The sequence below is a fragment of the Prevotella falsenii DSM 22864 = JCM 15124 genome, from assembly GCF_000613945.1.
Classification (GTDB): domain Bacteria; phylum Bacteroidota; class Bacteroidia; order Bacteroidales; family Bacteroidaceae; genus Prevotella; species Prevotella falsenii.
The window spans coordinates 1-55,597 of record NZ_BAJY01000016.1; the positions used below are offsets into that span (position 1 = coordinate 1).

Consider the following 55,597-nt stretch of genomic DNA (forward strand, 5'->3'; position numbering starts at 1 on the left):
TTATCAATACTTTAAACCCCAATCGGGCTTGGGTTAAAACTGCAATAATGGGCTTTATACGAAAATACAAATGCGTTGCTTGTGGCTATGAGGCTGACATCTATGAGGGAAAAGGCTTTATGGGGCAGACCATCGAAATGGTAGCGTGTGCCGACTGCCACTCGGTGCAGCCCTTAGTGGTGGGTGGCGTAATCGGCGATGCTGCTCCTTCGTTTCGCACATTGGTAGGTAGACTATGCTTGAATTGCGGTTCAGAACACATTATAAAGTGGGACGGACATACTTGTCCGCGATGTAAGGGCAGTATGGAAGATATGGGCAGCCGTGAATTTTGGTCGTAGCGAAGGTGTTAAAATGTGTGTATAAACGTTTAATTCAAAAAGTTGAGCAAAACAATCGAAATAGAATCGTGAAACAATAAAAAAGCGATTAAAATCCAAAGAAAATTCTTTCAAATTTTAAAACCTACGCTTTTGCGATGCAAAACCTACGGTTTTACCTTGCAAAACAGCCGCTTTTACAATGCGAAACCTACGCTTTCGCAAGCCGTTTTCAGTTCTATATCTTACCTTTTTTGTTTCTTTTGCGAGTAAACGCCTGTTGCTTTATTGCACAAAGTATCTATATAAAGTTGTAATTGTTTAGTAGTTAGGCTGTTGTGCTTGCACACGAATGCTGCCGTTATTTGCAGATAAATATTTTATAGTTCCTAAAACCCGCCTTCCTGCCATTGTTCCACGCTTGAATTTTAACACTATTGCGCTTCGTTTCTAATTAATTATATCTTTGTAACATTACTGTTGATATTTGTTAATCTACGAATATATCGGACTAAATGTTTGCAAGTAAAAAGAAAAAGGTCTACTTTTGTAAAGAATATGCTATATATTGCTAAACCATATTCGCCGATGTTAATAGGTTTAACCCCAATCGTTCATTAGCGTCCTTGACCGGTTTTGTTCGATTGTTGAGCAGCTGTGCCGACATTTCGTCGAAGGCGTAGCGGGCTACGGCGAGATGGAATGGCTGCGCAGATGCCGGCAAGCGGACGAAAGCGGTAAGGAAGCATGACGGTAATAAAAAATCTAAGCAAATGCGTCCTAATGAACCGATTGGGGTTTAATGATGTTGAGGAGCGAACATTCATAATAATCTTTGATAATAAAATAAAAATGAAGAATATACTGTCTTTATTAGTAATGGTATTAAGTGTGCAATATTGTTTTGCACAGGAAACCCACGTTATAGAGTCGGCAGAGCTTGAAATAGTTTATTCGGTAAAAGAACAACCGCATTGGGATACTTATATCTTCCGTTGTGGAAAGAATGTGAGCCAATATTTTAGCCAACCTACATTGCAAAGATATAAGATGTTAGCAAATGACGACCCGGCTCTCTTCACTCTTTCAAGTGAGGAAATAAAAGATTTAGGTACACCCGAATATGCAAAAAAATATCCCCTTAGCACAGGAAACTTTGATATTATTTATCGCAACCTTGAGGAAGGAGTATTAAAAACTTATTCAACAGTGTTTGGTTCTAAGTATTTAATAGTTGAAGATATTACCATTCCCGATTGGACAATGTACGAAGACTCCACAATTACGGTCTTAGGTATGGAATGTAAGAAAGCTACGACAAACTTTCGGGGTCGTTATTGGGAAGTCTGGTATGCCGAAGATATTCCCATCAGCCAAGGTCCTTGGAAGTTGTGCGGCTTGCCGGGTATGATATTAAAGGCGAATTGCCCCAAGTTTATGTTGATAGAAGCAACCGGTATTAAGAATAAAAACCTTGAGCCCGTAACCTTTTATAATTATCTGAACTATAAATATACCCCGATAGACCGCATGGAATATCTAAAGAAAGTGCATAAACCGGGTATCTATCCAACAGGAGATAGTTGTGAAACGATAGAAATAGACGATACTAAATAAAAACAGATATGAAGCCAAAGTATTTTTTGTTAGTTTTGTTCTTTATGCTAAATGCTGCAATATGTTTAGCACAGGAAACCCGTGTTATCGAGCCTGCAGAGCTTGAAATAACTTTTTCTACAAAGGAATATGCATTTTGGGATACCTATACCTTCCGTTGTGGAAAGAATGTGAGCCAATATTTTAGTATTTCTGAATTGCAACATCAAAAGATGTTAGCTGATGACGACCCGGCTCTCTTTATCCTTTGGGATAAGAGATTGGCAGATTACGATGAGCCGGACCCGGCAAAAAGGCTGCCTGCGAGTACGGGAAACTTAGATAAAATTTACCGCAACCTTGAGCAAGGGAAATTTACAACCTATTCAACTGTTATGGGAACTCATTATTTAATAACCGAAGATGTTGTTATTCCCGAGTGGACAATGTACGAAGACTCCACAATTACAGTCTTAGGCATGGAATGTAAGAAAGCTACAACAAACTTTCGGGGTCGCTATTGGGAAGTCTGGTATGCCGAAGATATTCCCATCAGCAAGGTCCTTGGAAGTTGTGCGGCTTGCCGGGCATGATATTAAAGGCGAATTGCCCCAAGTTTATGTTGATAGAAGCGACCGGTATCAAGAACAAAAACCTTGAACCCGTAACCTTTTATAATTATCTGAACTTTAAATATGCCCCGATAGAGCGCATGGAATATCTAAAGAAAGTGCATAAACCGGGTATCTATCCAACCGGAGATAGTTGTAAAACGATAGAAATAGATGATACTGAATAGAGCTGATATGAAGCCAAGGTCTTTTCTCTTAGTTTTGTTCTTTATGCTAAATGCTGCAATGTGTTTAGCACAAGAAACCCACGTTATAGAGCCGGCAGAACTTGAAATAGTTTATTCGGTAAAAGAACAACCGTACCGGGATACTTATATCTTCCGTTGTGGTAGGAATGTGAGCCAATATTTTAGCCAACCTGCACTGCAAAGTGATAAGATGTTAGCTGATGATGACCCTGCCCGCCTTATTATCGCAAATGAAAGAATAAAAGCTTTAGACACACCCGAATATGCAAAAAAATATCCTCTTAGTACAGGTCGTCATGATATTATTTATCGGAACTTTGGGGAAGGAGTATTAAAAACTTATTCAAAAGTGTTTGGTTCTAAATATTTAATAGTTGAAAATATTACCATTCCCGAGTGGACGATGTACGAAGACTCCACAATTACGGTTTTAGGTATGGAATGTAAGAAAGCTACGACAAACTTTCGTGGTCGCTATTGGGAAGTCTGGTATGCCGAAGATATTCCCATCAGCCAAGGTCCTTGGAAGTTGTGTGGCTTACCGGGTATGATATTAAAGGCGAATTGCCCGGATTTTATGCTGATAGAAGCAACCGGTATCAATAACAAAAACCTTGAACCGGTAACCTTTTATAATTATCTGAACTATAAGTATGCCCCGATAGACCGTATGGAATATCTAAAGAAAGTGCATAAACCGGGTATCTATCCAACCGGAGGTAATCATAAAACGATAGAAATAGATGATAATTAAAGAATAATATGCTATGAAAAAACTATTTGTATTAATTATTATGGCGTTGCTTTCAGAAGTATTGCAGGCACAAGTAACGGTTTCGGGATTGGTAACTGATGTTGGCGGAAATCCGCTGTCGGCAGTCGTAAAGAACATTGATGCTTCAACAAAGAAAATGCTTGCATTTTGCAATACTGATAGTAAAGGTAAATTCAGTATTAAGGCAAGACCGGGTAGCTTGCTGCAAATCTCAGCAATGAGCTATAAGAAACTGCAAATAGTAGTAAAAGTAGATATGCCCGAGCAGCATTTCGTGCTTGAAGATGATGCAAAAGCATTGGACGAGATAACGGTAAAGGCGAAGCCTGTAAGGATTGATGGCGACACGATAAAATATCTTCTTGGCGTATATGCCAAACCCGGCGACCGTACTTTAGCCGATGTATTGGTTCGTGTGCCCGGTTTTGAGGTGAATAAAAGCACGGGGCAGATTTCATACGAGGGGCGAAGCATCAGCAACTTCTATATAGAAGGAATGGATATGTTGGGTGGAAAGTATGGTGTTGCCTCAAAGTCGCTACCCCAAAACGATATAGCAACGGTGGAAGTGATGAAGCATCATACCCCTATTCGGGTATTAGACGACTTTGTTTATTCAGACGAGAGTGCCATTAACGTTCGTATGAAGAAAGGAGCAAAGGCACATTGGATAGCTACGTTTAATGGTGGCATAGGCCATAAAAGTGGTGGCGGACTGTGGAACTTTGAAAGTTTTGCCATGCGTTTAAAGCAGAATTGGCAAACCATGATTACCTATAAAACGAACAATAGTGGCAGAGACATTGTCCACGAAACGAACAAAGCCTTTACTTATGGTGAGTTGGACAGCAGGCTGACCCCACTTATTTCGCTGCCTTCCCCTGCAAGTTCCAGATTGGGCGAACGAACTTTGTTCAACAGAAGTCATACGTTGAACTTGAATATGTTGCAACGTATAAACGAGACATCGCAAGTAAATGTTCAAGTTACTTACATCAACGACCGCCAAGAGACTTCCTCTAAACGTACAGCAGAGTACTTTTCAAAGCGAGGAAACAAAGTTTCGGACAATGAGAAACACTATATCGCAAAGACTAATGAACTCTTTGCAAAGGTTAAATATGAGAACAATGCCAACAGTCAGTATCTAAAGAATGAACTTTCTACGAACTTAAATTGGAACAAACAGCTGCTGATAGAACGTGGCACAAATCCACACGAAATGAATGGTAACCTTCCTGTATTCACATTGAAAGATAATCTTTTGCTAATGCGTAAGTATGGCAAGCGTTTGTACTCTTTCGAGTCGAAGAATATAATGGAAGCGCGACCTCAGCAGTTAGCTATGGACACACTGCACCAAGACATTAACCAACATTACTACGAGACTGACAATAAAATATCAGGTAGTTTCCGTTTGGGTAAGTTTGTTCTGACAGGGAAAGTAGGAGCCAATGCAGCACTGCACGCATTTTCTTCGCATCTTGTAGGTGTCCCCGACAGCATCGGAATGCTTTCCGGTAACAGCCGCTTTTCCATGTTTCGGTTCTATGTAAGTTCAAATATAGAATACAAGTTATCCGATTTTATCTTTAATTTTTCTTCGGACGTGTCTTACAATCGCTATAAATACAGTCTAAGCGCGGCTTACAGTCGTGCACTTTTCTCGCCCAACTTGCACATTCGTTGGAATGCCACACCGCATTGGACGTTCGCTGTTGATGGAAGAATAGGGCAGAGAGAAGTAGACGTAAATCAGTTTTATCCCACCCTCGTATTAGCCGATTACGAATATATAAACAAGGGCTTTGCCGATTATAGAATAGGTAAGGATAAGACGGCAGGCATCATCGTTCGGTACAACAATGCACTACAAGGCACGTCGGTGTTTCTTACTGCCAACAGAACTTTTATGACCACACCTTATACAGCTTCGCAAGACTATGTAGGCAGCTATATTGTATTGTCGCTTGTGCCACAAGAAACCAAAAGCAATGCGTGGACAATCAACTTAATGGGGTCGCAAGGTGTTGGCTTTTTAAAAGGAAAGCTGAATGTCAGAGCCATATACAACAGTTCAAAATCGTATATTGTGCAAAACAACGAGGTGATGCCTTTCAATACAAGCACTTGCAATGTGAGAGGAGGCTTAACAGTTGGACTTGTCAGGAATACCGATTTGGGTTACAATATTGAATATAGCTACTACCAAACCGACATGCCGGCACTCTCTTCCGCCTATACATTGAACAACTGGAAGCACAATGCTTACTTGCGACTGTTTCTTACGAAGAAGTTTACAACCGAAGCAAGGGCAGAATACTATCACAATCAAATAGCGAAAGATAAGTTTAAAGACATCTTCTTTGCCGATTTAGCAATGCGATACAGCTTTAAGAAGTTCGACATTACGTTAGAACTCAACAACTTATTGAATAAGAAAAGTTACGGCTATGGTGTAAACGGCACATTTGTTCGCAGCTATAACAGTTTGAATATTCGAGGAAGAGAGATAATGGTAAGTGTCTATTATAAGCCTTAAAGTAAGAAAAGCATTGGAAATAGGTAGCCATGAACAGCCTGCTGCAAAGCGTGATGCACATTAAGTGAATGTATTTTCGTTCAATTATCACACCCAACTCACGTTGTTTTATGAATGAAAAAGAAGGCAATAAAGACGTAAATATTTTTCGTAAGTGCAACTATTGCGTAACCATCTATCCGTCAGTTCATTACAAAACCTATTGTTTCGCATTCCAAAAGCGGCTGTTTTGCAAGGTAAAAGCGTAGGTTTTGCATCGCAAAACAGCCGCTTTCGCAACGCCAAAACGTAATTGCCGTTTTTTAACAGAATTATCTTTACAGAATGAAACGAAAACCCTCTCTCTGTTTCCTTAGGGAGCTTGCGAAGAAATACCGGCGAGATGGCTTGCTTAATCTGTTTTCTTATACCGAGCTAACGAAATGTTAATAACTACGAAAGTATATTCCGTGCCCCACGAAAGTATATCTCGTGCCTTACGAAAGTATATTTCGTCGTGGTCTTAAATTTATCCTTTGGGGTTATATCATTAAAGAAACGTTTACTGTTCGTTAAACTCAGGTAGTTTAATTATTTCTCATTCTGTCAGAATAGAATGATAGAACGCTTCGTATTGCTTTGCTACTTTAATGTGGTCGTGGTGTTTGCGAACGTAGTCGATGCTTTCTTGCTGAAGTTGTGGTATGCGTTCGGGGTGGAGGGCTAACAGCTTTATTTGTTCGTAACAGCTTTCGTAAGTAGGTTGAACGTTGATGATAGGGTGAAGTTGTGTTTCGTTTAGTATTGCGTAATTCTCTGGTTCGCCCCCTCCGACACAAATGATGCCCCTGCTCATGGCTTCCAATGGTTCATTGAAGGCGTATAGCTGTAAAGCTGATCAAGTATGGCATCGGAGCCTTCCATTAATTTTACGTATTCGTTGAAAGGTATTCCCTCGGCTATGCGCAGTTCCAACAGGTTGGGGAAGTCGGCTTTTACCGCCTTCGCAGCACGCAGCATAATATCTGTTCCTTTATATTCCGAACGGTTCTTGCTAATTCCTATAAACAGTTTCAGTGCCCCGTCTTTCCTTTGTGCCTTTGTTTTTTTACCTTCGGTGATGATGGGAAAGGGAATGAATGTTGTTTTTTCGGGAAAGAACAGCTGATAACAGACTTGATATTCGTATAGTCCTGCAATAATGCCGTCGCAATCGTTGGCAATCGTTTTGTTCAGTTGCTCTTTGTCTGTGCCTAACCAATCGTGTTGCTCTATGATGGCATCTTTGTTTGTTCTTAGTGTTTTGCCGATGTTAAAGTCGCTATACCGTAAAGGCATGGTGGTGCTATTGACGTGTACCCAATAGTAATCCATGCCGAAAGCCCCCATTACCATTTTCTTGTTGTGGCGTCGTAAATAGTTGTAAATATACCGAATGCGTTTTGCTTTTAGGTCGATGAAGACGGGATTGATAATTTGCACAATGTCGTAGCCACGCAATTGGTGCAGACGGGCAAGCAGACGGAGCGTAAGCCGCAGCCCCGCGAGCCGCCCGGACGGCCGTGAAAGGTCGATGTCGCGAGGGTATGACTTCCAGTAATCGCCATTCGAAGCCACAACCACCTTGTGTCCTAAACGTTCCAAACCGGCTTTCAGCGTGTTGTGAACATTGCTGTACTCTCCAATCAACAGTATTTTCATTTCGGCAGGGTGCTACTAATTAAGGCGTGGCAGTGTGTGAATAAGGATTTTCCGCCCCACTTTCGAGTTTATCATTATAGAGAACAGCTTGTACTTTCGTGTGTAATTCTTCTTTGGCAGTGGGAAAAGTCCGCGCTTTTCGAGCCGTAGAAGAGCGTGGTTAAGATATTGTTCGTCGCGTGTCAGTATAATAATGTTGTAAATATAATCCATTGTAAGCTGTGCCACACGGCGCAACATAGCCACCCTGTCTTTAGCCGGCATCAGGTCGGCTTTGTCTTGCAAGCTCTTTATAACAATTTCGGTGTCTTGCAGCCGTTTCAGTTTCCAGCGTTTATCCTTATTGTGCGTTATCGATTCCTTGCGTTTGCGGTAGAAGTAGGCAGGAACTTTGGTGTCGTAAACCTTATCGGCACGAATAATAAGCTGTGGGGTAAACTCTTCGTCTTCGTGTAAGATGCCCTTCGTGAAACGCAAGTTTACCAATAAATTCTTTCTGAAAATATATCCGCACGCCGATGCCCGCAGGTTGTTGTTGTGGATATATTCCGTACCGGAAACCACCTTGTCGTTGGCAAGTTGTACACCCGACAGCTCCTTGGCAGTAGAGTCGAAGAGAACCACATCGGCATCTTTAAACCTGATAAAGTCCAAACACTTATCGTAGTTGCTCGATATAAGGAAGTCGTCAGCATCTGCAAACTGAATATATTGCCCCTTTGCTATTGCAATACCCATGTTTCTTGCTTGGCTAAGTCCTTGGTTGGGCTGGCGAATGTATATTATTTGGTCGGCAACATCTGTCAATAGGTTGAGTGGCGACACATCTGAGCCGTCGTCGATAACAATTATTTCGCGCTCTTCTCTGTTAAGCGTGAGCATAAGAATGCTATCGATACATTTCTTTAGCATATCGATAGGTTCGTTGTAGTAGGTGATGATAAAGCTGATTAGCGGCCGGGCTTTATCGCTTTGTGTAAGAATTTGTTGAGTTTGCATAAGCGTTTTATTCCTAAAAGATGAAGTAATGTTAGTTTTAAGTTGCCGTAGAACGGACGAACAGGCAGCAATGGCACAGCCTTGGTTGCTTCGTAAACGTCCAACTGAATATTCAGAACGTGTGCATAATAAGTGGAATCAATCTCGTTGTTGCCATTTATATAAGCCAAATGTGCCTCTAAAAGACTTGTCAGGTCTTGTCCGTCGGCATTGGCAGTAATTCCTGCGTCGTTCCGGCAGTAATAATAGGTTCCTAAACTTGTGGTTGCGATGATTTCAGCCGCAGCCATGAGTTTTGGAAGCGTATGTGCGTCTTCAAAATTCTTGCCTTTTGGAAATTCAATGTCGGTAAACAGTTCGCGCCGATATATCTTGTTCCATGCGTAAGTGTGGCGGTAGGCTTGCCCTTTCAGCCAGTATTCCTGCTTATTTTGATAGACACAATCGTTCAATATTAATGGGCGTTGCGCTTTTGAACCATACTTTTCGACAACCGAAAATTCAAGTATGTCGTATTCCGGGTGGGCATTCAGCAATGCCATAACACCTTTGTAGGTGTCTTGTGCAACGAAGTCGTCAGAGTCTACGAATGTGATATATTCCCCTTTCGCAACCTTTATGCCCATGTTTCGGGCTGCTGAAAGCCCTTGGTTGCTTTGGTGTATAACGCTTATTCTGTTGTCCGTTCGGGCAATATCGTCCACCATTACGGAGGATTTGTCCGTCGAACCATCATCAACCAATATCATTTCAAAGTTTTGAAACGACTGCTTGAGAACACTCTCGACACACCGACGGAGCGTTTTCTCAACATTATAAACCGGTATGATAATACTTAATTCCATAAATTTCCTTGTTGCAAAAATAATAAAAACTTTTAAATTACGTTTAAAGATTAATGAAAAAAACAGACAGCTACAGCCATATTTTGCGATATACCGGACTCTTTGGTGGAGTTCAGGGGCTGAATATATTGGTTGGTATCGTCCGAAATAAGTTGGTTGCAATGATTTTAGGCCCTGATGGAATGGGACTTATTTCGTTGTTTAACTCTACTTTGAAGTTGATGAGCGACTCCACCAACTTCGGCATTTCTATCAGTGCGGTTAAAAGTATATCCGAACACTTCGATAAAAACGAAGAGGAGGAATTGGCAAATACGGTAAAGTTGGTGCGTTCGTGGAGCTTATTGGCAGGCTTGTTGGGAATGTTTCTTTGCATTGTATTGAGTCCGCTGTTAAGCAAGTTCACTTTTTCGTGGAACGGGCATCGTCTGCATTTCATTCTTCTTTCGCCCATTGTCGCCTTAATGGCTTTGTCGGGAGGCGAGCTTGCCATATTAAAAGGACTCCGTGAGCTAAGGAAATTAGCAGTAATCTCTATCTTCAATGTGTTAGGGGCATTGGTGTCTTCGGTGCCGTTGTATTACTTCTTCCGCGAGAAAGCCATTGTACCGTCGTTGGTAATAATGGCACTTATCCAGTTTGTCTTGACAATCGCTTTTTCATACCATATCTATCCTTTGCGTTTAATGAACCGTTGGCGACCCATGCGTGAAGGAATAGGAATGATACGGCTCGGTATAGCATTTGTGATTGCGGGCATTTTAGGTTCGGGGGCAGACTTCTTAATCCGTAGTTATATAAATAATGTAACGAACATTGACACCGTAGGCTTCTTTAATGCGGGCTATATGATGACCATGACCTATGTCGGTATGGTGTTTGCAGCAATGGAAACCGACTTCTTTCCTCGTCTTTCAGGTGCCAATCAGTACCGGTTTACTTTCAATCAGATAGTAAACAGGCAGATAGAAGTTACGTTGCTGTTGGTTTCTCCGCTGTTAGTGCTGTTTGCTTTGTTCCTTCCGATACTGCTTCCTTTATTATATACCGGAAAGTTTTTGCCTGCTTTGGGCATGATGCAAGTCATTATGCTTGCGATGTATTTTAGAGCGGTGAAGTTGCCGGTGCAATATATACCTTTGGCAAAGGGAGATTCGGTTTCCTATTTGTGCTTGGAAGGCATCTATGATGTGATATTGGTGGTTGCCGTAATTTTAAATTTCGACCGCCTTGGTTTGGTTGGAGCAGGGTGGGCGATAACGATTGCCGGCTTTTTAGATGCGGTATTGATATTTGTTTATGCCCGTTGGAAGTATGGCTATAAGGTTTCGTCAAGCGTGTTGCTTTATTCTTCCATTCAGATTCCCATCGGATTTTTAACCTTTATGGTAACCCGGCAGTCCAATCAGTTGATGTATTGGGGTGGGGGATTGTTGTTGGCAGTGATAAGCGGCGCAACGTCGATTAGTATTCTGAAGACGAAAACAAACCTGTGGAATAAACTTACTTCAAAGATTTTAAAGCGTTTTTAAAGGCTATGGTAAAGATTAGCATTTTAGTGGCTGTATATAATGCGGAGAAATACTTGTCCCAATGTCTGAACTCGTTGGTTGCCCAAACGCTTCACGACATAGAAATAATATGTGTTGATGATGCTTCTACCGACTCATCGCTAAGTATTCTTAACGCATACGCTGCAAAAGACGAGAGGATTAAGGTGGTACACTTGCCTCAAAATGCAGGAATAGCCAAGGCACGAAATGCAGGATTGCGTATTTCTACCGGCGAGTATATTGCATTTGTCGATAGCGACGACCGGCTGTCGGAAGATGCTTGCGAAAAGGTTTTTGATGTTTTCGCACATTATCCATCAACCGATACGGTGCTTTTCCACGTAAAAAGCGTTTATGACGATAAGGAAGTGGACTTCTCTATGCCTCCTTTTACCACCTTAGACGGCTTTACGGCATTCCGCGAAAGCCTGACTTGGAATATACACGGCATTTATGTTATTACACGAGAATTGCATCTTCGTTTCCCTTACGATGAGTCTGCCATTGCATATAGCGATGAAAATGTAACACGTTTGCATTATCTCAATTCACGAGAAATACGCACTTGCGCAGGCATTTATTATTATCGTCAGCATTTAGGTTCGGTAACGCACAGTGTAAGTTTGCGTCGCTTCGACTATTTATTGGCAAATAAAAGTATGAAACGGCAGCTGGAGGCTTTGAATGTTTCAGACAATATACTCGATATATACGAAGAAGTGCGCTGGCGCAATGTAATAGGTCTTTATATGTTCTACTTCCTGCATCGCAAGGAACTCGATAAACTCTCTCGAAAACAAGGTTTGGAGATTATAAAAAGCAGTTGGCAAAGTATAGAGCAAAACCGTTTGCCACGATGGTTGGTAAAGAAATTCGGGTACATACCTTTTCAAAAGTCATGGTTTGCCTTTCGTTTGCAGGAAGAAACCTACTTCTTTTTGCGTGCATTACTCGGCAGAAACAAAGAGCAGTTGTAGGTTTTAAGTAGGTGTTCATAATTAATTGACATTGTATTTACGGCTATTTTCCGGTCAGTCTGCCGTCTTGAAGAAGGAGTGTAGCGGGCTACACGACTGATGAAAGGCGACAGAATGACGGAAAAGAGATGTGAAGACGATGGCAAAGTGAAAGCATAAAAGATAAAAGCAATATAGATACGTTTAATTTTGAACACCTACTTAAGTTCTTTTAAATGGTTGCATTATCAACGCAAACCCTCTTCTTGTCTTTATTGCAAAACAGCAACAGAAGAACGGAAATTTTAGTGAGAAAACTTATTTTATGCGCAAAAAGAAGGCGGTAAATGTGTAAAAATATTTCGCAACCGTAGTCTTTGCGTAACACTCTCATTATTAAGACATTGCAAAACCTATTGTTTTGCGTTGCGAAACCGTAGGTTTTGCAGTGTAAAACCTACGCTTTTACCGTGCAAAACCTACGGTTTCGCAACGCCAAATCGAAATTATCGCTTTTTAACAGAATTATCTTTACAAAATCAAGCTGTTTTTATCATTTTCATAAAGCAAGAAAAAGGGAAGCAACGCCTTCTGTAAATATCAACCATCGAGTAGCAACAACATCGGTGTGGCGAAGCTATATGAGAACAGTATTGCCGTAATTGATGGCATTTTTATTATCTTTCGATAAGTAGGAACACGAAATGGAGAATATTTCCGCAGCAGACAAGGAGAAAAACAACTACTTATTCTTCTTTAAAAGGAAAAGATTTTTTGAAATTAATTCATTATTTGTGCTTTCTGAAAAATAATTTGATAACTCTTTTTGTATTATAGAAAAATTTATTAACTTTGTGCCAAATTTAAATACTACGATATTATACAACAAGGCGAAGTAAGTATGGCTAAAATCAAAACAATAGGCATTTTAACCTCGGGCGGCGACGCTCCGGGTATGAATGCTGCTGTCAGAGCCGTTACTCGTACCGGAATATATAATGGTTTTTCTATAAAAGCAATCTATCGAGGGTACGATGGGTTGCTCACCGGAGATATAAAACCCTTTACAACAGAAAATGTGAGCGGCATTATCGACGAAGGTGGAACAATCTTGAAGACGGCTCGGTCGAAAGCCTTCATGACCAAAGAGGGCAGAGAGAAAGCCTATGAGAATATAGTTAAGGAAGGTATCGACGCCCTTGTAGTAATCGGAGGAAACGGTTCTTTGACCGGAGCAATGAACTTTGCTCAAGAACATGATTTTTGTTGCATAGGTTTACCGGGGACGATAGACAACGACCTTTATGGAACAGATAGTACCATAGGTTACGATACCACTTTAAACACCATAATAGAATGCGTGGATAGAATACGCGACACGGCGCAAAGCCATGAACGTATATTCTTCGTGGAAGTAATGGGGCGCGACGCCGGTTTCTTGGCACAGAACTCGGCAATAGCAAGCGGTGCTGAAGCTGCTATTATTCCTGAGGACTCAACCGATGTAGACCAGTTGGCGCGATTTATGGAGCGCGGCATTCGGAAATCAAAAAAGAGCTGCATTGTCGTGGTGTCGGAAAGCCCCCAATGTGGTGCCATGTATTATGCCGACCGTGTAAAGAAAGAGTTTCCGAACTTCGATGTTCGTGTTTCGATACTCGGACATTTGCAAAGAGGAGGACGACCGTCGGCTCGCGACAGAATACTTGCAAGCAGAACAGGCTATGGAGCAATAGAAGCCATCATGCAAGGACAACGGAACATAATGGTTGGTGTTCGTAATAACGAGGTTGTCTATGTACCGCTTTCGGAGGCAATTCGTTCAGATAAGCCATTCGACAAGAAGCTAATAAAGATTTTAGACGTACTTAGTATATAAGTATAGTTTGCGATAAATATTATAAACAAAGAATTAAAGCATAAAAAAATAATAAAAACAAAGCGTATGTCACAGATAAATGGACGTATTTCCCAAATTATTGGACCGGTAATTGACGTCTACTTTGATGTTAAGGGAGAAGATCCCGAAAAGGTGCTCCCGAAGATTTACGATGCTCTTCGTGTAAAGAGACCTAATGGAGAAGACCTAATCATTGAGGTGCAACAGCACATTGGTGAAGATACGGTGCGGTGTGTCGCTATGGATAACACCGAAGGTTTGCAGCGTGGCTTGGAGGTTAAAACAACCGGAAGTCCTATTGTTATGCCGGCAGGCGAGCAAATTAAGGGTCGTATGATGAATGTGATAGGCAAGCCTATCGACGGTATGGAAGACCTTAACATGGAAGGTGCATACCCTATTCACCGTGAAGCACCCAAATTCGATGAGTTGTCTACACAGAAAGAAATGCTGGCAACCGGTATCAAAGTCATCGACTTGCTTGAGCCTTATATGAAAGGTGGTAAGATTGGACTGTTTGGTGGTGCCGGCGTAGGTAAGACCGTGCTTATCATGGAGCTTATCAACAATATTGCAAAGGGACACAATGGTTATTCTGTATTTGCCGGTGTAGGAGAGCGTACCCGTGAAGGAAACGACTTGATACGCGATATGCTTGAGTCAGGTGTTATTCGCTATGGCGAAAAATTCCGCAAGGCAATGGACGAAGGCAAATGGGACCTTTCGCTTATCGATAAAGAAGAACTGAAGAAATCGCAAGCTACACTTGTCTATGGACAGATGAATGAGCCTCCCGGGGCACGTGCATCGGTAGCACTTTCCGGTCTTACCGTTGCAGAAGAGTTCCGCGACCATGGTGGCAAAGACGGAGAAGCAGCAGATATAATGTTCTTTATTGATAACATTTTCCGTTTCACACAGGCGGGTTCAGAGGTGTCTGCACTTCTCGGGCGTATGCTTCTGCAGTAGGTTATCAGCCTACACTTGCAAGCGAAATGGGTGCAATGCAAGAGCGTATCACTTCCACTAAAAAGGGTTCTATTACATCTGTGCAGGCGGTATATGTACCGGCAGACGACTTGACCGACCCTGCTCCGGCTACAACCTTTACCCACTTGGACGCAACAACAGAGTTAAGCCGTAAGATTACCGAACTTGGTATCTATCCGGCAGTAGACCCATTGGGAAGTACTTCGCGTATTCTCGACCCATTGGTCGTTGGTAAAGAACACTACGAATGCGCACAACGCGTAAAGCAATTGCTGCAACATTATAACGAATTGCAGGATATTATTGCCATCTTGGGTATGGACGAATTGTCTGACGAAGATAAGTTGGTGGTAAATCGTGCACGTCGTGTACAGCGTTTCTTGTCTCAGCCATTTACTGTTGCAGAGCAGTTTACAGGTATTCCGGGTGTGATGGTGCCAATCGAAGACACAATTAAGGGATTTAATGCTATCTTGAATGGTGAAGTAGACGACCTTCCGGAGCAGGCTTTCCTTAACGTTGGTACAATCGAAGATGCGAAGGAAAAGGCTAAGAAACTTCTTGCAGCAGCTCAGGGCTGATTAAGGTAACAAATTAAAAAGGTTGCAATGTTAGTTCTGACGATAGTATCACCGGAGAAAATCCTCTTTAAAGGAGAAGTGGAAAACGTATTGGTTCCGGGTGAAGTGGGAGAATTTGAAATTCTGATAAACCACGCACCTATTATATCTACGTTGGTAGAAGGGCGAGTTGTTTATACCATTGATTCTGAAAAAAAGACGATTATGGTGAAAGGCGGCTTTGTGGAAGTGAAAAAGAACGTGGTAAGTCTCTGCGTTGAACTATAATTCGGCATAGGAAATATACTCAACAACATCTTTGAAACAGTGGATATTGCTAAGATAGAAAAAGGTTATAACAAGATAAACCTTTGGCTTGTAGTTGCGCTGACTTTATTAGGGCTGCTTATGTCGCAGGTTTTATTGAAACCAAACTTGGTAACACCAATGGTTGTCAGCTCGATATTCTTCATTGTTACGAGTAAGTTATACGGAAAGGCGTGGAAGTATTTTGCAGCTAATTCGCCAAAGGTGTTAGGGCGTTTTTACTTGGCAGGTTCAATGTTGAGAATGTTTCTTGCGGTAATTGTTATTCTTATAGGCGCACTTGTTTATCGTGGAGATAGCGAGAAAATACTTACCTATGTGGTTGTGTTTGTAGTTTACTATATCACAGCAATGATTTTTGATTGCGTTTATTTCTTCCGCATTGAGAAAAATAATAAAATAAATAAATAAGAAGATATGAAATTTATCAAACAAGTACTTCTCTTGTTGCTCTTGTTTACAGCACTTGTACCGACAGTTGCACGCGATATGTCGAAAAAAGGTGATGTAGATGTGAAGGAGATATTGTGGGGACATATCAAAGATTCTTATGAATGGCATATTACGGATTTGGGTTCGGAAGGAAATTTTCACCCGGTTGTAATACATCTTCCTATTATCGTGAAATCTTCTACAGGTTGGCACGTGTTTAGTAGTGAAGAGTTTTCAGAAGAACGAGATGCCAATGGCGACAGACCGGGTCCTTATAATCTTGTCATAAAGAACGGAGAGGATAAGGCAAATCCAAACCTAATCGTAGAGAAGATTGGTAACGAGGAAGTACGTCCTATTGATATTTCTCTGACAAAAGCAGCTTGCACCGTCTTTATAGATGGCATATTGCTTTTGTTGGTAATCTTAATACCGGCACGTTGGTGTCGTAAACATAAAGCGAACGACCCGGCACCAAAAGGTTTTACAGGCTTGATGCACATGTTCATTATGAATATTCACGATGATGTCATTAAACCTTGTTTAGGCGAAGAGACTCCTAAGTATGCTCCTTGGTTGCTTACATGTTTCTTCTTTATATTCTTTGCAAACCTCATGGGATTGGTTCCGTTCCCTCCCGGAGGCGGTAACCTGACCGGTAATATCACTTGTACATTCTTTTTAGGAGCTTGTACTTTCTTAATTACGAACTTCACAGGAACAAAAGAATATTGGAAAGAGATATTTTGGCCGGATGTACCGGTTTGGATGAAGTTCCCTGTGCCATTGATGCCGATTATAGAACTCTTTGGTATCTTCACAAAACCATTGGCTTTGATAATCCGACTTTTTGCAAATATGTTTGCCGGGCATGCCATTGCTTTGTGTTTCTGCGCGATTATCTTTATTATGTTTAGCATTGCTGATAATGCAATTGTAAACTGGAGTGCAGGTACAGGAATGTCAATTGTTGGAGTTCTCTTAAGCATCTTTATGATGTTGCTCGAGCTTTTGGTAAGCTACATTCAGGCTTTGGTGTTTACAATGTTGAGTGCAGTGTTCATTGCACAAGCTCATGTCAAAGGACACGAGGCATAAAATAAATAGAAAGAGTAAGAAAAGAAAAATTAAAATTAATAACAAATTAAAGCTTAAAGATTATGTTATCATTATTATTAGCAGATGTTGCTATTGCAAAATTAGGTGCTGCCATTGGTGCTGGTTTGGTTGCTATTGGCGCAGGTATGGGTATTGGTCGTATTGGTAGCCAAGCTATGGACGCTATGGCACGCCAGCCGGAGAAGATTGGCGACCTCCGTTCGTCAATGATTATCGCAGCAGCGTTGATTGAAGGTGTTGCCTTCTTGGCTGTGATTGTATCAATCCTCGCAATTGTAATGTAATTATGGGCAATGGCGCAGAGTGCGCATGATACCCAAATAGAATTTAGAAAGAACAAAACCAGCGTATGGATTTATTAATTCCCAATAGTGGACTTCTTTTTTGGATGACGCTTGTCTTCCTTATCGTGGCTTTCATCGTTATTAAATTTGGCTTCCCGGTCATTATTAATATGGTGAACGAACGTAAGGAATATATTGACGAGAGTCTTCGCAAGGCACATGATGCTAATGAAAAGTTGTCTAATATTCAGAAAGAAGGTGAATCCGTCATGCAGCAAGCACGTGAGCAGCAAGCACTTCTGTTGAAGGAGGCAACTGCTACACGTGATGCAATAGTTGGAAAGGCACAAGATAAAGCACACGAAGAAAGTGCACGTATCATCGCAGAGGCAAAATCGGAAATAGCTGCTGAAAAGCAGAATGCCTTTAAAGAAATTCGTGGACAGGTTGCAGAACTCAGTGTAAAAGTTGCAGAGAAAATTCTTCGCGACCAACTTTCCAGCGATGAGAAGCAGATGGAATTGATAGGGAAGTTGCTGGATAATGTTTCTTCTCCTGTTAGCAACGGTAAGTAAATAAATAAACTATGGATATAGGGGTAATATCTGTTCGCTATGCGCGTGCGCTTCTCAAAGGAGCAACAGTGCAGCAGCAAGAAGATAAAGTCTATGCGGAAATGCAAACACTACTCGGGAGTTATTCCGAGTTGCCGCAGTTGCGTTTTACGATAGACAATCCTATGCTATCGAAAGATAAGAAGCAAGAATTATTAGAAGTTGCGAGTGGCGGTAGCGTCAGTGCTCTTCTAAAGTCTTTCTTTGCTCTTGTCTTGAAAGAAGGGCGTGAAGGAATCCTACTTTTTATTGCGAACTCTTACATCACGCTATATAGGAAGCAGAAGAAAATTATTCAGGGAAAGCTCACAACAGCTGTTCCTGTAACACCGGTTATCGAGGAGAAGATGAAAGACTTGGTACGTGCGAATGCAAAAGGTACCGTAGAATTCAACACAACAGTGAACCCTGATATTATTGGTGGATTCATTCTTGAATATGATACATACAGAATGGACGCAAGCGTGAAGACGAAGCTCAATGCAGTCCTCACACAGTTAAAGAAATAAAAGAAATTAAACATGTCAGATAAAATAAAGCCAAGTGAAGTGTCTGAAGTTCTTTTAAAAGCACTTCAAGGCGTTAATGCGGAGGAAAAGTTTGACGAAGTCGGTACTGTGCTGACTATCAGCGATGGTGTGGCTCGTATTTATGGACTTCGCAATGCCGAAGCAAATGAACTTTTAGAGTTCGAAAACGGCACAATGGCGATTGTCATGAACTTGGAGGAAGACAATGTTGGTTGTATTCTTCTTGGTCCAACCGCAGGCATCAAAGAAGGGCAGAGTGTGAAGCGTACGCATCGTATTGCTTCCATTCGTGTCAATGATAACTTCTTAGGACGTGTCGTTAATCCTCTTGGTCAAGCTATTGATGGTAAGGAAGACATTGATTTGTCTGATGCTTTTGAGATGCCATTGGACCGCAAGGCTCCCGGAGTGATATATCGTCAGCCGGTAAAAGAACCTTTGCAGACAGGTTTGAAAGGTGTCGATTCAATGATACCTATCGGACGTGGCCAGCGTGAGCTTATCATTGGCGACCGTCAGACAGGTAAAACAGCCATTGCTGTTGATACAATCATTAATCAGAAAAACTTCTACGAGCAAGGCAAGCCCGTATATTGTATTTATGTAGCGATTGGTCAGAAAGCATCTACCGTTGCCAACCTTGTGCAAACATTGCGCGACCATGGTGCATTGCCTTATACTATTATTGTAAGCGCAACCGCTGCCGACCCTGCAGCTATGCAGTATTACGCTCCTTTTGCCGGAGCAGCCATTGGCGAATACTTCCGCGACCGCGGATATTCTGCCCTTGTGGTTTACGATGACTTGTCGAAGCAGGCAGTTGCATATCGTGAAGTATCTTTGATTCTTCGCCGTCCTTCGGGTCGTGAAGCCTACCCGGGTGATGTTTTCTACCTTCACTCTCGTTTGTTGGAGCGTGCAGCACGCATCAACGACCAGCAAGAAATTGCCGAACAGATGAACGACCTTCCCGAATGTATGAAAGGACACGTTAAGGGCGGTGGCTCGCTGACAGCACTTCCTATCATCGAAACGCAAGCAGGCGACGTTTCAGCTTATATTCCAACCAACGTAATTTCCATTACCGACGGTCAGATATACTTGGAGAGCGACCTGTTCAACCAAGGTTTCCGTCCTGCCATTAACGTCGGTATCTCCGTATCTCGTGTGGGTGGTTCTGCGCAGGTAAAGAGTATGAAGAAAGTTGCCGGTACGCTGAAGATTGATATGGCTCAGTATCGTGAGCTGGAAGCATTCTCTAAGTTCTCTTCCGATATGGACAAGGTTACCGCAATGACTTTGGACAGAGGTAGAAAGAACAATCAGTTGCTTATCCAACCACAATACGCTCCGATGCCGGTTGGCGAACAAATAGCCATTCTCTATTGCGGTGTTCATGGTTTGATGCACGCTGTTCCTGTAGATAATATTCGTGAATGCCAAGACCAGTTCCTTGAAAGTATGCGCAATGCGCACAAGGATATTATTGACAATCTTGCTTCAGGAAAACTTCTTGACGACGATATTAAAGTCATCGAAGAGGTTATGGGAAACATAACTGCACAATATAAATAAGACGATAAGAGATGCCATCTTTAAAGGAAATAAAGATTCGAATTGCCAGTGTCAATAGTACGCGTAAGATTACGAGTGCCATGAAGATGGTGGCTTCGAGTAAACTTCACCATGCTCAGGTAGCCATTGAGAATATGCTTCCTTACGAGGGTATGCTTGAACATATTCTGAAAGCGTTCTTGGTGTCTACTCCCGATACCAATACTCCATACAATGTAGACCGACCGGTAGAGCGTGTGGCTTTGCTCGTCTTCTCTTCCAACAGCTCTTTGTGTGGAGGTTTCAATGCTAACATTATTAAGATGCTCCAAAATACAGTCAGCGAATACTTGGCGCAAGGCGTGTCTAAAGATAATATCATTGTTTATCCTATTGGTCGTAAAGTGGCAGAGAAGGTGGCTAAGATGGGACTTAAAAGTGCAGGCTCTTTCTTGGAGTTGGCTGATAAGCCCAATTCTGAAGAATGCCAACGCATTGCTGTCGAGATAGAAAAGCTATGGCTCGACGAGGAAATTGACAAGGTAGAAATGATATATCATCATTTCAAAAGTGCAGGAAGTCAAATTCTTACACGTAAAACCTATTTGCCAATCGACTTGGAGACAGAGCTGAATGCCGACAAAGAACGCGATTTAACTTCGAATGTTGTAACGAAAAAAGCCCAAGAGTATTTAAAGAAGCATGGAAAAAACATGCAGGCGGAGGAGAAGGAAGAAGTAAAGCCATTGAACGATGACTTTATTGTAGAGCCGGACCTTAAAACCGTATTAACTTCTTTGGTTCCAAAGTTGCTTCATTTAATGGTTTATACAGCTTTATTAGATAGCAACGCTTCCGAGCATGCAGCCCGTATGGTGGCAATGCAGACTGCTACCGATAATGCAGATGAATTGCTTCGCGACTTAAAACTTCAGTATAATAAGTCTCGTCAGGCAGCCATTACTTCCGAATTGTTAGATATTGTAGGAGGTACGGTTAATAACTAATCTTCTTTTTCAATTAATAACAAAAATCCCTTGCCATTCTTTTGGTAAGGGATTTTTGTTTTATCTGAATTCTTGTTTTATCTCTCCACAAGTGTTAATAAATGTTTTATAATCATCTATTATTTGGTTTTCTTATTTAATAAACGTATATTTGCTATGTGTTTTTATGGATTTAGAGGTTTTCTAAATCTTTTTTCTCGAGGTTGGTAGCTTCCTGCACCAACCTCTTTTTTATGTTTAAACTTCTTTTCATCATCGGTTCTGTTCAGTAGAAATGTAGCGATGTCTTTCTTTTTCTGCTTATGGAAAAATTTAAGAATGAGCTTTCATTTTGTAAAGATAATTCTGAAGAAAAACGATAATTTCGGTTTGGCATTGCGAAACCGTAGGTTTTGCGATGCAAAACAATAGGTTTTACCGTGCAAAACCTACGGTTTTGGAATGCAAAACAATAGGTTTTGTAATGCGCTGATAACGAGACAGTTATCCGATAGATATTCTTGCGAAAAATGTTTACGTTTTTATTGCTTCTTTTTACCCGAAAAATAAAGAATGCAGGAGAAGCAAAGTAGTGAATGAAATGCTTTTCCTATTCGGGTAGCTGAATAAATATGATAGCCTCCATTTAACCCTCTCAAACCCCAATCGGTCGTTAGCGTCCTTTACTGATTTAGTTCGATTGTCGAGCAGATGTGCCGGCATTTCATCGAAGGCGTAGCGGGCTACGGCGAGATGGAATGGCTGCGCAGATGCCGGCAAGCGGACCAAAGCAGTAAGGAAGCATGACGGGTAATAACAAATCTAAGCAAATGCGTCCTAATGAACGATTGGGGTTAAGTACATTTTGCGTTTTAAAAGTCTGTTTTCTTTTGCTGTTTTGAACAATTTTCCTTACCTTTGTAAAGAATAATCCTAAACAGAATTGAATAATAGAATACAATGAGAATAGCTTATTTATCATTTTTACTTATCGCATGTTTCTTGTTTACAAGTTGCACGAAGAATGTTTATGAGTACTATGGAGTAACTCCCGAAACCGAGAATGAAAAGAAAGACGATGAAACAGATAAGAACGATGACTCCGAATTTGAATACGACCACGATAATAAAGTACAAACGGTAGCTTCTTTCATTGCGACAGACTTTGGCGATGCTTCTGTTTGGGTGGAAGGATACATTGTCGGCAGTTGCACGAAAAGTATTAAGAATGCTGTCTGGGAATATCCTTTTTCGTCCGATAATGCCATTTTGTTGGCAGACGAACAAGGAGAAACCGATGCAGACAAAGTTATTTCAATCCAATTAAAGACCAAAGAACATAAAGAAACTATAGGTTTGGCAACCAATCCCGACAATTATAATAAACGCATAAGGTTTTTAGGAGTGAAGAAAAAATACCTTGGAATATGGGGAATGAAAAACCTTATTCAAGCCTATGTATGGGTGAAATAGCATCTTTTAATGGTTTTCATCTACTTTTTTCGTTAATAATTTGTCAGAAAAGATAAAAGTAATTATATTTGCAGGCGCATAAGCAATAAACACAAATAAAATATACAAGCCTATAGGAACACCATTACTTAAATACAAATCATTTTAAAGAATGAAGAAACTTAATGAAATGACGGACGAGGAATTAGCCTTGTCGTATATTAATGGTAACAATAGAGCTTTCGATTTACTTTTGTTGCACAATCAGTCTAAGCTCTTTTCCTACATACTTTTTGTTGTTAGGAATCGCGATGTGGCTGACGACATATTCCAAGAAACATTTGTGAAGATAATCACAAAGCTGCAGGAAGGACGTTACAAGCCAAGCGGCAAGTTCTCGGCATGGGCAATGCGTATCGCTCACAATGTGATAATGGATTGGTATCGTGCGCAAAAATCAGATAAGATAGTCGAACCGACGAAAGAAAACGACCTTTCTAATATTGGCAGCGCAGATGTGCAGATTGGCAATATCGAAAACCAGTTTGTCAATATGCAAACATTGGCAGACATTCAGAAGCTGATGGAGCACCTTCCGGCTTCTCAACGTGAAGTCGTGTTTATGCGTTTTTATCAGGAAATGTCTTTCAAAGAAATTGCCAAGACTACAGGTGTCAGTATCAACACGAGTCTTGGCAGAATGCGTTACGCCATTTTAAATCTCCGAAAGATGGTGCGCGAGAACGATGTTCTTTTGCAGTTAGCGTATTAGTTCTTTTAAGCTTTTGATGGTTTCGCTTGGGTTGGAAGATTTGAATACATAGCTTCCACTCACCAACATGTCAGCCCCCGCCTTTACAAGTCGTGGTGCAGTTTCGCCTTGAACACCGCCGTCCACCTCGATAATTGCGTGGCTGCCTGTTGCATCAATAAGTTTGCGCAAGCGTTCCACCTTTTTAATGGCGTTTTCGATGAACACCTGACCGCCGAAACCGGGATTTACGCTCATAATAAGCACAAGGTCGGCTTCTACGATAATATCTTCGAGAACCGAAACAGGTGTTGCAGGATTGATTACAACACCGGCTTTCATACCTGCTTGCTTTATCTGTTGAATGGTTCTGTGCAAGTGCGGACAGGTTTCGTAGTGCACACTCATAATCGCAGCCCCCGCGTCGGCAGTCTGTTGGATATAGTTTTCGGGGTGGACAATCATATAATGAACGTCCATTGGCTTTTTGCAAGCCTTGCCGACAGCTTTGAGTATGGGGAAACCGAAAGAGATGTTTGGAACAAAAACACCGTCCATAATATCCATGTGGATATAATCTGCTTCGCTGTTATTTATCATTTCGATGTCTTTATCCAAGTGCAAGAAATCGGCTGATAATAGCATGGTGATACTAAAGTTTTCATTTTCTTAATTAAGACAATAGGCTTCTAACTTGCCGTTTACTTTCATTACTCTGTAAGTATAAGCAATTTGGCGAATAATGTTCAACGTTTTTTCTGACGGTTTCATTTCTTCTGGTGTAAATATTTCTATCATAGGCTATGTTATTTGATAAATACTCTTTTATACATCAAACGCATTCTTTATCTTATTATTATATTTTTCTCTAATCTTTTCATTAACTTTGTATCATGAAAGATATTTTGGAAGCGATTGTAGCCAATAAGCAGAAAGAATTGGAGCAATGGAAACAGTATGTCCCATTGAAACAATTGTATGGCATTATCGAATACGAGGGGGCACTGAAGCGTGAAGTACCTTCGCTGAAAGCTGCACTTAACGGTTCTTCTACAATAGGTGTGATAGCAGAATTTGTGCGTAAAACGCCTGCTTTAGACTGGATAAATAAAGACGCAAAGATAAGGAATGTCGGTGCGGATTATGTACGGTATGGAGCTGCTGCCATAAGTATTCCAACCGATTTTACTTATTTTGGTGGGTACGATGAGTTTGTTCAGGAGGCTCGTGCCATCGGTGTAGCCCTGCCTTTGCTGTATAAGAATTATATTATCGACGAATACCAGCTGTTTCAAGCCAAACATGCCGGAGCGTCTGCAGTTATGCTGACTGCCGTATTGCTCGAATTGGCGCATTGCCATTCTTTGGTTTCGCTTGCCCATCAGTTAGGAATGGAGGTAGCATTGGAATTGCATACGCCTGAAGAATTGGACTATCTTGCTTGCAACGCCGATATGGTGGTGGTGAACAATCGTAAGGCTTGCAGCTTTGATATGGACATAAACCGTTCGCTTGAGTTGGCAAAACAGTTGCCTGCAGATATGCTCAAGATAAGCGAAGGGGGCATCGACACGCCCGAAACAGCAAAGAAACTGGCAGCCGTGGGCTATCAAGGTGTCATTATCGGTGAACTGTTTATGCAGGCAGAGAACCCCGGACTTGCGCTTAAAGAGTTTATAAAGAAATTAAAGGAATAGGTCTGAATAATATGATTATAAAAGTTTGTGGCACTCGTGATGCCGAGAATATTCACGCTTTATCAGAACTTGGAGTAGATTGGATAGGCTTTGACTTTCGCCCGGATAGTCCGAATTTCGTGCAACAAATATCGTCTCGTGCGGGCATTATTCCCGATTATGGCAGTCGCGAGGCAGCAATGGGCAAGGATTTGGTACAGAACGATTTTACCATTGGGCATTATCCCCAACGCTTTGGTGTGTTTGCCGATGATATGCCGCAGAATATTGTAACACGAGTGGTGAACTTCAAGCTCGTCATGGTGCAGTTAGATGGCGAGGAGAGCAGCATAATGATAAACAATCTTCGCGCCACGCTCGACCCTGACATTCGCGCAGGCATAAAAATAATGAAGACTTTGCACATTCAATCGGTTGAAGATTTAACACAAAGTAGAGCGTATGAAGGTGCGGTAGATTATTTTCTGTTCAAGATAGATGCCGCAAAGGTCGATTTAAATGTTATCAAAAACTATGCGGGCAATACACCTTTTATAATAGGTGGAGTGTCTTTGGAACAGTTGAATGCTGCGAAAGCTTTCCGACATGCTATGTTTGTCGGCGTAGATTTGGACGCTTGCGCAGATGTACAGACTGCAATAAAGGTTTTAGCCGAACAGAATTGATACGCAAAACGGTGCTATGAAGAAAGTAAAGTGTGTGATAATTGACAATTACGATTCGTTCACTTACAACTTGGTTCATCTTTTACGCGAATTGGGAGCTGAAGTTGCGGTGAAGCAGAACGATAAGTTTGCTTTGGAAGATTTGAAGGAATACGACAAGATAGTGTTGAGTCCCGGTCCCGGCGTACCTTCCGAAGCAGGTTTGTTGCTCGATGTTATTCGCCGCTATGCGGCAACCAAGCCTATGTTGGGCGTATGTTTGGGGCATCAAGCCATAGCCGAAGCCTTTGGCGGAAGTATTGAAAAGCTGTCGAATGTGTTTCACGGAGTAGAAACAATTATAAATGTAAACACACATACACGATTGTTTAATGGCTTGCCTGCACAAATTTCGGTTGGCAGATACCATAGTTGGGTAGTTTCAAAGGATAGTTTTCCCGCTGAATTAGAGGTGATTGCCGAAACTGCCGATGGATTGATAATGGCTTTACAGCACAAGGAATACGACCTGTATGGCATTCAGTTCCACCCGGAAAGTGTATTGACGCCAATGGGAAAAGCCATTGTAGGGAATTGGTTGGCTATCTGAAAATATAATTATGGTTACAATGGAAGATAAGCAAAGCAGATATATTGATACGATAACAGACGATAAGCACGATTGGTATGCCATTCGTTTATACACCATGAAACAGGAAGAAGTGGCACGTTTCTTTACCGAAAAGGGGATAGAAATTTTTATTCCAAAGCAATATACGGCTGAAGAAGACAAGCAGGGTAGGGTGCATCAGAAGCTGAAACCTGTTGTGCGCAACCTTATTTTTGTTAAGAAGACGATGGAAGATACCGATTTTAAACGTTTGATATATCAATCAAACTTTAAGATGAGCGTACTGACAAAGGCAGAAGACAATAGCAAATACAGCATAATTCCCCACGACCAGATGTATGAATTCCGTTTAATGTGCAATCCCGATATTCATCTTCGCAAGTTCCTTTCTGCCGAAGAAGCCCGCTTGAAGACAGGCGATGCGGTGCTTGTGAAGTTTGGACCACTGAAAGGAATGACGGGTCGGCTGGTTCGTTCCAGCAAGAAGTATTATCTACTCAAAGAAATTCCCGGCATCAGTGTTATGCTGAAAGTGTCGCGTTGGTGCTGTGTGCCTCAATAGAACATTGATGGAAACAGCCAGCTTTATGAATGAAAAGAAGACAATAAAACCGTAAATATTTTTCGCAAGCATAGCTGTTGTCTAACGTTTTCATTGTCAAAGTGTTGCACAACCTATTGTTTCGCATTCCAAAACCGTAGGTTTTGCATCGCAAAACAGCCGCTTTCGCAATGCCAAAGCGCAATTACCGCTTTTTAACAGAATTATTTTTACAGAACCGTTGCTATTCCGGTCAAGGACGCTAATAACCGATTGAGGTTAAATAAAAAACGAGAATGCCTTTGTTGTATCGCATTCTCGTTCTATTCTTTAAAATTCGCTGGTGAAGTGGAACTTAATTTCTTTAAAGTCTTGCTGTGCCATACTGAGCACATAACCGGAGTCGGCAAGGAATACATCTCGTCCTTCAATGTCTTTTGCCATATACTGGTATTTTCGCTTTTTGAAACTTTCAAGTGCTTCGGGGGCTTCAGCCTCAATCCAACAAGCCTTGTGCAGGTGGACAGGTTCCCAACGACACTTGGCGTTATATTCGTGTTCCAAGCGATATTGTATAACTTCAAACTGGAGTTGCCCTACTGTTCCAACGATGCGACGGTTGTTAAACTGATTGACAAATAGCTGTGCCACACCTTCGTTCATAAGCTGCTCCAATCCCTTTTGGAATTGTTTCGCCTTCATTGGGTCGTCGTTTTCAATGTATTTGAACAACTCCGGCGAGAAGCTCGGTAGTCCGCGGAAGTGCAAATCTTCTCCTTCTGTCAGCGTATCACCTATTTTGAACACGCCCCCGGTGTCGGGCAAACCTACAATATCGCCGGGATAGGCTTCATCGACGGTACTTTTGCGCTGTGCCATAAACTGCGTTGGCGACGAAAACCGAAGTGTCTTGCCGTTTCTGACGTGGAGATAGGGCTGATTACGCTCAAATCTTCCCGAGCAAACTTTGCAGAAAGCAATACAGCTACGGTGGTTGGGGTCGATATTTGCCGTAATTTTAAAGATGAAACCGCTGAACTTCTTTTCTGCAGGTTCTACCATTCGTTCCTCTGCCATCGTAGGTTTCGGACTCGGTGCGATACGTACGAAGCAGTTCAGAAGCTCTTGTACACCGAAGTTGTTTAAAGCCGAACCGAAGAAAACAGGTGCCACTTCGGCAGCACGATAGGTATCTACATTAAATTCAGGATAAACTCCGTCTACCAATTCAAGGTCGGAACGCAGCTGTTTGGCAAAGTCTTCGCCTACACGGGTGGCAAGTTCTTCATCGTCTAACTTCACTTCTACCGTTTCCGTTACACGTTGCTTGTTAGGCGTAAATAAGTTTAAGTTCTGCTCGAAAATGTTGTAGACGCCTTTAAAACGTTGTCCCTGCCCAATCGGCCATGAAAGCGGACGCACACTAATCTGCAGTTCCTCTTCCAATTCGTCGAGCAATTCGAATGGGTCGCGACCTTCACGGTCCATCTTATTAATAAATATGATAACCGGTGTGTTGCGCATACGGCACACCTCCATCAGCTTTCGGGTCTGCGTTTCCACACCCTTTGCCGAGTCTACAACAATAATAGCCGAGTCTACGGCAGTCAGTGTGCGGTATGTATCTTCTGCAAAGTCTTGGTGTCCGGGGGTGTCTAAGATGTTCACCTTATAGCCTTTATAGTCGAACTCCATAACCGAAGTGGAAACCGAGATACCACGTTGTTTCTCAATATCCATCCAGTCGGACGTTGCCGTTTTCTTTATCTTGTTGCTTTTAACAGCCCCTGCCACTTGAATTTGTCCACCAAAGAGAAGGAATTTCTCGGTAAGCGTTGTCTTACCGGCGTCCGGGTGAGAAATAATGGCAAAGGTTCTTCTGCGTTCTATCTCGTTCATAAAAATATTGTTCGTTGTCTTTTTCGAGCGAAAACTCGTTTTTATACTTCTTTCATCAGGTTCTCCATGCACTTCTTCAAGCTGTCTGCCCAATATGGAACATTCGTGCCAAACGTTTCTTTAATCTTTGTTTTGTCGAAAACCGAATAGGCAGGGCGTTTCACAGGCGAAGGAAACTCGTCGCTGTGGCACGGCTGAATGTTGCAAGCAGTGTTGCCGGCGAGTTCTGCAATCTTCTTTGCGAAATCGTACCAGCTGCAAACTCCCTCGTTCGAAAAGTGGTAAATGCCGGTATTGCCTTCGTATTTTCTGTTCTCAACAATATCAAAGATAGCATTCGCCAAGTCCACAGCGTATGTTGGCGTGCCACATTGGTCGAACACAACTTTTAGTTCGGGCTTCGTAGCAGTAAGGTTCATCATTGTTTTTACGAAGTTTTTGCCAAATTCGCCATATAGCCAAGCCGTTCTAATAATAATATACTTGCCCCCGACAGCTTGTATTTTCTCTTCTCCGTGTAGCTTTGTCAGCCCGTAAACACCCGTTGGCGTTCCCTTTTGGTCTTCTTTACACGGTGTGTTATAAGGGTCTCCGCCGAATACATAGTCCGTACTTACGTGAACCAACAGTCCGTTTACCTCCTTCATAGCCTTTGCAAGGTTCTCCGGAGCCGTAGCATTTAAAGTTTCAACAATATCTCCGGCAGTTTCGGCAGCGTCCACATTTGTCCACGCAGCACAGTTTATAATACATTGTATATTGTGCTCTTTCACGCTTTTGCGTATGTCTTCGAGGTTTGTTATATCAAGTTTCTCGTAACCGTCGCATACATCTGTGAAAATATAGTTGTCTTTGCTTTGTCTTGAAACCACCTGAATGGTGTTGCCCAACATTCCGTTTGCACCTGTTACTAATATGTTCATATCTTCTTTAAATACTTGTTCTTCCTTAATCTTCAAACTGTAATCCTTCGGTTTTGTCCTTTTGATAGTAGTCTGAAAGCATACCAATAAGCGTTGTTATCTCTTTTACGGCAGTTTCGGTCTCTCTGCTTATTTCTTTTTTCTGCAACCGAAGCATCATCACGCCGTAGAGAACATCGAAACACGTTTCCACTTCGCTATGCCCAAGGTTGGTTGCTATCTCTTTTAAATTTGCCTCGTTCTTGCGCGCCATTCTATCTGCGACTTGCTTTGTCTTGCCACGAAGCTCCACGATAAAAGGCAAAACACGATAGTATTCAGCCGAATAGAAGGGGAATTTGGAAGAAGCAAGCAGTTGTGTATGAAGCTCTGTAAGTGCCTGCATTACGACTTTGTTTATCTGCAAATGTCCATTTTCGCGGCAACCTTCCTGATTCATCATTCTTACCAAGTCGCCAAACCAGTCTTCTTCTTCCTCTTTCTGTTCGTCGGTATAATCAAATTTGTCTATATATTCTTTACGAATCCTTGTCAGCGAGCACCCGTAGACACGTATAATGTCTTCGATTTGCCACATATAAAGCAAGTATTCGGCAATACTTTTCTTTCTTAATTCCTTAGCAACAAACATATATGATATGTCTTTATTAATAATAAGAAGGCAAGTGATAAAGATTAAACACTGTACCAATTAACACTATGAGCGAGAAAATAATAACCACCGAACCGATAATTCTGTTGATTATCAAAATTCCGTTCATATTGAATATATCGTGAATTTTGTTTATAAGCCACGTCAGACCATACCACCAAAGCAACGCTCCTAACGGTATGGAGGCCAAGCCGATGCCCATTTCAACAGGGCGAGAGGGCTGTATAAAGGCAAATTGCGCAAAGGTGGCAATGAAGAGGAACATTATCATTGGATTAGAAAAAGTAACAAGGAATGCCGTCAGCCCGTTGTGAAACAGCGTTCCCTTTGTTTTTCCGCTCTGATGCATCTTCTTGGTAGGGTCTGACATAAAGCAGTAAATACCGAAAAGCATTAGAATAACACTTCCTGAAATCTGCAAAATAAACTGATTGGCGGGGTTTTGCAACGGCTCCATAATAAAACTCATACCGAAGCCCACTATCAAAGCATAGATGATGTCGCTGATAGCAGCTCCAACACCAGTTATAAAACCGTACCATCGTCCTTTGTTCAGTGTTCTCTGAATACACAAAATACCTACCGGTCCCATTGGCGCCGAGGCAATGATACCTATCAATATACCTTTAAAGATGAAATCAAGTATATCTAATTGGATTGGAAAAGGCATGTTCATATTTTGACTGCAAAATTGCAAAAATTATATGGAATAAGCAAATTTACTCACTAAAAGTTTGTCGTATTCGGCTTTTTTCATAACTTTGCCTTCCTAATTAAACAATAAAATATATAAAATGATAGACGTACAAGAGCTTAAACCATTCGTTATAGGATTGGATTTGGGAGGCACGAACTCTGTTTTCGGCATAGTAGACCAACGTGGTCAGGTACTTGGAACCACATCAATAAAAACCCAAAGTTATAAAACCGTTGAGGATTTTGTAGATGCAGGCATCGAAGTGCTGAAGCCTATTGTTGCTAAGGTAGGAGGAATCAGCCAGATTAAGGCAATGGGAATAGGTGCGCCTAATGGCAATTTCTATCGCGGAACCATCGAGAATGCTGCAAACTTGGTTTGGGCACACGATTGTGTTGTGCCATTGGCAGATATGTTTTCAGAGCGTTTGGGCATACCCGTAGGTCTTACCAACGATGCCAATGCTGCAGCAATAGGCGAAATGCAATACGGTGTAGCAAGGGGAATGAAAGACTTTATCATGATAACGCTTGGCACAGGCGTCGGTTCGGGCATTGTTGTGAACGGACAAATGGTTTATGGTTCTGACGGTTTTGCAGGCGAACTCGGACACGTTACAATGGTACGTGGCGAAGAAGGGCGTTCTTGCGGTTGTGGCAGAAAGGGCTGCTTGGAGGCTTATTGCTCGGCTACGGGTGTGGCGCGCACGGCTCGCGAGTTCTTGCAGAAGTCGAAAGAACCATCGTTGCTTCGTGAGATAAACATTGAGGAAGTAACATCGCTCGACGTGTCGATTGCTGCCGGAAAGGGCGACAAGCTGGCTTTGGATATATTTGACTTTACGGGCGACATGCTTGGAGCTGCTTGTGCCGACTTTGCAAGTTTTACTTCGCCGGAGGCTTTCGTATTCTTTGGCGGTTTGACAAAAGCAGGCGACTTGCTTATGAACCCCATCAAGACCGCCTACGCAAAGTACGTACTGCCTACTTACAGGGATAATGTGAAGTTCCTTGTAAGCTCGCTCGACGATGCTGCCGCCGCCGTTTTGGGCGCATCGGCTATTGGTTGGGAGATGTAATCCGAACTATAATATTACCATAAAGGCGTTGCACTGACATTGCAACGCCTTTTTTATTTTTGCACAGACCGATAATTGGTTTGCCCGACAGATTATGCGGATAAGCCTGTCGTATTGTTTTTCGGAATGGAGGAAGTCTTTTAGAAACGGTTCTGCTTTGCCACCATCTTCCTTTTTATAATGTGAGTTCGGCATAAGAAAGCAGATGAAGCGAGTAATCTTGTTGATGTTTTTAAGCAAGTTCTTTAACAAAACAATGAGAGATTTTCTGTCTGATTTTGTAAAGATAATTCTGTTAAAAAGTGATATAATCGCTTTGGCGTTGCGAAACCGTAGGTTTAACAACGCAAAACCTACGGTTTTACCGTGCAAAACCTACGGTTTTGGAATGCCAAACAATAGGTTTTGCAATGCGTTGATAGCGAGATAGTTACGCAACAGCTATTCTTGCGAAAAATGTTTACGTTTTTAGCGCACTCAACATCAATATTTTGTCTACTTCTGTGATGCCGTTTTGCTCGAACATATAGCTGTCGTTGTCGAACTCTTCCTCTAATTTGGCGTCGGGGTGGTTTATTCTCCACTGCACGAAGTAGTTTTTTGCCTCGCTCGGATTGCCGTTCACCCAATGCGCGTAGGCAATGTTGAGCGCATCGTCGGGTAGCGGGTCGGTTTCCGTGAGTGCGTTGTAGATGTGCAAAGCCTTTTCTCCGTTGCCGTTGCAGATAAGCGTCCACGCCAAAAGACGCTTTATTCGGTTATCCGTTTCGTCGCTTAGGTCGAGTTCGTACGCTTTGTTCAGTGCCGTTTTCGTATCGCCTGTGGCTATCAGACAAAGACAATAGTTTATGGCGTATGGCTTAACGTCGGGCAGAAGTTCGCACAACCTGCCGTAACAGTGCAAGCCGAGTCCGTAGTCCTTGCGTTTCAGGGCAAAAGCCCCTGCTGTTTTCAGCACCCAAGTGTTGTCGGGCTCTGTGCCAATTGCTCTCAAGAAGTGTTCCAAGGCTTCGTTTTTGTGCCCTTCGCGTTCGGCTTTTAGCCCCATAAACACCTGATAGGTAGCTGTTTCGCTGTAAAAGAGTTCGAGTATTTCGTCTAAATCGTCTTCGCGCTTGTGTTTGTGCAGGAACATCGACAAAGACATTTTAGGCTCGATATAGGTTTCTTTCACGAACAAATCGTGCATCATAAAGAACGCCTTATAGCTGCCGCTCTTCTTGAAAGGGTTGGCAATGTCTTTGTTGAACGCTAATTTTACCTCGAAAAAGCGGTACAAATCCTGTATGTAAAGGCGACGAAGGAAATCGGGTGTATAGTCTGACGGTTCCGAAACGGGCAGTACGATGCCGTCGCCCGACTTTATCACTTCCAATATATTGGCCGGTAACTGGTTGATTATCTGCGCTATGGTGAGTGCAAGCGAATATTTGTCCGACTCGCAGAAAAGCCCTTGCTCCGTCATTTTATCGAGAACCGAACTGTCGCCGAGCTTTTGTGCCACCTCTTTCAGCCCGGGGTGGTGGGCACTGAACGGCATAAACCAGTTGGCAATATGGTCGAAAAAGGGGAAACGTTTCATCTTGCTGAAACCTCCGAAGTAGATGTCGGAACCTTGTTGCTGCATCTTCATCATCTTCTGAATGCTCTCCTCCATCATCTCCATCTTGCGTTCGTCGGCATCGGGGTGCAGAATGTTTTCCAAAGGGTCGCCCTCTTTCTCTGTAATGCCGAAACGGTTGAACTGCAAGTCTGAATTTTTCATGATGTTGGGCATAATGTCGCGCTGTATCTTGTCGTTGTCGCGCTCGGCGTCCATGCAGTTGAACATCTGCTTTTGCAGGTTCAGCAGTTCGCGTTTCATATCCTCGTTGGTTATCAGTCCGTCCATAAGCGATGCCTGTTCCTTTACAAACAGTGGGTCATCGGTGAGCGACAGCACGCAGCCCACTAAGGCACGCTGGCGCACTTTCTCTTCTTGGGCGTGTCGGTAAACATTTACGAGGGTGGAAAACTTCTTCACATCGTAGATTGTCATCGTAGAAAGGGTGATGGCACTTACGATAAGCATTTGGTCGGAAGCATCGATGGTGGGTGATGAGAGTAGGTCGGTGTAGAATTTGGCATCGTTTGCAGACCATTGGCGCGATACCAAAAGGGCATTGAAAAGGCGTTCTATGAAGGTTTGGTGGCGTTCGTAGAGTTCCGTTTCCTTGTTTTTTCGTTCCTCTTCGGGGACTAACGAGAGCATAGCAATGTCGGAAACGAAGTTTTCCAGCACAGAGTGCACGAAGCTATGACTGAGATTTAGCCAGTCGGCAGTGCGGAAAGCGTCAATGAAAGTAGGTTTGTTCTTGCAGTTCCAACTTAGCAGCAAGTTGGCAGTAACCTTGTAAAGCCGTTCCAAGAGCGAGTTGTAAAGTCCTTCGCGGGCAGGGTCTTTGAAACCCCGCAGCATATAGTCGCACATTAAATTGTAGTCGTTCGCAATGGCAATAAACTTGTCGTAGTCTGCCAACGAGGGCTTGCCGTCGTATATTGGCTGCAATACTTTAATGGCTTCGTCTAACTGTTTGGCACTTAAATGCTCGAAAGCAGTGCCAATATTCTTTTCTACGTTCAATGCTGTGTCCTCTTTTGTTCTGTTTCTGCTGTGTTCCTATTCTGTTTCTATGGCGTTGTTGCCGGCTTGCAACCGTGCTCCGGACTTGTTATGGGATAAGATTTTTTGCCTTGTCGATGTCTTTTTCGCGTGGCATAATTACTCGTTTGTAGGTCATCTTGGGCAGTTTAGCCACCACTTTGTCGTCTACTTTCATGTATTTCTTGATGAGTGGCGCAAAGTATTGTACGGAATGACTGTTCAATAAGTCCACCGCCTTGTTGTAAGCAGCCTCGAAAGCACGCTGATGTTCTATTTTCGGATTGTTCACATAGACGATAGCACCGGGTATGAAATTCTCTTTTACCGAGCTATATATTTCTCGGTTGCCCAAGAGCTTGGCTTGTGTGGTTTGCGGTTCGCTCGTCCAGATAGCGTCTATTTGGTTGTTGTTGAGCATTCTCAGACGGATAAAGATGTCGTTAATCTGCGAGCCGTAGAAGCTGGAATTAATGTCGTGGGCAGAGAAAACGCGTATCGTGAGGTATTGTATTATGGAATTGAAAGTCAGACCGATAATCTTGTCGCCCAAGTCTTCCGGACTTTTCACGCCCGATTGCGGTGTTGCCAAGAGCTGCCAAGTAGCGTTTGTTTCGGTCATATAGTCGAGTACGACATGGTTTTCCTCTTTCAGGTGTTCCGCCCGAACAAGGTCTGTAACCGAAGCCTGTACGCGTCCGCGTTCCATAGCTGTGTCGCAATTCAGTTGCGATGAATATTCCTTCAGCCGAATGTCTATTTCATCGGGATTATACAGACTGCTATCTTTGAGCAAAAATATGGGCAGACAGTCCATTGTAGGCGTTACACCCACTTTGAACGCACGTGCATAGGCAACTTCCTCTACCTTATTTCTGCGCTTTTCGATTAGCGAATCTTCCTCTTCGGATACTTGACAGCCAACCAATGCGATAGCTGCAAAGAGCAGCAAGTATTTTATTCTCTCCATAATATTGCAAAAGTAAATAATAATTTTGTAATAACGAAAAAAAAGAACTACTTTTGTAGTTAAATTATGACAAAAGATAAAACAGCATACGTCTGCGATAACTGCGGACAGGAAAGTGCAAAATGGATTGGCAAATGTCCGAACTGCGGACAGTGGAACACGTTCAAGCAAATCCGTATCGCCCCCAACACGGGGTTGAGTACGGGCGAAAAGTTGGTTACAAGCACATTTGGCGCACCGAAGCGCAACGTTCCGCAACCCCTCAATGCGGTGTCTTCGGCAGAAGAAATCCGTATCGACATGAAGGACAACGAGTTAAACCGTGTCCTCGGCGGTGGACTTGTGGTGGGCAGTATGGTGCTTATCGGGGGCGAACCCGGTATCGGAAAGAGCACGCTGATGCTGCAAACGTTGCTCGCCACTGCTCGAAAGGTGCTCTATGTAAGCGGTGAGGAAAGTCCGCAACAAATTAAGATGCGTGCATTGCGTATTGCCGAGACCATTCCGGATAACATCGTGATACTTTCGGAAACATCTGTTGAGAAGATATTCAGTTGTATCAAGGACGTTAAACCCGAACTATTGGTTGTGGACTCTATACAAACGATTGCAACAGAAACGGTTGCGAGCAGTGCCGGAAGTATTACTCAAATACGGGAAAGTGCTGCTGCTTTGCTGCAATTAGCCAAATCGAGCGATATTCCCGTCATTCTTATCGGCCATATCAATAAGGAAGGTTCCATTGCGGGGCCGAAAGTGCTGGAACATATCGTCGATACGGTGTTGCAATTCGAAGGCGACCAGCACTATATGTACCGCATTTTGCGCAGTATAAAGAACCGTTTCGGCTCTACTTCCGAACTTGGGATATACGAAATGCGCCAAAACGGCTTGCGTCCGGTAAGCAATCCGTCGGAATTGCTGCTCGCCGACACTCCCGACGACCTATCGGGCGTTGCCATTTCGAGCACTATCGAGGGGGTGCGCCCCTTTCTTGTGGAAACGCAAGCCCTTGTTTCGTCGGCTGCTTACGGCACTCCGCAACGTTCGGCAACAGGTTTCGACCAGCGTCGCCTCAATATGCTGCTTGCCGTGCTTGAGAAACGCGTGGGCTTTAAGCTGATGCAGAAGGACGTTTTCCTGAATATTGCCGGCGGATTGCGCATTACCGACATGGCAATGGACTTGAGTGTGATAGCGGCAGTGCTGTCGTCGAATGTCGATACGCCCATCGAGGCAGGCTGGTGCATGGCAGGCGAAGTGGGATTAAGCGGCGAAGTGCGCCCCGTAAGTCGTATAGAGCAACGCATTGCCGAAGCCGAGAAGTTGGGTTTCAGCCATATCATCATTCCAAAAAACAATGCTCAAGGCTTGAAAGGCAGATACAAGATAGCCACCCACCCCGTTGCGAAGGTGGAGGAAGCCTTGCGCCTGCTCTTCGGATAAAGGGTCGGACAAGGCGATAGAAGCGTAAATATTTTTCGCAAGCGTAGCTGTTGTGTAACCGTTTGTATGCCAATGCTTTGCGAAACCTATTGTTTTACGTTTCAAAAGCGTAGGTTTTGCACGGTAAAAGCGTAGGTTTTGCGTTGCAAAACAGCCGCTTTTGCAATGCCAAATCGAAATTCTCGTTTTCCGTTTAAATAATCTTTACAAAACAAAAAGGCTGATAGAGCGTTCTATCAGCCTTTTCGTTGTATAATCGTAATGTATGTATCGTTTAACCCAAATCGTCATTAGCATTCTAATGAACCGATTGGAGTTTAATCGAGCACGCTTCCTTTGGTCAGTGCAAACCTACCTGCACCCGTGAAACAAAGGGCGGCAGCACCGAGCAGATAGAGCATTGGCAGTTCGATAGCCCAACCACCGGTTGCCGGGTCGATGGTAAATATCTGTCCCATGTGTGCCATAAGGATAGCTACTACCATGTTGCCGACCATTACGACTGCTGCTGCGCGTGTCCAAATGCCAAGCACAATCATGATGGAACCGATGAGTTCGGTTGCCACGGCAAACCATGCGATGAAAGAGGGAAGCCCCATGCTTTCGAGCATACCGCCAATAAAAGCGTAGCCGCCCATAACTTTTGCCACTCCGTGGAAGAGCATCAGTCCACCCACTGTTAGTCGAAGAACCAGCAAACCGAAGTCGTTGCTGCGAAGAAAATCTTTGTTTAATGTCATAATCCTGTTCCTTTCTTTTTACTTTAAATAATTAATTAATGTGTAAGCGTAAGGTGTGCTTGGTGTCAAGCAGTCCTTTTTGCTTCGTTACTATGTTTATGTTATCTTTCTGAATAGCAAATATTTGCTTCTCTTTGTGCAAGTAAAACATTTGTTTTCTTGCAGATGGGGCTTGCGAAGGCAATGTTATTCCAGTTCGGAAAGTTCGAGCCAACGCAGTTCTTTCGCGTCCAACTCGTCTTTTTTCTTCGGCAGGAGTTTGCTGATTTCGGTGAGCCGGTCTATTTCGAGCGTTCCCGAACAGAGTTGTTCCTCCATTGTGGCAATCTCTTCTGTGAGCTTTTCAATGTCCGCCGTGAGCATTTCGTATTCCCGTTTCTCCTTGTAGCTCATGCGTTTGCGCATTTCGTTGTGGTAATCGCGCTGCGTTGCGGTTTTCTTTTCCTTTGTCTTGTTTTCTTCTACCGTCTCTTTGGTTTTCAAAGTCTGGTATTCGCGGAACTGCGTATAGTTTCCGGGGAAGTCCTTTACCTGTCCGTCGCCTTTGAAAACGAGCAGATGGTCTACCACCTTATCCATGAAATAGCGGTCGTGCGACACCACGATGACGCAGCCGGGGAAGTCTTGCAAGTACTCTTCGAGTATCTGAAGCGTCTGAATATCAAGGTCGTTGGTAGGCTCGTCGAGTATCAGGAAGTTCGGATTGCGCATCAGTACGGTGCACAAATATAGCTTTCGCTTTTCTCCTCCCGACAGTTTTGCAACGTAGTTGTGCTGCATTTCGGGCGTGAAAAGGAAGTAGTTGAGGAATTGCGATGCCGTCATGTGGCGACCACCGCCGAGGTCTATGTAGTCGGCAATGTCGGTTATGATGTCGATAACCTTTTGGTCGCTGCGGAATTTCAGTCCGTCTTGCGAGAAATAACCGAAGTTTACGGTTTCCCCGATGTCGAATTTACCACTGTCGGGATTCACCAATCCGAGCAGCATCTTGATGAATGTAGACTTGCCGGTGCCGTTGTTGCCCACAATTCCCATCTTTTCAAAGCGGGCAAAGTTGTAGTAGAAGTCTTTCAGTATGACCTTTTCGTCGAACGACTTCGATACATAGAGGCACTCGAATATCTTGCTGCCGATGTAAACGTTGGACGCTTTCAGTCGGATTTGCCTTTCTTCGATGCGTTGCAGTGCCTTTGCCTGTAGTTCGTAGAAGGCTTCTTCGCGATAGCGTGCCTTGTGTCCGCGTGCCTGCGGCTGCCTTCGCATCCACTCTAACTCGGTGCGGTAGAGGTTGTTGGCGCGTGCAATCTCTGCCCGCGTGTTGGCAATGCGTTCCTGTCGCTTCTCCAAATAGAACGAATAGTTGCCCCGATAGGTGTAGATGGTGCGGTCGTCGAGTTCGAGAATAATGTTGCAGACGTTGTCGAGGAAGTACCGGTCGTGCGTAACCATGAGGAGCGTCTTGTTCCCTCTTGCGAGAAAGCCTTCGAGCCACTCTATCATTTCGAGGTCGAGGTGGTTGGTAGGCTCGTCGAGAATGAGCAAATCGGGTTCAAGTATCAGCACGTTTGCCAATGCCACACGCTTCTGTTGTCCGCCGCTAAGCTGCCCCATGGGTTGGTTTAGGTCGGTTATCTTGAGCGTGGTGAGTATCTGTTTGGCTTTCAATACCTTGTCCGGGTCGCCTGATGATTGAAACAAGCGTCGAGAACCGACTCTTCGGGGTTGAATTTCGGACTTTGTTCCAAGCAGCCGATGCGCAAATCGTTGCGGTAGACAATGCTTCCCGACTCGTAGCCCTCCTTTCCTGTGAGTATGGAAAGCAGGGTAGACTTGCCCGTTCCGTTCTTCGCAATCAGTCCGACGTGCTGTCCTTCGGCAATGGAGAAGGATATTTCGTCGAACAGAACTTGCGCTCCGAAGCGTTTCGACAGCTTTTGAACGTCTAAATAAGGTATCTGCGCCATGGTTTATTCGGCTGTATCGTTTGCCAATGCCGTATTGATGCTCTCGATATAGTCGAGCAATTCCTCTCTGCCCAGCTTGCTTTCGGACGACGTAATGAAGTAGGGTGGGGTGATTTCCCACGTGTCTTCCAGCTTATTCATCCATGCTTCGGCGTTTGCTTTCGCCTTTCCTACAGAGAGTTTGTCGGCTTTTGTGAAGACGATAGAGAAAGGAATGTTGCTTTGTCCCAACCAGTCGATGAACTCACGGTCTATCTTTTGCTGCTCGTGGCGTATGTCGATGAGTACGAATACGTTCACGAGCTGCTTGCGCTGCAAGATGTATTGTGCAATCATTTGTTCGAGCTTGTTGCGCACAGTCTTAGAGTTCTTTGCGTAGCCGTAGCCGGGAAGGTCTACGATATACCACTCCTTGTTGATGATAAAGTGGTTGATGAGCAACGTTTTACCGGGCTTTGCCGATGTCTTGGCAAGTCCCTTGTGGTTGCAAAGCATATTTATCAGGCTCGACTTGCCCACGTTCGACCGACCGATGAACGCATATTCGTTCTTCGTATCGTTAGGACACTTCGCTATTGTAGGCGATGATATGCTGAAATCCGAAGTCTTTATTATCATATTGGTGGGTTTATTGCATATCGTAAACTACCTGCATGAGTTTCTTACCCAGTGCGTCGGCTTCGTCCATGCTGCCTGCCTCGCTGTAAACACGAATGATTGGCTCGGTGTTCGACTTACGCAGATGCACCCATGCCGTTGGAAAATCGAGCTTGACACCGTCAATATCGGTTACTTGCACATCGTTTTCGTTTCCGTAAAGCTCCTTAACCTTGGCAAGAATAGCATCTACATCGGTTTCGGGAGTGAGGTCTATGCGGTTCTTTGCAATAAAGTATTCGGGGTAAGTCTTGCGCAGTTCGCTTGTCTTCATTCCCTTTTGAGCCAACGAACTAAGGAAAAGCACGATGCCGACAAGCGCATCGCGGCCGTAATGGCTTTCCGGATAGATGACGCCGCCGTTGCCTTCGCCGCCGATAACAGCACCTACTTCCTTCATTTTGGTGGTTACATTCACTTCGCCAACGGCAGCAGCATAGTACTTTCCGCCATGTTTTTCGGTAACATCGCGCAGTGCACGCGTTGAAGAAAGGTTGCTCACGGTGTTTCCCTTTACATGGTCGAGAATGTAATCGGCTACACTTACGAGTGTATATTCTTCGCCGTACATAACTCCGTCTTCACGTATGAACGCCAAACGGTCTACGTCAGGGTCTACAACAATGCCGAGGTCGTAGCCTCCCTTCTTCATTTCTGCCATAATGCCGCCGAGGTTTTTCTCTATCGGTTCGGGGTTATGAGCGAAGTCGCCCGTCGGTTCGCCATAGAGCAATGTATATTCCACGCCGATTTGGTCGAGCAATTTGGGCAGAATAATGCCGCCTACGGAGTTCACGGCATCTACACAGACACGGAATTTGCGGGCTTTAATGGCTTCCAAGTCTGCCAATTCGAGAGCTTTCACCGCGTCGATGTGGCGTTGGTCGAACGAGTTGTCCTCCCGATAGCTGCCCAGTTGGTCTACGTCGGCATAGTTGAAGTTCTCTTTTTCGGCTATGTCGAGCACGGCAGCACCGTCTTCTGCGGTAAGAAATTCGCCCTCGTGGTTCAGCAGTTTCAATGCGTTCCATTGGCGGGGATTGTGCGAAGCGGTGATGATGATGCCGCCATCGGCACCCTCCATGCGCACGGCAAGTTCGGTAGTAGGGGTGGTTGCCAAGCCAATATTTACGACATCGGCACCAATACCCATAAGTGTGCCGCACACAACGTTCTTCACCATCTCGCCCGAAATGCGTGCGTCGCGTCCAACAACAATCTTTAGCTTCTTTCCCGGGTGCTTACTTGCGATGTAAGTAGCGTAAGCTGATGTGAATTTAACAATGTCAAGTGGATTCAATGTGTTACCGGTTTGTCCGCCAATTGTACCGCGGATACCCGAAATAGACTTTATTAGCGTCATCTTCTATATAATTTTAAAGCCACGACCACACAGCGTGCGGTCGTGGCGTGTTATTGTTTTATCTTGTTAAACTCCTCGTTGATAGGTAATATCGTAGAAGCAAGCATACACCTTGTTGCTTGCATGGGAGTGTCCTTGTGCCGATGGAACGATGAGACGCACGTGCGCCAACTTGTCGTTTTCGCTTGTAATGCGTCCGAGTTTTATATAAGGCAGCGGCACCAGCCACCCTTTTGGCACAGCTGTGTTGCTGTACACACGTGCCAAAACGCTGGAAGCCTTGTCGAACGAAGCCGTGAAAGTTCCGCTATTCTTCGTTACCATCATCTTATCTACGATGCCGTCCCAGCGCAACACCTTGTTTGTGAGCTGCAAAGTGTCGGCAGCCACGTTGGTTTCGTCGAAGCGGCAGAGCACCGTAGCGGTTTCGCCGTTCTTCAAAACCTCTCCTATGCCTTCTTCAACTATCTGCATATACACGCCTGTAGATTTGAACTCAACATACTGATTTTTTGTTGTATCGGTCTTAAACCCTTGATTTTCAAACTGTCTTTCCGATATAACGTTAATATTATGCTTCACTATGAACGCCTTAATGGCTTTGCGTTCACGTTCCAACTGGTCGGCGTAGGTGTCTTGGTCGCGGCAAGAGACGATGCTCATTGCGCTCAATACTATTGCGAATAGAAAAATAATCTTCTTCATTTGCGATATTTTTGTTTCCTTATATATTAGCTGCAAAGGTAGCAAAAGAAAACAAATTGGCGCACAAAGTGTTTCTATAAAATATATAAAATATTGTAATTCTGTTCCGTAATCCCATATTTTGCCATTCGTCCCTGTATTTTTCGGGTATCGGTGGTTTTTGTTTTCTCTTTCATTGATAATGCGATTTCGACATAGGGGAAGCAGGTTTGGCAAGCTGTTTCGTAGGTGTTTTTAAACAAGTCGGCTGATGAAACAGTGAGCGTTTTTCGGTTTAATATTGTAAAGATAATTCTGTTAAAAAGTGATATAATCGCTTTGACGTTGCGAAACCGTAGGTTTTGCGTTGTTAAACCGTAGGTTTTACCGTGCAAAACCTACGGTTTTGGAATGCAAAACAATAGGTTTTGTAACACGCTGGCGGATAGATGGTTACGCGATAGTTATACTTGTGAAAAATCTTTACGTTTTTATTGGTTTCTTTTACGCTTTTTACCGGCTTCTTTCCGTTCTTTTCTCGTTCCTCGAAAAGTGCGTTTTCTCGCCATGGCAATGCCCAAATAAATTTGGCATTGCTCATTTGGCTGAACGAAAACGTTCAAAAATAACGTGAGTCCGGTGCAAGAATTTGAAGGCAAAGAACCTTCTGTTTTTTCTGATTATAAGCGTATTAAATCATAACCGGTTTTTTCTTTAAGTGTCTTAATAAACAATATACCGGCGCAATTCTTATACCGAACTCACGCATTATAATGCAATAATCTTTCCGGACAAGCGTTATTCATAGTATGAATAAGGCAAAACTACTGAACATTATATTATCGTTCCTATGCTTGCTGTATGCCGGCAACGCTGTGGGACAGTCGTTTACGCTGCAAGGAAAGGTGTCCGACCAAGACGGAAACCCCATTGAGTTGGCTTCTATTATGGTTGCTTCGCAAGGTAAAATAACGATGAGCAACCTGAAAGGAGAGTTCAGTATGCAGCTGCAAAGCGAAGATTCGGTAAAGGTGCGCTTCTCCATGCTGGGCTACAAGAGTAAGGTGCGCGTGCTGCGCCGCCCCCAAGGCAAGCAAACACTGCAAATTCAGCTGAATAGCGACAACGAAATGCAGGAGGTTGTAGTGCAGGGACGGACGCCGCAACACGGTACTACCGAAGAAATAAAGGTGGAAGCAACCAAGCGAAACCCATCGGTGTCGGGCAATGCCGTAGAAGAAATATTGCAAACGCAGGCGGGTGTGTCTACCCACTCCGAACTTTCGTCGCAATATAATGTGCGCGGCGGTACGTTCGACGAGAACTCTGTATATATAAATAATGTGGAAGTGTATCGCCCGTTCCTCGTACGCAGCGGACAGCAGGAGGGTCTTTCGGTGATAAATGCTGACCTTGTGGAAAACGTGGGCTTCTCTACGGGAGGCTTTGAAGCGAAGTATGGCGACAAAATGAGTTCGGCTTTGGACATCACCTACAAGCGTCCCAAGCGCACCGAAGGCTCTATAACAGCCTCTATGTTAGGTGCAAGCGGCTATTTAGGCATTGCTACGAAGAAGCTGACATGGACAAACGGTCTGCGATACAAAACCAACAAGTATCTTTTAGGTTCGCTCGAAACGAAGGGCGAATACAATCCTTCGTTCTTAGACTATCAGACTTACCTCTCGTGGCAGCCGTCGAAACGCTGGCAAGTGGACTTTATCGGCAATATATCGGAAAACAATTACAACTTTGAACCCACAGACCGAGAAACAAAATTCGGTACGATGCAGAACGTAAAGTCGTTCAGAGTCTACTTCGACGGTAAGGAAAAAGACCTCTTCCGAACCTTCTTCGGTTCGTTAAGCATCACCAACCATCTCACGCCGCGCACCGATATATCGCTCATAGCATCGGCTTTCTCGACCAAAGAGCAGCAACGGTACGACATTCAGGGGCAATACTGGCTTACACAGACCGAAACTTCGGAGAACTTGGGCGTAGGTACGTATATGCAACACTCGCGCGACTACCTCTCAGCAAACGTGCGAAGCCTTAAGCTGATGGTGCAACAGCGTGCAGGAAATAACCACAGAATAGAAGGCGCACTGACATATAAGATAGAGAGAATTGAAGAAAATTCGGCAGAATACGAGTACCGCGACTCGGCAGGATACAATGTTCCGCATACCGGCGAAACCCTCGATATGATATATTCGATGCGCGCACGCAACAACTTAGATGCTAAACGAATAGAGACATACATACAAGATACGTGGAACTTTAAAAGTAACGACTCCGTTCCGACGCTGTACCGTCTGAGCTACGGCGTGCGCTATGCACACTGGGACTTCAACGGCGAGAGCATCGTATCGCCACGTGCATCGCTCAACATCACGCCGGGGTGGAACCGAAACCTGTCGTTCCGTGTGGCAGCAGGGCTCTATTATCAGGCACCGTTCTACAAAGAGCTGCGCGATACCACAATGATAAACGGCGTAACCTACGCACTGCTGAATAAGAAAACACGTTCGCAGCGTTCCATTCATGCGTTGGCATCGATGAGTTACCGCTTTTCGATGATGAACCGACCCTTTAAATTCACGGCGGAAGCCTACTATAAAGCCATCTCGCGCCTCGTTCCGTACTCGGTAGACAACGTGAAAGTAACTTACTATGGCGACAATGAGACGTCCGGACACGTTGCCGGCTTAGACCTGAAACTCTTTGGAGAGTTTGTACCGGGGGCAGACTCGTGGCTCACGCTCAGCGTTATGAACACCGGCATGAAGCTGAATGGGAAGAACGTACCGCTGCCAACCGACCAGCGTTTTGCCTTAAACCTCTTCTTCACCGACTATTTCCCCGGCTCTACACGCTGGCGAATGTCGCTGAAACTGGCATACGCAGACGGCTTGCCCTTCTCTGCGCCTCACCATGAGCTAAGCAGCTCTCCGTTCCGTGCGCCTGCCTACAAGCGCGCCGACATCGGAATGAGCTACCGACTTTTCGACAATCAAGACGGTTCGCGCAATTCTATCTTCCGAAACGTGTGGTTGGGTGTGGACTGTTTGAACCTTTTCGGCATCAACAACGTGAACTCTTACTACTGGATAACCGACATTTCGGGACAGCAGTATGCCGTGCCAAACTATCTTACAGGTCGCCAAATAAATGCTAAAATATCGGTAGAATTCTAATAAAATACGCTAAATAAATACTTTTTAACGCATTTTATTTGTAATAATTGTATATTTACGATAACTTTGCGTGCAATATTTATAGTAACAAATTAAAAAGAAAACATTATGAAGAAATACGAATGTGAAACTTGCGGTTACGTTTACGACCCGGAAGTAGGCGACCCTGACGGAGGCATTGCGCCCGGTACAGCTTTTGAAGATATTCCGGACGATTGGGTATGCCCACTTTGCGGAGTAACAAAAGACGATTTTGTTGTAGTAGAGGAATAATTCTCATAGGGATATTTATGACTAATTAATGAGAGGGATATGGCTTTATGCCGTATCCCTTTTTTCGTTTCAACAGCTTTGTCTTCATAGAATTATCTAGAATTTCTAGAAAAACTAGAATCCTCTAGAAACCCTAGCACAGAGCTTTCATAACGAGAAAGTTATATAATAGTTACGCTTGCGATAAATATTTACACTTTTGTGGCATGCCTGTCTCGTATTTCCGTGCTATCGAAACCACCTATAACGCAAAAGCGCAGGACTATCACAGTCCTGCGCTTTCGTTAGTCTTAAAATAAGCTTTCGCTTATTTTAGCTTCCGCTTGATTTGTAGGTTCGCGCCTCTCGGCGTTCCCCCAAAATCTCGCATCAATTTGTTATCCTTTATTCAATCTTATTTTAATTACCTTAACTAAACCTATCTTTCCTGAACAACTCTCTTGTTCTCCTTAAATAAAACAACTAAAAACCTAAATCTATTACTATTAACCTAAACAATCTAATAACCTTTTTGTCTTTTTGACAATGCAAAGGTACGCAGGTTCTGCTATATAGAAAAATATTTCTACGTGTTTTTTGCAAAAGAACCACCTTTCTTGATTTGCGTCAATCCCTTTTTGTGTGCGAGCACGCTAAACTTTCAACTTTTCGTTAATATCCCCTTTCTTCGCTGCAGAAGACTTTGCATTATCTATCGGAAATGTTGTCGTAGTTTAATAAGCAAGAAGGAGAGGGGGCTACACGAAACAACAGATTGCAGATACCGAAGTTTCCGTGAAACGTAGGTAATCGGCTTCGAACAAATCTCCTCTCAACGGCGGTTTCAAAGGGGAAATGGAAAAGCCCGTATGCAGCCATTCTCTGTCGTATTGGAACAGGCAAGTGTTGTTTGTTCCCATCGTCAGCTGTCCTACGAGCTGACTATGTTACATAACCTTCAATGATTTAATATCCTTCATCGGTACCTCGCTTTCTGCTTTTGTTCTTGTTTATTCTCACCATTTCGTCAATACTGTTGTATTTAGGCTTGCCTATCAGTTCCATCATATCCTCTGCATAGCCCGGCACGCACACTATCTTTACAAAGCCGGACAGCGAAATTTCTCCGGTATGTTCAAACCGTTGTATGATGGACAGTGGGACACCGCTCGTTTGAGAAAGCGTTTTCTGCGACATATTCTTTTCCAATCGGCGCAGTCGGCAGTTGCTTGACAGTCTTTTAAGAATATCTTCTGTCGATATAGGTTCGAATATATACATACTAATAATTATTATGTTGGTTGTTATTCGCTTTATTTTTGTTTTACAACTAATATGATGGTTGTTGCAGATATGCTGATTTTGTTTCATACCTGCAACTTATATGTATTGTTTTTTTGTTGATGAATTGTTTGTCAAGATGCTATTTAGGGAACTGTATAAAGTTAATGGGAATAAGCCACTTTATAGGCGAAATAAATGCAATAAAAACGTAAACATTTTTCACAAGCATAGCTGTTGTGTAACTATTTCTTTATCAACGCATTACAAAACCTATTGTTTTGCATTCCAAAACCGTAGGTTTTGCACGGTAAAACCTACGGTTTAACAACGCAAAACCTACGGTTTCGCAACGCCAAACCGATTATATCACTTTTTAACAGAATTATCTTTACAAAATTAAGGCAATTATCAAGTTCCGTGTTAAAACTACTTTTCCATGCAGAAAGGTGAGTGTTTCGATTGTGTCCGCCGGTTTTTAATCGTCCCATAAGAATTCTAAAGATGTGGGGTGCATTATGTATGGGCGTGGTTTATCATATTCCTGACACCCAAGAAGTTGCAGCGTTGAGATACGGAACGTGATAAATCGCGCCCCTACGATGGAGAAGTGGCTTGCGTATAGGAGCGGTTGAACAGGAGTTTATCGGTGGAACGGTTTTCTTTTTATTGCACTTCCGCACAAGAAAATACTCTCATTCTGTTTGATTAATCGGTAGAACGGTTCTCTTTTTGTTGTACTTCCGCACAAAAAATACTCCCATTCTGTTTGATTAAACAGCGTGGGAGTATGGAAAGTTATAATATTTAAAAGGCTTTTCTACTGTCTGTATTGCTCTACGCCGAGCTTATACATATCGTTTCCTTCGTGGTCTATGGCTACGATTACAGGCAGTTCTTCTACACGAAGGCGGCGTATGGCTTCTGTGCCAAGCTCGTCGAAGGCGATGACTTCGGCTTCTTTAACTGCCTTTGCCATAAGGGCGGCAGCACCACCGATAGCAGCGAAGTAGACGCCGGTATATTTTTTCAGTGCGTCGATAACCTCTTCAGAGCGAGACCCTTTGCCTATCATAACGCGTAAGCCTTGCTGAATGAGGCGCGGAGAGTAGGCGTCCATACGCCCACCCGTTGTCGGACCGACAGAACCGATGGGTTGTCCCGGTTTAGCGGGGCACGGACCGGCATAGTAAACCGCCTGACCTTCAAAGTCGAAAGGCATGGGTTCGCCTGCTTCCAGCATTTCGCAAAGACGCTTGTGCGCCGCATCGCGTGCGGTATATATAATGCCCGAAATGTAAACCATGTCGCCTGCGTGGAGTGAACGAATGGTTTCGTCGGTGAAAGGAGCTGATATAATTCGTTTTTCTTCCATAATTCGTTTTCTTATATTTGCGTGTTTAGAGCGAACCTTCGGCGTGTCGGGTGGCGTGGCAGCCAATATTTACCGATACAGGCAAGCCCGCAATGTGGGTGGCATTGGCAAGAATGCTCACTTGAAGGGCAGTTGTTGTGCCGCCGAAACCGCAAGGACCGATGCCGAGTTTGTTGATTTCTTCCAACAATTCTTTTTCCAATTCGGCTATGTGAGGCTTTTCGCTCACACTGCCGACAGGGCGTAGAAGGGCTTTTTTGCTGAGAAAAGCCGCACGTTCCATTGTTCCGCCGATGCCGATGCCCACAATGATGGGTGGGCAAGGGTTGCCGCCGGCGTGGAAAACAGTGTCGATGACAAATTCTTTAATTCCTTTTACACCTGCGCTGGGCGTGAGCATCTTCAGTCCGCTTTTGTTTTCGCTGCCGAAACCCTTCGGTGCTACGGTGATGTGGAACTCGTCGCCCGGTACAATTTCGTAATGAATAATCGCTGGCGTGTTATCGGTGGTGTTCACACGGTCTATCGGGTCGCGTACAACCGACTTGCGCAAGTAGCCGTTTGCATAGCCTTGGCGCACGCCTTGGTTAATGGCTTCTTCGATGAAACCGCCAGTAACGTGGCATTCTTGTCCCATTCTGACGAACACAACCGTCATTCCCGTGTCCTGACACATAGGCACACGCTCGGTTCTGGCGATGTCGGCGTTCTTTACTATCGTTCCGATAATCTCGCTTGCCAAGGGCGATTTCTCTTGTTTTTGGCAAATAGCGAGCTTGTTGTATATATCGTCGGCAAGCACGTAGCATGCTTCTATGCAGAGTTTTTCTACCAACTCCGTAATTTTTGATGCGTCTATTTCTCTCATTTAAACTTCTCTTGTAAGGAAATACTGTGTATTTCGGTTCTCAATGTTTTCGCAATTCTTGTCTACAATGCCGATTAGGCAATGCGTTTTACTATCTTTGTCGTACATAAGTTCCTTTACGAAGGCAAAGTTCAGTATGTCTTGGGTATTGGTTACCTGCAAACGAGGCCCTCCACAATCTACGATGCGTTCGCCTATGGTGATGTGCTCCTCGTCGTAGTAAGCCACCGGCAGATGTCGGTTTATCACTTCCTGCACGTTATCTTCAAGTTCTTGAATGTCAAACTCTTCGTGATTGTAGAACTTCAGCACAAATCCGTTGCGTATATCCGAGAAGTAGTAGCTGTCCGGATAGATGCCGTAGTTGTCTTCGAGTATATAGCGAGTGATTTCTTCGGCAGTGTGCGCCATCTTGCGGTACTTCAACGACTCGTGCACAATGTCGTAAATGCTTTCCGGCAATGGGCCAAACATCGTCGGACGAGCCACGATGATTTCTTCGCCGATGCCCACCAATAAGTCGGCATTGCGCCCTAAGGCTTTGCGCAGCAGGTTGAAATGCTCGATAATGACACGCTTTTTGTGTTCCAGCAATGTTTTAACGAACTCTGCAATCTCCCACATCTGCATGAAACCGCTTAGGAAACGAATGTCCAAATGGAACGATGAAGCCTCTTTTATCTCGCCCAATGCAATCGCTTCGCGCATGGAAAGGATTTTGCGGGGGTTGATAACATCGTCGTCGTTCGTGAGTTCCAAACCGGGAAACATACCCTTGATGAGCGACGACTTGCCCGAACCTGCATCGCCGACAATGCCTATGAGGCGGTCGGTGTAAAGAAGATGTCGTTGGGAAATATGGTCGCCGAGGAATATAAGTCGCTCTTTGCCGCGTGGGGCGAAGTATTGCGTCGATATAAGATATTGCTGAAGCGGATTTATCATTGCTGTTCGTGTCGGGTGTTGGTGTGAAAAGGCAGTGCAAGCAGTGCTTGCTGCCCGGTGTTTAATAGAACTTATGTATAAAAAAAGAACGAGTTGGCGCACCCCATAGTGTGGGTGTCGGTGCCAACTCGTTCTATGTTTGTATTACATTTCAAAACTCATCTTCATCAAAGGTGTGTGCTGCTGTGCACCGTACACATCGGTTTCGCCCAACGAGCCTGATGGGATAGGGCGGACGATGGTTACCTTGATGGCTTTTGCAGGGTCGAAGTGAATGATGTTAATGATGTCTTCGGCCTTGATATGGTAAAGCTCGCAGAACATCTTCTCGTTGAAAATATTAGCATCTTTCACCTTGTTATAGGTTTCAAAGTCTTTGAAAATGACGTCGAATGTAAGTTCGAAAGGGCCTGAATTCTTACTGCGAATAACAGAAGCCACGTCTACTAATTTATATTGTGCCATGTTTTTGTCTCCTTTTACCGTTAGTTATTTGCATTCTCCCTTGTCGAAATTGACGTAAGTGATGGGGAAAAGACTTGTTGGGTCGTCTACTTCCAAGAGGTGATAGATGTTGAACTCGTAAACTTCGCCCATCTTGCAGTCTGACGGAGAGAATGGAAAAGCGAGGTTGCCCGATGTAGAATAGCGACCTTCGTAGCCGAAATGGAGCATGGTACTTCGTGCAAAACTACAGATAGTGTTCGCTGTTTCCTGATTGTCGGCAACAGCTTCGATGATGATGAGCAGCTCGTCAGAGTGCGATTCTTCGGCACCTTCGAACATAGCCATAACGCCTTTCTTACCGTAAATCTTGAAATCGAGGAAGAAATCGGTTATGCCGAACTTCTTGAAGTTATCTTCTACACGAGCACGGACAGCCTTTGTAATTTCGTCTATCTTAGAAATCATGACAGGGTCTTTCACTGCAGCCGGCGACATCGTGCGATAACCGACACGGCGAACACCTTCGAGCTTAACGAAATACTTGTCGGTTGGCACGAACTTAGAACCGGAAACGCGTACCTTGTTCTCATCAACTTGCTCGAATTTGCATTCGTGTAGGTTGATTGCACCGCCCGGACCGGGCAAGATGTATGGGTTTGTTTTCTCGTAAAGAGTGTGCCCTGCTATGGAAAGTGTGGTACACTTACGAGCCGCCGATAACGGTTCGAGCACGAAATTGTCGTGGCGCAGGTAGCCGAACATACAGTCGCTACCGCTTCCGGGCAATGCACAGATGGCGGCACACTCAAGGATTTTGCCCAAGTGGATAGCCAAACCTTTGGGAAATCCTTCCTTAATGGGGAGGGCGGCAAACACCGATGGGTCGTAAGAACGACCGGCAATGATGACATCAGCACCTTCTTCCAATGCCTTGATATAAGGTTCTTCGCCCATTTGTGCCACGATGTGGACAGCCTCGTCTACATCTTTCTCCTCGATAGGCTTTGCCGGAGCAAGTGGAGTAACCTTGCCATTGCGGAGGTTTTCCTTAATGAAGTCCTTCTCAAACTCTGACTCGATAACCGCCATTTTGAAGGAAAGACCTTTCTCTTTCGCAATTTCGCGTACAATATCGAGTACGAATTCAACGTGAGGACGTGCACCACTACCGCCGGCTGTACCGACAATAACGGGGACTTTCGCCTCTATGCCGGCAGGAATCATGATTTCCAAGTCGCGTTTTACCGAATTTCGGTCGGTGAACGACTTACCTGCACCAAGATAATAAGGGCCCGGGTCTGACGAACCGGCGTCTACTGCGATAACGTGTGGCTTACGTTTCATACCCTCTACAAACGATTCCATCGGGAAACCATAGCCCAAAATCGCTGTAGTGGAAAGTATTCTGATTTCTTCCATCTTCTTTTTCTTTTTTTAATTACTCAGCCGAAGCCAAGATAAAATGTAATTACTTAGTCGGTGCCAAAGTGCATCTTCTTGGTCAAAGCCAAGAGACGATGCACTTGTTTAGTCGGCATTAAGACATGATTACTTAACCGAAGCCAAGCTACGATTACTTAGTTAAAGCCAAGATACGGCTCATTTCGTTGTAAACAATCATGTAACCTTCGTCTACACCCATACCCGGCTTTGCGAGATATTGCACCGGCTTTGTTGCCATAGCGATGTTTGCACAAACTTCTGCAGAGCGGTTTGTTTCGTTGCAAGTACCGCCAAGATAAGCACCCATGTCGTGTTCCTTGCAGAAGAGTACGGCTTCGATGGTGTTGTTGATACCGCCGAGGTCAGGTGTTTTTATTTGTGCCATGTGTCCGGCCTTCTTTGCTGTGAAGTCTTTAATGTCTTCCAACGTGTTGCACCATTCGTCTGCAACGATTTCAGCATCTATTCCGTCGCGGTCCATAGCTGCACGGATAGCTGCCAAAGCATCGATTTGTGCTTCGCGTTCACCCATATCGACAGGACCTTCTACACGCAAGTGGAATGGTTTGGCTACTTCGGCTACCTCGCCGATGTACTTAGCGATAGCCTCGAAGTCGTTGTTGAACACGATGCCGAGTGTGCCGTAAACGTCGATATGGAATGTTGGGTTGTAGCAATCGCATGGTCGGAGTTCGAGCACGCGGTTGCGGAGCCATTCAATATATTCCTTAATCTTTTCTCCTTTCAAGCCTACCTTTGTTTCAACGTGGTTGAAAAGTGCGTGTGGCAATACGTCGGCACGCTTCATTATCATCTTGTCGGCATTCAGATAGCGGTCGTCGCCCGATTGAGAGAATATAGGAATAATTTCTTTTGATACTTCCGTGCCGTATTCATCGGCAATTACCTGTGCCATTAACTTGCATTGGCTCTTTGCAACAGCATCGAGACAAGCCTGTGTTACGCCGTAGCGAATAGCAGTGTGATATATTTTTCCGGTCGAAGGACTGACTGTTTTATCAACAAGGTCAGCCATTTCACGGAACGATGTAATTTCTTTGCCTTCGTAGAGAGGTGCTATTTCTTTTTCAATAACAGGGATAAAGTCTTCTGCAAGGAACAATGGGTCGCGCCCACCTGCACCTGAATATTGTACAGCAGCGCAGTCGCCGTGTGCAATGGCACCGTTTTCGAGAATGAACATTACGCTGATTGACTCGCCGGCTTGTCTTACCTGCTTGAAACCGGGTGTTACCGGAGTACCCACATAGAAAGCACCGTCGTTTTTAGCACCGGCTTTGATTGCCTTTTGGTCATCGAAGAAAAAGCCCGTTTTACCCGGAGCACATACAACTTTCTTGATTTTCATAATAAGAACCTGTTTAAGTTATGGTCTCGCTACCATTCCTCTATTATTCAATAGCGAGACCGATGTGTTAGTTTATATTTTTACTTGATATGTTTTATCTTTATATTCGCTTAAAGAACGTTGCGAAATCAGTTGTTTCTCGGACGTCCTACAAGGTGTCCTTTGCCGATGGCGTAGACGTCGTCGATAACCATTTGGAAGCTGACAGGACGGTTTTCAGCCTTTGCACGTTCTTCAAGTTTCTGACGATGGAAGATAACCAAGTCTTCGCTGAGTGGCATATTGCCCATATTCAACAAGCGGATAGCACCTTGGTTGTCGCGCGCAGGCAACACCTTACCGGCATTGTACTTACTTGGTGCAAACGGAATATCGATTACACCGGCTTCGATGGCAGCGCAAGTACCCACAGCCCAATCGCCCTTTCCGAGCTCTTCTACCTTGTTGAGCATGCACTCCATTTCCTGCATAATGATTTCGCTTTCGTCTACAACAGCCGGAATTTCGCGGAAGTTCTGGTCTTTCAACATATTGATAACCTGCTTTGTGGCACGCAGACCCGCTGCGTTGGCTTCCTTGGTTGGTATGCCCATCGCCTCGTGAGGAGTCTTTACGATTACCTTTGTTGCCTTTGCCAATGCTCCGGCTGCCGAGCCCCAAGAGATAACACCGAATGCTTGTGCCTCGTCTTGTGGGAAACCGCCCATCCATTGGTGGAACACGGTGGTAACGCGAGCGTCTTTATAACCGAACTTATCAAGATATTTGCGTGTCATGATGTCGAGCGAACGAATGGCAGCAACGTCTTGAATAAGGTTTCCGCACTGTCCGTAGCCCACGGTAAGGTCGCGCACTCCCTGTGTTGCAGCGAGCACTGCTTCAATCACAGCCACTGTGTTTGAAATGCAAGGTGGAATGAGTGTGCCTGTAAGAGGTCCGAATGGTTCGCGGTTGATAGACACGCCCGCTTCTTCGTATAGACCTACCAAGCGGTCGGCATACTGCCAATGGTGAATTACTTGGTCTACCGGGTGTGCCTTAGAGTAAGGAATATTATAGGAAATACCGCCGCCTTCGTATGACGTAAAGCCACCTGCGATAGATATTTCGGTAAGCAAACGGGCATCAGGCGTTCCGTGTCTTACCTGCACAGGGTTCTTGACAGCCGACGTTACCTTGCGGCAAATGTCCACACCATAGTTTACAATGGGAAATCCGTTGAGCATAGAACGGTTGGTTTCAAAACTCTTCTGAATACCAACTTCGCATTCGTTGTATCGGTTCAGACGTGTGTAGCTGTCTACGGTAGAGGGCAGCAAGTCTGCTCCGCCTTCATCTTCGAGGAAGCGCAACAGCTTGATGTGTTCTTCGTAGAGTGCCACTCCGGCACGGGGCTGAATGAGCGTGTCGCCGTTTTCTACAGCTTTCTGCAACTTGTACGAGAAGCGTTTCTCAGGCGCAATGCTCTTTTGGTAATCTACTGCTTCTTGGAAGTCTACGCCTTTACCGGTCTCCCAATGCGTCAGGACGTCGGCTCTTTCTTTGAAAAATTCGTCGTCGGTAAGTTTTTTATTCTTTAATTCCATAATAGTAATTTTGTAA

At 43.9% G+C, this 55,597-nt stretch carries 51 protein-coding genes and 4 pseudogenes; 28 read left to right on the forward strand and 27 right to left on the reverse strand.

The window, feature by feature from the left end:
* Positions 1–47 precede the first annotated feature (47 nt).
* Entirely contained in the window at positions 48–341 is a 294-nt protein-coding gene (locus tag JCM15124_RS07295) for a hypothetical protein (protein WP_024998891.1), read from the forward strand.
* Positions 342–891: 550 nt separating this feature from the next.
* Here JCM15124_RS07295 and JCM15124_RS15900 read toward each other — a convergent pair.
* Positions 892–1,044 carry a hypothetical protein gene (locus JCM15124_RS15900; RefSeq protein WP_156930688.1) on the reverse strand — a complete coding sequence of 51 codons (153 nt, stop codon included), beginning with the start codon at positions 1,042–1,044 and terminating at the stop codon, positions 892–894.
* Between the two features lie 128 nt (positions 1,045–1,172).
* Here JCM15124_RS15900 and JCM15124_RS07305 point away from each other — a divergent pair, with 128 nt between their 5' ends.
* Genes JCM15124_RS07305 through JCM15124_RS07320 form a run of 5 tightly spaced genes read left to right on the forward strand, consistent with a single transcriptional unit; the run spans position 1,173 to position 6,053 of the window.
* A complete protein-coding gene (locus JCM15124_RS07305) occupies positions 1,173–1,937 on the forward strand; it encodes a GLPGLI family protein (RefSeq protein ID WP_024998892.1) in 765 nt (254 codons plus the stop codon).
* An 8-nt stretch (positions 1,938–1,945) separates the two neighbouring features.
* Entirely contained in the window at positions 1,946–2,509 is a 564-nt protein-coding gene (locus JCM15124_RS13710) for a GLPGLI family protein (protein WP_232220122.1), read from the forward strand.
* Positions 2,506–2,715 carry a hypothetical protein gene (locus JCM15124_RS16585; RefSeq protein WP_232220123.1) on the forward strand — a complete coding sequence of 70 codons (210 nt, stop codon included), beginning with the start codon at positions 2,506–2,508 and terminating at the stop codon, positions 2,713–2,715. Before JCM15124_RS13710 ends, JCM15124_RS16585 begins: the two co-directional genes overlap by 4 nt.
* Entirely contained in the window at positions 2,702–3,490 is a 789-nt protein-coding gene (locus tag JCM15124_RS07315; protein WP_232220124.1) for a GLPGLI family protein, read from the forward strand. The genes JCM15124_RS16585 and JCM15124_RS07315 overlap by 14 nt, the downstream gene beginning before the upstream one ends.
* Positions 3,491–3,503: 13 nt before the next feature.
* Entirely contained in the window at positions 3,504–6,053 is a 2,550-nt protein-coding gene (locus tag JCM15124_RS07320; protein ID WP_024998894.1) for a peptidase associated domain and porin domain-containing protein, read from the forward strand.
* A 577-nt stretch (positions 6,054–6,630) separates the two neighbouring features.
* On the opposite strand, the pseudogene JCM15124_RS13715 reads toward JCM15124_RS07320, so the two are convergent.
* The 3 genes and pseudogenes from JCM15124_RS13715 to JCM15124_RS07335 form a co-directional block, all read right to left on the reverse strand.
* Positions 6,631–7,733 (reverse strand): annotated as a pseudogene (locus JCM15124_RS13715) (glycosyltransferase family protein).
* Between the two features lie 15 nt (positions 7,734–7,748).
* Positions 7,749–8,732 carry a glycosyltransferase family 2 protein gene (locus tag JCM15124_RS07330; protein WP_024998895.1) on the reverse strand — a complete coding sequence of 328 codons (984 nt, stop codon included), beginning with the start codon at positions 8,730–8,732 and terminating at the stop codon, positions 7,749–7,751.
* Positions 8,684–9,577: a glycosyltransferase family 2 protein gene (locus JCM15124_RS07335; protein ID WP_024998896.1), complete on the reverse strand. Its 894-nt coding sequence runs from the start codon at positions 9,575–9,577 to the stop codon at positions 8,684–8,686. Before JCM15124_RS07335 ends, JCM15124_RS07330 begins: the two co-directional genes overlap by 49 nt.
* A gap of 53 nt (positions 9,578–9,630) precedes the next feature.
* Here JCM15124_RS07335 and JCM15124_RS07340 point away from each other — a divergent pair, with 53 nt between their 5' ends.
* Together JCM15124_RS07340 and JCM15124_RS07345 are read left to right on the forward strand one after the other, a co-directional pair.
* On the forward strand, positions 9,631–11,109 hold the full coding sequence (locus JCM15124_RS07340; protein ID WP_024998897.1) for an oligosaccharide flippase family protein: 1,479 nt from the start codon (positions 9,631–9,633) through the stop codon (positions 11,107–11,109).
* 5 nt (positions 11,110–11,114) lie between these two features.
* Positions 11,115–12,107: a glycosyltransferase family 2 protein gene (locus tag JCM15124_RS07345; protein WP_024998898.1), complete on the forward strand. Its 993-nt coding sequence runs from the start codon at positions 11,115–11,117 to the stop codon at positions 12,105–12,107.
* Here the strand turns inward: JCM15124_RS07345 and JCM15124_RS15905 are convergent.
* Positions 12,059–12,304, reverse strand: a complete 246-nt coding sequence (locus tag JCM15124_RS15905; RefSeq protein WP_156930689.1) for a hypothetical protein — start codon at positions 12,302–12,304, stop codon at positions 12,059–12,061. The genes JCM15124_RS07345 and JCM15124_RS15905 overlap by 49 nt on opposite strands.
* 683 nt (positions 12,305–12,987) lie before the next feature.
* On the opposite strand from JCM15124_RS15905, the gene pfkA reads away from it, so the two are divergent.
* The 10 genes and pseudogenes from pfkA to JCM15124_RS07395 all read left to right on the forward strand — a co-directional run bounded on the left by pfkA (position 12,988) and on the right by JCM15124_RS07395 (position 21,403).
* Complete coding sequence (gene pfkA, locus JCM15124_RS07350) at positions 12,988–13,965, forward strand: 6-phosphofructokinase (protein ID WP_024998899.1); 978 nt, start codon at positions 12,988–12,990, stop codon at positions 13,963–13,965.
* 66 nt (positions 13,966–14,031) lie between these two features.
* Positions 14,032–15,557, forward strand: a pseudogene (atpD, locus tag JCM15124_RS13720) (F0F1 ATP synthase subunit beta).
* Between the two features lie 27 nt (positions 15,558–15,584).
* Positions 15,585–15,824 (forward strand): F0F1 ATP synthase subunit delta/epsilon, encoded by a 240-nt coding sequence (locus JCM15124_RS07360; RefSeq protein WP_024998900.1) that lies wholly within the window; start codon positions 15,585–15,587, stop codon positions 15,822–15,824.
* A 39-nt stretch (positions 15,825–15,863) separates the two neighbouring features.
* Positions 15,864–16,274, forward strand: a complete 411-nt coding sequence (locus JCM15124_RS07365; RefSeq protein WP_024998901.1) for a hypothetical protein — start codon at positions 15,864–15,866, stop codon at positions 16,272–16,274.
* Positions 16,275–16,280: 6 nt separating this feature from the next.
* Positions 16,281–17,393 (forward strand): F0F1 ATP synthase subunit A, encoded by a 1,113-nt coding sequence (gene atpB, locus JCM15124_RS07370; RefSeq protein WP_024998902.1) that lies wholly within the window; start codon positions 16,281–16,283, stop codon positions 17,391–17,393.
* A 62-nt stretch (positions 17,394–17,455) separates the two neighbouring features.
* On the forward strand, positions 17,456–17,698 hold the full coding sequence (gene atpE / locus JCM15124_RS07375) for an ATP synthase F0 subunit C (protein ID WP_014710200.1): 243 nt from the start codon (positions 17,456–17,458) through the stop codon (positions 17,696–17,698).
* Between the two features lie 65 nt (positions 17,699–17,763).
* Positions 17,764–18,273: a F0F1 ATP synthase subunit B gene (gene atpF, locus JCM15124_RS07380; protein WP_024998903.1), complete on the forward strand. Its 510-nt coding sequence runs from the start codon at positions 17,764–17,766 to the stop codon at positions 18,271–18,273.
* An 11-nt stretch (positions 18,274–18,284) separates the two neighbouring features.
* Positions 18,285–18,821, forward strand: coding sequence for a F0F1 ATP synthase subunit delta (locus tag JCM15124_RS07385; RefSeq protein ID WP_024998904.1), 537 nt, complete (start codon positions 18,285–18,287; stop codon positions 18,819–18,821).
* Between the two features lie 12 nt (positions 18,822–18,833).
* On the forward strand, positions 18,834–20,417 hold the full coding sequence (atpA, locus tag JCM15124_RS07390; RefSeq protein ID WP_024998905.1) for a F0F1 ATP synthase subunit alpha: 1,584 nt from the start codon (positions 18,834–18,836) through the stop codon (positions 20,415–20,417).
* A gap of 11 nt (positions 20,418–20,428) precedes the next feature.
* Complete coding sequence (locus JCM15124_RS07395) at positions 20,429–21,403, forward strand: F0F1 ATP synthase subunit gamma (protein ID WP_024998906.1); 975 nt, start codon at positions 20,429–20,431, stop codon at positions 21,401–21,403.
* A 534-nt stretch (positions 21,404–21,937) separates the two neighbouring features.
* Here the strand turns inward: JCM15124_RS07395 and JCM15124_RS15910 are convergent.
* Positions 21,938–22,162, reverse strand: a complete 225-nt coding sequence (locus JCM15124_RS15910) for a hypothetical protein (protein WP_156930690.1) — start codon at positions 22,160–22,162, stop codon at positions 21,938–21,940.
* 180 nt (positions 22,163–22,342) lie between these two features.
* Between JCM15124_RS15910 and JCM15124_RS07400 the strand changes: the two genes are divergently transcribed.
* Positions 22,343–22,855, forward strand: coding sequence for a DUF6359 domain-containing protein (locus tag JCM15124_RS07400; RefSeq protein ID WP_024998907.1), 513 nt, complete (start codon positions 22,343–22,345; stop codon positions 22,853–22,855).
* A gap of 151 nt (positions 22,856–23,006) precedes the next feature.
* On the forward strand, positions 23,007–23,606 hold the full coding sequence (locus tag JCM15124_RS07405; protein WP_024998908.1) for a sigma-70 family RNA polymerase sigma factor: 600 nt from the start codon (positions 23,007–23,009) through the stop codon (positions 23,604–23,606).
* Here the strand turns inward: JCM15124_RS07405 and rpe are convergent.
* A pseudogene (gene rpe / locus JCM15124_RS13725) lies at positions 23,595–24,250 on the reverse strand (ribulose-phosphate 3-epimerase). The gene JCM15124_RS07405 and the pseudogene rpe sit on opposite strands and share 12 nt — an antisense overlap.
* 228 nt (positions 24,251–24,478) lie before the next feature.
* Here rpe and JCM15124_RS07420 point away from each other — a divergent pair.
* From JCM15124_RS07420 to JCM15124_RS07435, 4 genes are read left to right on the forward strand one after another with little or no spacing between them, the layout of a single operon-like run.
* Complete coding sequence (locus JCM15124_RS07420; protein WP_024998909.1) at positions 24,479–25,282, forward strand: indole-3-glycerol phosphate synthase TrpC; 804 nt, start codon at positions 24,479–24,481, stop codon at positions 25,280–25,282.
* A gap of 11 nt (positions 25,283–25,293) precedes the next feature.
* Positions 25,294–25,947, forward strand: coding sequence for a phosphoribosylanthranilate isomerase (locus tag JCM15124_RS07425; RefSeq protein WP_024998910.1), 654 nt, complete (start codon positions 25,294–25,296; stop codon positions 25,945–25,947).
* A gap of 16 nt (positions 25,948–25,963) precedes the next feature.
* Complete coding sequence (locus JCM15124_RS07430; RefSeq protein ID WP_024998911.1) at positions 25,964–26,536, forward strand: anthranilate synthase component II; 573 nt, start codon at positions 25,964–25,966, stop codon at positions 26,534–26,536.
* Positions 26,537–26,555: 19 nt separating this feature from the next.
* Positions 26,556–27,119, forward strand: a complete 564-nt coding sequence (locus tag JCM15124_RS07435; RefSeq protein ID WP_024998912.1) for a UpxY family transcription antiterminator — start codon at positions 26,556–26,558, stop codon at positions 27,117–27,119.
* Between the two features lie 309 nt (positions 27,120–27,428).
* Here JCM15124_RS07435 and JCM15124_RS07440 read toward each other — a convergent pair whose 3' ends face one another.
* The 4 genes from JCM15124_RS07440 to JCM15124_RS07455 are packed head-to-tail and all read right to left on the reverse strand — an operon-like array spanning position 27,429 to position 31,248.
* On the reverse strand, positions 27,429–28,997 hold the full coding sequence (locus JCM15124_RS07440) for a peptide chain release factor 3 (RefSeq protein WP_024998913.1): 1,569 nt from the start codon (positions 28,995–28,997) through the stop codon (positions 27,429–27,431).
* 41 nt (positions 28,998–29,038) lie between these two features.
* Positions 29,039–29,920: a dTDP-4-dehydrorhamnose reductase gene (rfbD, locus tag JCM15124_RS07445; protein ID WP_024998914.1), complete on the reverse strand. Its 882-nt coding sequence runs from the start codon at positions 29,918–29,920 to the stop codon at positions 29,039–29,041.
* 25 nt (positions 29,921–29,945) lie between these two features.
* Positions 29,946–30,551: a DUF4924 family protein gene (locus JCM15124_RS07450; protein WP_024998915.1), complete on the reverse strand. Its 606-nt coding sequence runs from the start codon at positions 30,549–30,551 to the stop codon at positions 29,946–29,948.
* Positions 30,552–30,567: 16 nt separating this feature from the next.
* Entirely contained in the window at positions 30,568–31,248 is a 681-nt protein-coding gene (locus JCM15124_RS07455) for a LysE family translocator (RefSeq protein ID WP_036885240.1), read from the reverse strand.
* A 118-nt stretch (positions 31,249–31,366) separates the two neighbouring features.
* Between JCM15124_RS07455 and JCM15124_RS07460 the strand changes: the two genes are divergently transcribed.
* Positions 31,367–32,347 (forward strand): ROK family protein, encoded by a 981-nt coding sequence (locus JCM15124_RS07460; RefSeq protein ID WP_198019129.1) that lies wholly within the window; start codon positions 31,367–31,369, stop codon positions 32,345–32,347.
* Between the two features lie 460 nt (positions 32,348–32,807).
* Here JCM15124_RS07460 and JCM15124_RS07470 read toward each other — a convergent pair whose 3' ends face one another.
* Both JCM15124_RS07470 and JCM15124_RS07475 read right to left on the reverse strand, forming a co-directional pair.
* Positions 32,808–34,970, reverse strand: coding sequence for a tetratricopeptide repeat protein (locus JCM15124_RS07470; RefSeq protein ID WP_024998919.1), 2,163 nt, complete (start codon positions 34,968–34,970; stop codon positions 32,808–32,810).
* Positions 34,971–35,058: 88 nt separating this feature from the next.
* Positions 35,059–35,958, reverse strand: coding sequence for an ABC transporter substrate-binding protein (locus JCM15124_RS07475; protein WP_024998920.1), 900 nt, complete (start codon positions 35,956–35,958; stop codon positions 35,059–35,061).
* Between the two features lie 66 nt (positions 35,959–36,024).
* On the opposite strand from JCM15124_RS07475, the gene radA reads away from it, so the two are divergent.
* Positions 36,025–37,404 carry a DNA repair protein RadA gene (radA, locus tag JCM15124_RS07480; protein ID WP_024998921.1) on the forward strand — a complete coding sequence of 460 codons (1,380 nt, stop codon included), beginning with the start codon at positions 36,025–36,027 and terminating at the stop codon, positions 37,402–37,404.
* A 317-nt stretch (positions 37,405–37,721) separates the two neighbouring features.
* Here the strand turns inward: radA and JCM15124_RS07485 are convergent, their stop codons facing one another.
* From JCM15124_RS07485 to bamK, 5 genes and pseudogenes are all read right to left on the reverse strand, one after another.
* Entirely contained in the window at positions 37,722–38,144 is a 423-nt protein-coding gene (locus tag JCM15124_RS07485) for a DoxX family protein (RefSeq protein ID WP_024998922.1), read from the reverse strand.
* Between the two features lie 186 nt (positions 38,145–38,330).
* Positions 38,331–40,111: pseudogene (locus JCM15124_RS13730) on the reverse strand (ABC-F family ATP-binding cassette domain-containing protein).
* Between the two features lie 3 nt (positions 40,112–40,114).
* Positions 40,115–40,729, reverse strand: a complete 615-nt coding sequence (gene yihA / locus JCM15124_RS07500) for a ribosome biogenesis GTP-binding protein YihA/YsxC (RefSeq protein ID WP_024998923.1) — start codon at positions 40,727–40,729, stop codon at positions 40,115–40,117.
* 10 nt (positions 40,730–40,739) lie between these two features.
* On the reverse strand, positions 40,740–42,131 hold the full coding sequence (glmM, locus tag JCM15124_RS07505) for a phosphoglucosamine mutase (protein WP_024998924.1): 1,392 nt from the start codon (positions 42,129–42,131) through the stop codon (positions 40,740–40,742).
* A gap of 66 nt (positions 42,132–42,197) precedes the next feature.
* Positions 42,198–42,836, reverse strand: coding sequence for a BamK family beta-barrel-assembly machinery protein (gene bamK, locus JCM15124_RS07510; RefSeq protein ID WP_024998925.1), 639 nt, complete (start codon positions 42,834–42,836; stop codon positions 42,198–42,200).
* A 788-nt stretch (positions 42,837–43,624) separates the two neighbouring features.
* Here bamK and JCM15124_RS07520 point away from each other — a divergent pair.
* A complete protein-coding gene (locus tag JCM15124_RS07520; RefSeq protein ID WP_024998927.1) occupies positions 43,625–46,015 on the forward strand; it encodes a TonB-dependent receptor in 2,391 nt (796 codons plus the stop codon).
* Positions 46,016–46,123: 108 nt separating this feature from the next.
* Positions 46,124–46,288: a rubredoxin gene (gene rd, locus JCM15124_RS07525; protein ID WP_024998928.1), complete on the forward strand. Its 165-nt coding sequence runs from the start codon at positions 46,124–46,126 to the stop codon at positions 46,286–46,288.
* 737 nt (positions 46,289–47,025) lie between these two features.
* Here rd and JCM15124_RS16590 read toward each other — a convergent pair.
* From JCM15124_RS16590 to JCM15124_RS07570, 9 genes are all read right to left on the reverse strand, one after another.
* A complete protein-coding gene (locus JCM15124_RS16590) occupies positions 47,026–47,187 on the reverse strand; it encodes a hypothetical protein (protein ID WP_232220125.1) in 162 nt (53 codons plus the stop codon).
* Positions 47,188–47,233: 46 nt separating this feature from the next.
* Entirely contained in the window at positions 47,234–47,548 is a 315-nt protein-coding gene (locus tag JCM15124_RS07530; protein ID WP_024998929.1) for a hypothetical protein, read from the reverse strand.
* Positions 47,549–48,368: 820 nt separating this feature from the next.
* A complete protein-coding gene (locus tag JCM15124_RS07540) occupies positions 48,369–48,923 on the reverse strand; it encodes a Fe-S-containing hydro-lyase (RefSeq protein ID WP_024998930.1) in 555 nt (184 codons plus the stop codon).
* A 25-nt stretch (positions 48,924–48,948) separates the two neighbouring features.
* On the reverse strand, positions 48,949–49,791 hold the full coding sequence (locus JCM15124_RS07545; RefSeq protein ID WP_024998931.1) for a fumarate hydratase: 843 nt from the start codon (positions 49,789–49,791) through the stop codon (positions 48,949–48,951).
* On the reverse strand, positions 49,792–50,736 hold the full coding sequence (locus JCM15124_RS07550) for a P-loop NTPase family protein (protein ID WP_024998932.1): 945 nt from the start codon (positions 50,734–50,736) through the stop codon (positions 49,792–49,794).
* Positions 50,737–50,880: 144 nt separating this feature from the next.
* The gene (locus tag JCM15124_RS07555) at positions 50,881–51,201 is read right to left on the reverse strand and encodes a DUF4387 domain-containing protein (RefSeq protein WP_024998933.1); all 321 of its coding nucleotides are present in this window, start codon (positions 51,199–51,201) and stop codon (positions 50,881–50,883) included.
* A gap of 24 nt (positions 51,202–51,225) precedes the next feature.
* Positions 51,226–52,602 carry an acyclic terpene utilization AtuA family protein gene (locus JCM15124_RS07560; RefSeq protein ID WP_024998934.1) on the reverse strand — a complete coding sequence of 459 codons (1,377 nt, stop codon included), beginning with the start codon at positions 52,600–52,602 and terminating at the stop codon, positions 51,226–51,228.
* 154 nt (positions 52,603–52,756) lie between these two features.
* Positions 52,757–53,995 (reverse strand): methylaspartate ammonia-lyase, encoded by a 1,239-nt coding sequence (locus JCM15124_RS07565; protein WP_024998935.1) that lies wholly within the window; start codon positions 53,993–53,995, stop codon positions 52,757–52,759.
* Between the two features lie 128 nt (positions 53,996–54,123).
* A complete protein-coding gene (locus JCM15124_RS07570; protein WP_024998936.1) occupies positions 54,124–55,581 on the reverse strand; it encodes a methylaspartate mutase subunit E in 1,458 nt (485 codons plus the stop codon).
* Between the last annotated feature and the right edge of the window lie 16 nt (positions 55,582–55,597).

Excerpts from the sequence above, each read along its gene's own strand:
- JCM15124_RS07295 (WP_024998891.1), top strand. The coding sequence starts at position 48 with ATGGGCTTTATACGAAAATACAAATGCGTTGCTTGTGGCTATGAGGCT.
- JCM15124_RS07305 (WP_024998892.1), top strand. The coding sequence starts at position 1,173 with ATGAAGAATATACTGTCTTTATTAGTAATGGTATTAAGTGTGCAATAT.
- JCM15124_RS13710 (WP_232220122.1), top strand. The coding sequence starts at position 1,946 with ATGAAGCCAAAGTATTTTTTGTTAGTTTTGTTCTTTATGCTAAATGCT.
- JCM15124_RS16585 (WP_232220123.1), top strand. The coding sequence starts at position 2,506 with ATGATATTAAAGGCGAATTGCCCCAAGTTTATGTTGATAGAAGCGACC.
- JCM15124_RS07315 (WP_232220124.1), top strand. The coding sequence starts at position 2,702 with ATGATACTGAATAGAGCTGATATGAAGCCAAGGTCTTTTCTCTTAGTT.
- JCM15124_RS07320 (WP_024998894.1), top strand. The coding sequence starts at position 3,504 with ATGAAAAAACTATTTGTATTAATTATTATGGCGTTGCTTTCAGAAGTA.
- JCM15124_RS07330 (WP_024998895.1), bottom strand. The coding sequence starts at position 8,732 with ATGCAAACTCAACAAATTCTTACACAAAGCGATAAAGCCCGGCCGCTA.
- JCM15124_RS07335 (WP_024998896.1), bottom strand. The coding sequence starts at position 9,577 with ATGGAATTAAGTATTATCATACCGGTTTATAATGTTGAGAAAACGCTC.
- JCM15124_RS07340 (WP_024998897.1), top strand. The coding sequence starts at position 9,631 with ATGAAAAAAACAGACAGCTACAGCCATATTTTGCGATATACCGGACTC.
- JCM15124_RS07345 (WP_024998898.1), top strand. The coding sequence starts at position 11,115 with ATGGTAAAGATTAGCATTTTAGTGGCTGTATATAATGCGGAGAAATAC.
- pfkA (WP_024998899.1), top strand. The coding sequence starts at position 12,988 with ATGGCTAAAATCAAAACAATAGGCATTTTAACCTCGGGCGGCGACGCT.
- JCM15124_RS07360 (WP_024998900.1), top strand. The coding sequence starts at position 15,585 with ATGTTAGTTCTGACGATAGTATCACCGGAGAAAATCCTCTTTAAAGGA.
- atpB (WP_024998902.1), top strand. The coding sequence starts at position 16,281 with ATGAAATTTATCAAACAAGTACTTCTCTTGTTGCTCTTGTTTACAGCA.
- atpE (WP_014710200.1), top strand. The coding sequence starts at position 17,456 with ATGTTATCATTATTATTAGCAGATGTTGCTATTGCAAAATTAGGTGCT.
- atpF (WP_024998903.1), top strand. The coding sequence starts at position 17,764 with ATGGATTTATTAATTCCCAATAGTGGACTTCTTTTTTGGATGACGCTT.
- JCM15124_RS07385 (WP_024998904.1), top strand. The coding sequence starts at position 18,285 with ATGGATATAGGGGTAATATCTGTTCGCTATGCGCGTGCGCTTCTCAAA.
- atpA (WP_024998905.1), top strand. The coding sequence starts at position 18,834 with ATGTCAGATAAAATAAAGCCAAGTGAAGTGTCTGAAGTTCTTTTAAAA.
- JCM15124_RS07395 (WP_024998906.1), top strand. The coding sequence starts at position 20,429 with ATGCCATCTTTAAAGGAAATAAAGATTCGAATTGCCAGTGTCAATAGT.
- JCM15124_RS07400 (WP_024998907.1), top strand. The coding sequence starts at position 22,343 with ATGAGAATAGCTTATTTATCATTTTTACTTATCGCATGTTTCTTGTTT.
- JCM15124_RS07405 (WP_024998908.1), top strand. The coding sequence starts at position 23,007 with ATGAAGAAACTTAATGAAATGACGGACGAGGAATTAGCCTTGTCGTAT.
- JCM15124_RS07420 (WP_024998909.1), top strand. The coding sequence starts at position 24,479 with ATGAAAGATATTTTGGAAGCGATTGTAGCCAATAAGCAGAAAGAATTG.
- JCM15124_RS07425 (WP_024998910.1), top strand. The coding sequence starts at position 25,294 with ATGATTATAAAAGTTTGTGGCACTCGTGATGCCGAGAATATTCACGCT.
- JCM15124_RS07430 (WP_024998911.1), top strand. The coding sequence starts at position 25,964 with ATGAAGAAAGTAAAGTGTGTGATAATTGACAATTACGATTCGTTCACT.
- JCM15124_RS07435 (WP_024998912.1), top strand. The coding sequence starts at position 26,556 with ATGGAAGATAAGCAAAGCAGATATATTGATACGATAACAGACGATAAG.
- JCM15124_RS07440 (WP_024998913.1), bottom strand. The coding sequence starts at position 28,997 with ATGAACGAGATAGAACGCAGAAGAACCTTTGCCATTATTTCTCACCCG.
- rfbD (WP_024998914.1), bottom strand. The coding sequence starts at position 29,920 with ATGAACATATTAGTAACAGGTGCAAACGGAATGTTGGGCAACACCATT.
- JCM15124_RS07450 (WP_024998915.1), bottom strand. The coding sequence starts at position 30,551 with ATGTTTGTTGCTAAGGAATTAAGAAAGAAAAGTATTGCCGAATACTTG.
- JCM15124_RS07455 (WP_036885240.1), bottom strand. The coding sequence starts at position 31,248 with ATGAACATGCCTTTTCCAATCCAATTAGATATACTTGATTTCATCTTT.
- JCM15124_RS07460 (WP_198019129.1), top strand. The coding sequence starts at position 31,367 with ATGATAGACGTACAAGAGCTTAAACCATTCGTTATAGGATTGGATTTG.
- JCM15124_RS07475 (WP_024998920.1), bottom strand. The coding sequence starts at position 35,958 with ATGGAGAGAATAAAATACTTGCTGCTCTTTGCAGCTATCGCATTGGTT.
- radA (WP_024998921.1), top strand. The coding sequence starts at position 36,025 with ATGACAAAAGATAAAACAGCATACGTCTGCGATAACTGCGGACAGGAA.
- JCM15124_RS07485 (WP_024998922.1), bottom strand. The coding sequence starts at position 38,144 with ATGACATTAAACAAAGATTTTCTTCGCAGCAACGACTTCGGTTTGCTG.
- yihA (WP_024998923.1), bottom strand. The coding sequence starts at position 40,729 with ATGATAATAAAGACTTCGGATTTCAGCATATCATCGCCTACAATAGCG.
- glmM (WP_024998924.1), bottom strand. The coding sequence starts at position 42,131 with ATGACGCTAATAAAGTCTATTTCGGGTATCCGCGGTACAATTGGCGGA.
- bamK (WP_024998925.1), bottom strand. The coding sequence starts at position 42,836 with ATGAAGAAGATTATTTTTCTATTCGCAATAGTATTGAGCGCAATGAGC.
- JCM15124_RS07520 (WP_024998927.1), top strand. The coding sequence starts at position 43,625 with ATGAATAAGGCAAAACTACTGAACATTATATTATCGTTCCTATGCTTG.
- rd (WP_024998928.1), top strand. The coding sequence starts at position 46,124 with ATGAAGAAATACGAATGTGAAACTTGCGGTTACGTTTACGACCCGGAA.
- JCM15124_RS16590 (WP_232220125.1), bottom strand. The coding sequence starts at position 47,187 with ATGGGAACAAACAACACTTGCCTGTTCCAATACGACAGAGAATGGCTG.
- JCM15124_RS07530 (WP_024998929.1), bottom strand. The coding sequence starts at position 47,548 with ATGTATATATTCGAACCTATATCGACAGAAGATATTCTTAAAAGACTG.
- JCM15124_RS07540 (WP_024998930.1), bottom strand. The coding sequence starts at position 48,923 with ATGGAAGAAAAACGAATTATATCAGCTCCTTTCACCGACGAAACCATT.
- JCM15124_RS07545 (WP_024998931.1), bottom strand. The coding sequence starts at position 49,791 with ATGAGAGAAATAGACGCATCAAAAATTACGGAGTTGGTAGAAAAACTC.
- JCM15124_RS07550 (WP_024998932.1), bottom strand. The coding sequence starts at position 50,736 with ATGATAAATCCGCTTCAGCAATATCTTATATCGACGCAATACTTCGCC.
- JCM15124_RS07555 (WP_024998933.1), bottom strand. The coding sequence starts at position 51,201 with ATGGCACAATATAAATTAGTAGACGTGGCTTCTGTTATTCGCAGTAAG.
- JCM15124_RS07560 (WP_024998934.1), bottom strand. The coding sequence starts at position 52,602 with ATGGAAGAAATCAGAATACTTTCCACTACAGCGATTTTGGGCTATGGT.
- JCM15124_RS07565 (WP_024998935.1), bottom strand. The coding sequence starts at position 53,995 with ATGAAAATCAAGAAAGTTGTATGTGCTCCGGGTAAAACGGGCTTTTTC.
- JCM15124_RS07570 (WP_024998936.1), bottom strand. The coding sequence starts at position 55,581 with ATGGAATTAAAGAATAAAAAACTTACCGACGACGAATTTTTCAAAGAA.